This window comes from Campylobacter sp. CNRCH_2015_0814, assembly GCF_025772765.1.
Lineage (GTDB): Bacteria > Campylobacterota > Campylobacteria > Campylobacterales > Campylobacteraceae > Campylobacter_D.
The window spans coordinates 1-57,671 of the sequence record NZ_JAKMSR010000009.1 but is presented as its reverse complement, the minus strand read 5'-3'; the positions used below and the strand labels follow the sequence as shown (position 1 = coordinate 57,671).

Annotated in this window: 53 protein-coding genes, 1 tRNA gene, 1 other RNA gene and 2 pseudogenes (1 of these 57 running past the window's edge); 31 read left to right on the top strand and 26 right to left on the bottom strand. The window is 30.2% G+C overall.

Going from position 1 to position 57,671, the window contains the following annotated elements; all coding sequences use genetic code 11:
- The 5 genes in view from L8X24_RS06235 to tig are tightly spaced (at most 14 nt apart) and all read right to left on the bottom strand, a layout consistent with a single transcriptional unit that may run on beyond the window.
- Positions 1 to 341, bottom strand: partial view of a YifB family Mg chelatase-like AAA ATPase gene (locus L8X24_RS06235; RefSeq protein ID WP_263664079.1) — the beginning only. Its footprint begins 1,168 nt before the window's first position; the window shows 341 of its 1,509 coding nt (coding positions 1-341); it begins with the start codon at positions 339 to 341; the stop codon falls past the left edge of the window.
- Positions 338 to 862 (bottom strand): peptide deformylase, encoded by a 525-nt coding sequence (gene def / locus L8X24_RS06230; protein WP_263664078.1) that lies wholly within the window; start codon positions 860 to 862, stop codon positions 338 to 340. The genes L8X24_RS06235 and def overlap by 4 nt, the downstream gene beginning before the upstream one ends.
- On the bottom strand, positions 859 to 1,899 hold the full coding sequence (locus tag L8X24_RS06225) for a GGDEF domain-containing protein (RefSeq protein ID WP_263664077.1): 1,041 nt from the start codon (positions 1,897 to 1,899) through the stop codon (positions 859 to 861). The genes def and L8X24_RS06225 overlap by 4 nt, the downstream gene beginning before the upstream one ends.
- Before the next feature lie 14 nt (positions 1,900 to 1,913).
- Complete coding sequence (gene clpP / locus L8X24_RS06220; RefSeq protein WP_087699173.1) at positions 1,914 to 2,504, bottom strand: ATP-dependent Clp endopeptidase proteolytic subunit ClpP; 591 nt, start codon at positions 2,502 to 2,504, stop codon at positions 1,914 to 1,916.
- Positions 2,504 to 3,823, bottom strand: a complete 1,320-nt coding sequence (gene tig / locus L8X24_RS06215; RefSeq protein ID WP_039619387.1) for a trigger factor — start codon at positions 3,821 to 3,823, stop codon at positions 2,504 to 2,506. Before tig ends, clpP begins: the two co-directional genes overlap by 1 nt.
- A gap of 109 nt (positions 3,824 to 3,932) precedes the next feature.
- On the opposite strand from tig, the gene folE reads away from it, so the two are divergent.
- The 11 genes from folE to L8X24_RS06160 all read left to right on the top strand — a co-directional run bounded on the left by folE (position 3,933) and on the right by L8X24_RS06160 (position 13,096).
- Entirely contained in the window at positions 3,933 to 4,505 is a 573-nt protein-coding gene (folE, locus tag L8X24_RS06210) for a GTP cyclohydrolase I FolE (RefSeq protein ID WP_012662169.1), read from the top strand.
- A complete protein-coding gene (fliI, locus tag L8X24_RS06205) occupies positions 4,505 to 5,815 on the top strand; it encodes a flagellar protein export ATPase FliI (protein WP_263664076.1) in 1,311 nt (436 codons plus the stop codon). The genes folE and fliI overlap by 1 nt, the downstream gene beginning before the upstream one ends.
- Positions 5,816 to 5,868: 53 nt before the next feature.
- A complete protein-coding gene (locus L8X24_RS06200; protein ID WP_263664075.1) occupies positions 5,869 to 6,357 on the top strand; it encodes a hypothetical protein in 489 nt (162 codons plus the stop codon).
- A 53-nt stretch (positions 6,358 to 6,410) separates the two neighbouring features.
- Positions 6,411 to 6,590: a putative motility protein gene (locus L8X24_RS06195; protein ID WP_039619394.1), complete on the top strand. Its 180-nt coding sequence runs from the start codon at positions 6,411 to 6,413 to the stop codon at positions 6,588 to 6,590.
- A 76-nt stretch (positions 6,591 to 6,666) separates the two neighbouring features.
- Positions 6,667 to 7,812, top strand: coding sequence for a hypothetical protein (locus L8X24_RS06190; RefSeq protein WP_263664092.1), 1,146 nt, complete (start codon positions 6,667 to 6,669; stop codon positions 7,810 to 7,812).
- 122 nt (positions 7,813 to 7,934) lie between these two features.
- Positions 7,935 to 9,113: a NifS family cysteine desulfurase gene (locus L8X24_RS06185; RefSeq protein ID WP_263664073.1), complete on the top strand. Its 1,179-nt coding sequence runs from the start codon at positions 7,935 to 7,937 to the stop codon at positions 9,111 to 9,113.
- A 10-nt stretch (positions 9,114 to 9,123) separates the two neighbouring features.
- On the top strand, positions 9,124 to 10,095 hold the full coding sequence (locus tag L8X24_RS06180) for an iron-sulfur cluster assembly scaffold protein (RefSeq protein ID WP_087685319.1): 972 nt from the start codon (positions 9,124 to 9,126) through the stop codon (positions 10,093 to 10,095).
- An 81-nt stretch (positions 10,096 to 10,176) separates the two neighbouring features.
- Positions 10,177 to 11,337: a Na+/H+ antiporter NhaA gene (gene nhaA, locus L8X24_RS06175; protein WP_263664068.1), complete on the top strand. Its 1,161-nt coding sequence runs from the start codon at positions 10,177 to 10,179 to the stop codon at positions 11,335 to 11,337.
- A complete protein-coding gene (nhaA, locus tag L8X24_RS06170) occupies positions 11,334 to 12,488 on the top strand; it encodes a Na+/H+ antiporter NhaA (RefSeq protein WP_263664066.1) in 1,155 nt (384 codons plus the stop codon). The genes nhaA (L8X24_RS06175) and nhaA (L8X24_RS06170) overlap by 4 nt, the downstream gene beginning before the upstream one ends.
- Positions 12,489 to 12,543: 55 nt before the next feature.
- Positions 12,544 to 12,618: transfer RNA gene (locus L8X24_RS06165), tRNA-Glu, on the top strand.
- Between the two features lie 64 nt (positions 12,619 to 12,682).
- Positions 12,683 to 13,096: a GNAT family N-acetyltransferase gene (locus L8X24_RS06160; protein ID WP_263664065.1), complete on the top strand. Its 414-nt coding sequence runs from the start codon at positions 12,683 to 12,685 to the stop codon at positions 13,094 to 13,096.
- Between the two features lie 18 nt (positions 13,097 to 13,114).
- Here L8X24_RS06160 and L8X24_RS06155 read toward each other — a convergent pair whose 3' ends face one another.
- The 6 genes from L8X24_RS06155 to L8X24_RS06130 are packed head-to-tail and all read right to left on the bottom strand — an operon-like array spanning position 13,115 to position 18,019.
- Positions 13,115 to 13,741, bottom strand: coding sequence for a trimeric intracellular cation channel family protein (locus L8X24_RS06155; RefSeq protein ID WP_039629140.1), 627 nt, complete (start codon positions 13,739 to 13,741; stop codon positions 13,115 to 13,117).
- Positions 13,742 to 13,775: 34 nt separating this feature from the next.
- Positions 13,776 to 14,819: a Cj0069 family protein gene (locus tag L8X24_RS06150; RefSeq protein WP_039619407.1), complete on the bottom strand. Its 1,044-nt coding sequence runs from the start codon at positions 14,817 to 14,819 to the stop codon at positions 13,776 to 13,778.
- A 54-nt stretch (positions 14,820 to 14,873) separates the two neighbouring features.
- Positions 14,874 to 15,962 carry a chorismate synthase gene (gene aroC / locus L8X24_RS06145; RefSeq protein WP_263664063.1) on the bottom strand — a complete coding sequence of 363 codons (1,089 nt, stop codon included), beginning with the start codon at positions 15,960 to 15,962 and terminating at the stop codon, positions 14,874 to 14,876.
- Positions 15,959 to 16,627 carry a ribonuclease III gene (gene rnc, locus L8X24_RS06140; RefSeq protein WP_263664061.1) on the bottom strand — a complete coding sequence of 223 codons (669 nt, stop codon included), beginning with the start codon at positions 16,625 to 16,627 and terminating at the stop codon, positions 15,959 to 15,961. Before rnc ends, aroC begins: the two co-directional genes overlap by 4 nt.
- Positions 16,620 to 17,060, bottom strand: coding sequence for a ribonuclease HI (rnhA, locus tag L8X24_RS06135; RefSeq protein WP_263664059.1), 441 nt, complete (start codon positions 17,058 to 17,060; stop codon positions 16,620 to 16,622). The genes rnc and rnhA overlap by 8 nt, the downstream gene beginning before the upstream one ends.
- On the bottom strand, positions 17,057 to 18,019 hold the full coding sequence (locus L8X24_RS06130; RefSeq protein ID WP_263664058.1) for a hypothetical protein: 963 nt from the start codon (positions 18,017 to 18,019) through the stop codon (positions 17,057 to 17,059). The genes rnhA and L8X24_RS06130 overlap by 4 nt, the downstream gene beginning before the upstream one ends.
- Before the next feature lie 74 nt (positions 18,020 to 18,093).
- On the opposite strand from L8X24_RS06130, the gene dnaG reads away from it, so the two are divergent.
- Complete coding sequence (dnaG, locus tag L8X24_RS06125; RefSeq protein WP_318529563.1) at positions 18,094 to 19,878, top strand: DNA primase; 1,785 nt, start codon at positions 18,094 to 18,096, stop codon at positions 19,876 to 19,878.
- A 65-nt stretch (positions 19,879 to 19,943) separates the two neighbouring features.
- Positions 19,944 to 20,927 carry an ATP-binding protein gene (locus L8X24_RS06120; RefSeq protein WP_263664056.1) on the top strand — a complete coding sequence of 328 codons (984 nt, stop codon included), beginning with the start codon at positions 19,944 to 19,946 and terminating at the stop codon, positions 20,925 to 20,927.
- A 23-nt stretch (positions 20,928 to 20,950) separates the two neighbouring features.
- On the opposite strand, the pseudogene L8X24_RS08010 reads toward L8X24_RS06120, so the two are convergent.
- The 4 genes and pseudogenes from L8X24_RS08010 to L8X24_RS06105 form a co-directional block, all read right to left on the bottom strand.
- A pseudogene (locus L8X24_RS08010) lies at positions 20,951 to 21,331 on the bottom strand (methyl-accepting chemotaxis protein); the annotation flags it as partial.
- A 1,068-nt stretch (positions 21,332 to 22,399) separates the two neighbouring features.
- Positions 22,400 to 23,032: pseudogene (locus tag L8X24_RS08005) on the bottom strand (hypothetical protein); the annotation flags it as partial.
- A gap of 195 nt (positions 23,033 to 23,227) precedes the next feature.
- On the bottom strand, positions 23,228 to 25,432 hold the full coding sequence (gene pbpC, locus L8X24_RS06110; protein WP_263664052.1) for a penicillin-binding protein 1C: 2,205 nt from the start codon (positions 25,430 to 25,432) through the stop codon (positions 23,228 to 23,230).
- Positions 25,429 to 30,711 (bottom strand): MG2 domain-containing protein, encoded by a 5,283-nt coding sequence (locus tag L8X24_RS06105; protein WP_263664051.1) that lies wholly within the window; start codon positions 30,709 to 30,711, stop codon positions 25,429 to 25,431. Before L8X24_RS06105 ends, pbpC begins: the two co-directional genes overlap by 4 nt.
- A 100-nt stretch (positions 30,712 to 30,811) precedes the next feature.
- Here L8X24_RS06105 and L8X24_RS06100 point away from each other — a divergent pair, with 100 nt between their 5' ends.
- Together L8X24_RS06100 and L8X24_RS06095 are read left to right on the top strand one after the other, a co-directional pair.
- Positions 30,812 to 31,174: a hypothetical protein gene (locus L8X24_RS06100; RefSeq protein WP_263664050.1), complete on the top strand. Its 363-nt coding sequence runs from the start codon at positions 30,812 to 30,814 to the stop codon at positions 31,172 to 31,174.
- 31 nt (positions 31,175 to 31,205) lie between these two features.
- Complete coding sequence (locus L8X24_RS06095) at positions 31,206 to 31,520, top strand: hypothetical protein (protein ID WP_263664049.1); 315 nt, start codon at positions 31,206 to 31,208, stop codon at positions 31,518 to 31,520.
- Here the strand turns inward: L8X24_RS06095 and L8X24_RS06090 are convergent.
- Together L8X24_RS06090 and L8X24_RS06085 are read right to left on the bottom strand one after the other, a co-directional pair.
- Positions 31,517 to 33,388: a mechanosensitive ion channel family protein gene (locus L8X24_RS06090; protein ID WP_263664048.1), complete on the bottom strand. Its 1,872-nt coding sequence runs from the start codon at positions 33,386 to 33,388 to the stop codon at positions 31,517 to 31,519. The genes L8X24_RS06095 and L8X24_RS06090 overlap by 4 nt on opposite strands.
- Complete coding sequence (locus L8X24_RS06085) at positions 33,385 to 34,023, bottom strand: carbonic anhydrase (protein ID WP_263664047.1); 639 nt, start codon at positions 34,021 to 34,023, stop codon at positions 33,385 to 33,387. The genes L8X24_RS06090 and L8X24_RS06085 overlap by 4 nt, the downstream gene beginning before the upstream one ends.
- 160 nt (positions 34,024 to 34,183) lie before the next feature.
- On the opposite strand from L8X24_RS06085, the gene L8X24_RS06080 reads away from it, so the two are divergent.
- The 10 genes from L8X24_RS06080 (at position 34,184) to L8X24_RS06035 (ending at position 41,334) form a co-directional block, all read left to right on the top strand.
- Positions 34,184 to 34,885, top strand: a complete 702-nt coding sequence (locus L8X24_RS06080; RefSeq protein WP_263664046.1) for a Bax inhibitor-1/YccA family protein — start codon at positions 34,184 to 34,186, stop codon at positions 34,883 to 34,885.
- Positions 34,886 to 34,987: 102 nt separating this feature from the next.
- Positions 34,988 to 35,332, top strand: a complete 345-nt coding sequence (gene secG / locus L8X24_RS06075; RefSeq protein ID WP_012662194.1) for a preprotein translocase subunit SecG — start codon at positions 34,988 to 34,990, stop codon at positions 35,330 to 35,332.
- Between the two features lie 12 nt (positions 35,333 to 35,344).
- Positions 35,345 to 35,902 carry a ribosome recycling factor gene (gene frr / locus L8X24_RS06070; RefSeq protein ID WP_039668941.1) on the top strand — a complete coding sequence of 186 codons (558 nt, stop codon included), beginning with the start codon at positions 35,345 to 35,347 and terminating at the stop codon, positions 35,900 to 35,902.
- A 2-nt stretch (positions 35,903 to 35,904) separates the two neighbouring features.
- The gene (pyrE, locus tag L8X24_RS06065; protein ID WP_263664045.1) at positions 35,905 to 36,513 is read left to right on the top strand and encodes an orotate phosphoribosyltransferase; all 609 of its coding nucleotides are present in this window, start codon (positions 35,905 to 35,907) and stop codon (positions 36,511 to 36,513) included.
- Positions 36,513 to 36,929 carry an RDD family protein gene (locus L8X24_RS06060; RefSeq protein WP_263664044.1) on the top strand — a complete coding sequence of 139 codons (417 nt, stop codon included), beginning with the start codon at positions 36,513 to 36,515 and terminating at the stop codon, positions 36,927 to 36,929. Before pyrE ends, L8X24_RS06060 begins: the two co-directional genes overlap by 1 nt.
- On the top strand, positions 36,926 to 37,948 hold the full coding sequence (locus L8X24_RS06055) for a ribonucleotide-diphosphate reductase subunit beta (protein ID WP_263664043.1): 1,023 nt from the start codon (positions 36,926 to 36,928) through the stop codon (positions 37,946 to 37,948). Before L8X24_RS06060 ends, L8X24_RS06055 begins: the two co-directional genes overlap by 4 nt.
- 124 nt (positions 37,949 to 38,072) lie before the next feature.
- Entirely contained in the window at positions 38,073 to 38,240 is a 168-nt protein-coding gene (locus tag L8X24_RS06050) for a hypothetical protein (RefSeq protein WP_039619427.1), read from the top strand.
- Positions 38,241 to 38,250: 10 nt separating this feature from the next.
- On the top strand, positions 38,251 to 39,768 hold the full coding sequence (locus tag L8X24_RS06045; RefSeq protein ID WP_263664042.1) for a disulfide bond formation protein B: 1,518 nt from the start codon (positions 38,251 to 38,253) through the stop codon (positions 39,766 to 39,768).
- Positions 39,769 to 39,858: 90 nt separating this feature from the next.
- Entirely contained in the window at positions 39,859 to 40,488 is a 630-nt protein-coding gene (locus L8X24_RS06040; protein WP_263664091.1) for a protein-L-isoaspartate(D-aspartate) O-methyltransferase, read from the top strand.
- Between the two features lie 105 nt (positions 40,489 to 40,593).
- Positions 40,594 to 41,334, top strand: coding sequence for a carbonic anhydrase family protein (locus L8X24_RS06035; RefSeq protein WP_263664041.1), 741 nt, complete (start codon positions 40,594 to 40,596; stop codon positions 41,332 to 41,334).
- A gap of 11 nt (positions 41,335 to 41,345) precedes the next feature.
- On the opposite strand, the gene L8X24_RS06030 is transcribed toward L8X24_RS06035, so the two are convergent.
- Positions 41,346 to 41,978, bottom strand: a complete 633-nt coding sequence (locus L8X24_RS06030) for a poly(A) polymerase (RefSeq protein ID WP_263664040.1) — start codon at positions 41,976 to 41,978, stop codon at positions 41,346 to 41,348.
- The gene (gene typA / locus L8X24_RS06025) at positions 41,978 to 43,786 is read right to left on the bottom strand and encodes a translational GTPase TypA (protein WP_039629177.1); all 1,809 of its coding nucleotides are present in this window, start codon (positions 43,784 to 43,786) and stop codon (positions 41,978 to 41,980) included. The genes L8X24_RS06030 and typA overlap by 1 nt, the downstream gene beginning before the upstream one ends.
- A gap of 126 nt (positions 43,787 to 43,912) precedes the next feature.
- Between typA and L8X24_RS06020 the strand changes: the two genes are divergently transcribed.
- From L8X24_RS06020 to L8X24_RS06000, 4 genes are read left to right on the top strand one after another with little or no spacing between them, the layout of a single operon-like run.
- Positions 43,913 to 44,251 carry a hypothetical protein gene (locus tag L8X24_RS06020; RefSeq protein ID WP_257404661.1) on the top strand — a complete coding sequence of 113 codons (339 nt, stop codon included), beginning with the start codon at positions 43,913 to 43,915 and terminating at the stop codon, positions 44,249 to 44,251.
- Positions 44,252 to 44,254: 3 nt separating this feature from the next.
- Positions 44,255 to 45,886 carry a flagellar hook-length control protein FliK gene (locus L8X24_RS06015; protein ID WP_263664037.1) on the top strand — a complete coding sequence of 544 codons (1,632 nt, stop codon included), beginning with the start codon at positions 44,255 to 44,257 and terminating at the stop codon, positions 45,884 to 45,886.
- A 51-nt stretch (positions 45,887 to 45,937) separates the two neighbouring features.
- On the top strand, positions 45,938 to 46,945 hold the full coding sequence (locus L8X24_RS08000; RefSeq protein ID WP_412175330.1) for a flagellar hook capping FlgD N-terminal domain-containing protein: 1,008 nt from the start codon (positions 45,938 to 45,940) through the stop codon (positions 46,943 to 46,945).
- Positions 46,946 to 46,949: 4 nt separating this feature from the next.
- Positions 46,950 to 48,575, top strand: a complete 1,626-nt coding sequence (locus L8X24_RS06000) for a flagellar hook protein FlgE (RefSeq protein ID WP_263664036.1) — start codon at positions 46,950 to 46,952, stop codon at positions 48,573 to 48,575.
- 10 nt (positions 48,576 to 48,585) lie between these two features.
- On the opposite strand, the gene L8X24_RS05995 is transcribed toward L8X24_RS06000, so the two are convergent.
- Entirely contained in the window at positions 48,586 to 49,029 is a 444-nt protein-coding gene (locus L8X24_RS05995) for a hypothetical protein (protein WP_263664035.1), read from the bottom strand.
- A 52-nt stretch (positions 49,030 to 49,081) separates the two neighbouring features.
- Here L8X24_RS05995 and ffs point away from each other — a divergent pair.
- Positions 49,082 to 49,179, top strand: an RNA gene (gene ffs / locus L8X24_RS05990) — signal recognition particle sRNA small type.
- 3 nt (positions 49,180 to 49,182) lie between these two features.
- On the opposite strand, the gene L8X24_RS05985 is transcribed toward ffs, so the two are convergent.
- From L8X24_RS05985 to L8X24_RS05965, 5 genes are all read right to left on the bottom strand, one after another.
- A complete protein-coding gene (locus tag L8X24_RS05985) occupies positions 49,183 to 50,406 on the bottom strand; it encodes an HD domain-containing protein (RefSeq protein ID WP_039629186.1) in 1,224 nt (407 codons plus the stop codon).
- Positions 50,407 to 50,566: 160 nt separating this feature from the next.
- Positions 50,567 to 51,175 carry a protein adenylyltransferase Fic gene (gene fic, locus L8X24_RS05980; protein ID WP_263664033.1) on the bottom strand — a complete coding sequence of 203 codons (609 nt, stop codon included), beginning with the start codon at positions 51,173 to 51,175 and terminating at the stop codon, positions 50,567 to 50,569.
- A 62-nt stretch (positions 51,176 to 51,237) separates the two neighbouring features.
- Positions 51,238 to 52,218, bottom strand: a complete 981-nt coding sequence (locus tag L8X24_RS05975; RefSeq protein ID WP_263664032.1) for an ABC transporter ATP-binding protein — start codon at positions 52,216 to 52,218, stop codon at positions 51,238 to 51,240.
- A complete protein-coding gene (locus L8X24_RS05970) occupies positions 52,218 to 53,801 on the bottom strand; it encodes an ABC transporter permease (protein WP_263664031.1) in 1,584 nt (527 codons plus the stop codon). Before L8X24_RS05970 ends, L8X24_RS05975 begins: the two co-directional genes overlap by 1 nt.
- A gap of 17 nt (positions 53,802 to 53,818) precedes the next feature.
- Positions 53,819 to 54,823 carry an extracellular solute-binding protein gene (locus tag L8X24_RS05965; protein WP_263664030.1) on the bottom strand — a complete coding sequence of 335 codons (1,005 nt, stop codon included), beginning with the start codon at positions 54,821 to 54,823 and terminating at the stop codon, positions 53,819 to 53,821.
- A gap of 190 nt (positions 54,824 to 55,013) precedes the next feature.
- Between L8X24_RS05965 and cgb the strand changes: the two genes are divergently transcribed.
- Complete coding sequence (gene cgb, locus L8X24_RS05960) at positions 55,014 to 55,442, top strand: single-domain globin Cgb (protein ID WP_263664029.1); 429 nt, start codon at positions 55,014 to 55,016, stop codon at positions 55,440 to 55,442.
- 22 nt (positions 55,443 to 55,464) lie between these two features.
- On the opposite strand, the gene L8X24_RS05955 is transcribed toward cgb, so the two are convergent.
- The gene (locus L8X24_RS05955) at positions 55,465 to 57,093 is read right to left on the bottom strand and encodes a multidrug ABC transporter permease/ATP-binding protein (RefSeq protein ID WP_263664028.1); all 1,629 of its coding nucleotides are present in this window, start codon (positions 57,091 to 57,093) and stop codon (positions 55,465 to 55,467) included.
- Positions 57,094 to 57,671 lie beyond the last annotated feature (578 nt).

The window sequence follows — 57,671 nt, the reverse complement described above, 5'->3', positions numbered from 1 at the left end:
AAACTAGCAGTGCTTTTAATACTCCCATCTAAACCAAGTTCTCCAAAAACAAAAAAGTCATCTAAATTTTCTTTTTGAAATAAAATCAAAATCGCAATAGCCAAATCAAAATGAGAGCCATTTTTAGGGATATCTGATGGACTAAGATTGATAGTGATTTTTTGAGCTGGGAAATTGAAATTCTGACTTAGTAAAGTTGCCTTAACTCTTTCTGTACTTTCTTTAATGGTAGAATTTGCAAGACCCACTATACTAAAACCTGGCAAACCTCTTGTGAAAGTTGATTCTACATCGATAATATCAAGCTCTGTAGAAAAACTTGCACATTTTAGTTTTTTCATTTGTTCTTTTTGGATTTTTTCTTAAAGTCTTTGTCAAATTTTTGGCGTTTTAAAAAAGAAAGTTTTTCTATAAATAAATGCCCATCAAGATGATCAACTTCATGTTGAATAGCCACTGCTAAAAAATCATACGCTTGTAAACTTTGTGGCTTGCCAAACCTATCTTGATAATCAAGTTGTATATTTTTATAGCGCATTACATCTTCATAAAAACCTGGTATACTTAAACAACCTTCATTGCAAGAAATTTTTTCATCATCTAAAGGTGTTATAATAGGATTAATAATTTCTAAAAGAGTTTGTTTATCTTCTTTTTGCTCACCTTCTTCATCACCAATATCTACAAGCAAAGCTCTAATTGGCACATCAACTTGAATAGCAGCCAAGCCTACGCCCTTATTAGCTATCATTGTTTCATACATATCATCTAAAAGTATATGTAAATCTTTATCAAAATTTTCTACTTTTTTTGACTCTAAAAATAATCTTGGATTAGGATAGGTAATTATTTTTCTTATCATTTTTCTTTTTCCACTATTATAAAGGGTTCTAAATTTTTTCCTGAATCTTTTAAAGCTTCAATGCATTTTTCTATTAATTCTTCACCCTTACTATCTTGATTAACAGCACTTATAGCCACTTCAACATCTACATCTATTTCTTTATCTGCTAGGAAAAAATTTGAATTTTCTAAAGATTCTAAAATTTTATTACATATTTCTTGTGCTTTTTCTAAATTTGTATGAGAAATCATCATAGCAAAAATATTGTTTCCACAATGGGCTACTATATCGCTTGAAGAGACATTTTTACTAAAAATTCTACACACACCTTTTAAAAAAGCATTTTTTTCTTTTTGAGTATAAGTTTGCTCAAGAATTTCTTCTTTTACTCTAAAAAATATTAAGGAAGTATGATAATTATATTTTGCATTACTTTCAATGCTTTTTTCTAAATTTTCTAAAAAATATTTTTTATTATAAACTCCAAATTTAGAGTCAAAATCACTTTGCTCTTCTATATGTTTATAAGTTTGTCTAACCTCATCAAAACTTTCTTTAATCTCATCTGAATATTTATCTAAAATACTAGAAAATCTTGAAAGATCTGCTTCAAGAGCGTGAATTACATTAGAAACAGCTAAATTTCCTGTACTAATAGCAAGTTCTGAATTACGTCTTCTTAACATATCTTTAACTGTTTCAAGATGTCTATAAATCATAGCAATGTATTGCAATAATGCCGAAGTAGAACTAAAACTTTTTTTGATTTCTTGTTCTATATTTGCACGTTTGATACCATCATCGTTTTGCTCAAATTCCATAATCTCGCTAACTTTTTTCTTAAAAGCTACCGGACGTTCTTCAAGCATTTTTTGAAAATAAACTCCATAATTAGTTGGTGTTGGAGGTACATTATCTTTTACAAGCTCAGTCAAAATAGACTTTGCAAATTTTTCAAATTCACCTCCACTAATTTTTTGAATTTTTGGAGCTTCTTTGGCTGGAGTTGGATCGCTACTTAAATTTAAATCAGCAAATAAATCATCATCTAACATTGCTATGCTTTTCCTTATTTAAAACTTTTTTCCAAAACCTTATCGATTAAGCCATATTCCTTAGCTTCTACAGCACTCATAAAAAAGTCTCTATCAGTGTCTTTTTCTATTTTAGAGAGTTTTTGTTTGGTGTTTTTAGCCAAAATATCATTTAAAATCGCTTTTAATCTTAGAATTTCTTTTGCTTGAATTTCTATATCAGTTGCTTGCCCTCTTGCACCACCTAGTGGTTGATGGATCATAATTCTTGAATTTGGCAGAGCAAATCTTTTCCCTGGAGCACCACAACTAAGCAAAAATGCACCCATTGAAGCAGCTTGACCAATACAAATAGTACTTACATCAGCTTTAATATAATTCATCGTATCATAAATACTAAATCCACTGGTTACAACCCCACCTGGTGAGTTAATATAAAGATAAATATCTTTTTGAGGATCTTCAGCCTCTAAAAACAAAAGCTGAGCTACAATAGAAGCAGCAAGATCATCATTGATCTCGCCACTTAGCATGATAATTCTATCTTTTAAAAGTCTTGAATAAATATCATAACTTCTTTCGCCCCTGCTTGTTTTTTCAACCACATAAGGTATGTATGAGCTCATTATTTTTCACTTTCTTTTTCAGTTTTCTTTTTGTCATTTTTTTTGAAAATATCAGCAAAAAGTTTTTCTTCGATTAAAGACATTTTAATAGCAGGCAATGCACCTTGTTTTTTGTAATTATCTAAATGTTCTTGCGGGTTAAAACCATATCTATAAGCTTCAAAATAAATCGCTTGGATTAATTCTTGATCGCTTACTGTAACATTTCTAAGTTTTGCTAGCTCGTCTATAATGAAAGTTAATTTTACGCTTTTTTGTGCATCTTCTTTAAAACTTTCTCTTTTTTCTTTATATTTAGCCTCATCTTTAAATTCTTTTAATTCTTCTTCGCTTAAAGTTCTCAAAGAGCTTCTAAATTGCATATCTGTTTCTTGCTCTACTATATTTCTTGGTAAAACAAAGTCAAACTTAGCTACCAAAGCTTCTGCAAATTGATTTTTAAGCTCATCATTGATAAGTTTAAAGATTTTTTCATTTTTTAGTTGTTCTTTTAATTTTGCATCTAATTTTTCAACACTTGGTTCTTTTTCTTCAGGTAACAAGCTTTTTAAAAGCTCTTCATTTAACTCAGGTAATTTAAGTTCTTGAATTTCGTGAATTTTTACTTTAAATACCGCATCTTTTCCTGCTAAATGCGCTGCGCCATATTCTTTTGGAAAAGTTACATTAATATCTTTTTCCTCACCTGCTTTTAAACCAATCATACCTTCTTCAAATCCTGGTATGAATTGTTTTGAACCAATTTCTAAAACATAATTTTGAGCTTTTCCACCATCAAAAGCTTTACCATCAACAAAACCTTCAAAATCAAATTTAGCAAAATCGCCTTCTTTTAAAGCTCTTGCTTCTTTAATCGCTTCAGGAGTAGCAAATCTTTTTAATAATTCTTCTTTTTTTGCATCAATTTCTTTTTGAGTTACTTTTGGTGTATTATAAGTTGGAATTAGTTCTTCATATCCATCTAATTTTACTTCTGGTCTAAAAGATAATACCATTTGAGCCTCAATAGCACCATCTTTTCTATCAAATTTTTCAAAATATGGCTCACCTACTAAATCTTTAGCCTCTTTTTTAACTTCTTTTAAAGCACCATCTACAGCATTTCTTAAAAGATCTTGCTCCGCATCTCTTGTAAGCTCTTTTTCATATCTTTTAAGTATAGCAGCAACAGGAACTTTTCCTGCTCTAAAACCATCCATTTTCATAGTTTTAGATGCTTTTTTAGCTAATTTTTCAACTTCTGCTTTAATAGCTCCTTGAGCAATTTTCACAGTAGCATTTGCATTTGCAAAATCAATTAGTTTTGCTGTAACTTCCATAATATTTTCCCTTTTTAAATAAAATTTTTTGATAATATACCAAAATTTTCCTTATCACTTTATATAAAAATAAAAATATGTTAAAATTTTAATTTTTGATGGAGAAAAAATGCAAGAAAAATTTGAACAATCAGTAAAAAATATGTTAGAGATTATTGGGGAAAATCCACAAAGAGAAGGACTTTTAAAAACTCCTACTAGAGTTTTTAAGGCTTTTGAATTTTTAAATAGCGGTTATAAACAAGATCCAAAACAAATACTAAATGATGCTTTATTTGAAAGTTCAAACAACGAAATGGTTTTAGTAAGAGATATAGAATTTTATAGTCTTTGTGAACATCATCTTTTGCCTTTTTTTGGGCGCGTGCATGTTGCGTATATACCAGATAAAAAAGTCGTAGGACTTAGTAAAATTCCACGCCTTGTAGAAGTTTTTGCAAGACGCTTACAAATTCAAGAACAACTCACAGAACAAATCGCAGAAGCTTTAATGGAACATGTAGGTGCAAAAGGCGTTGGGGTGGTTATTGAAGCAAGACATATGTGTGTTGAAATGCGTGGAGTACAAAAGGCAAATTCTACTACTAGTACTTCAGCATTAAGAGGTAGCTTTTTAAAAAGTGAAAAAACAAGAAAAGAATTTTTTACCTTAATTAACTCAGCAAAACAGGTTAGATTTTAATGGGTTTAGAAAAACTTCGTAGCAAAATTGCTTCACAAAATCTTGTTAGTGTTTTTGGACAAATTACTAAAATTTCAAGTACTAGTATAGAAATAAATGGCTTAAAAACTAGCATAGGTGATATTATTAAAATAGTTTCTAGTGAAGATGAGAGTAAAGAAGCTATGGCTATGGTAGTAGAAGTAGATGAGAATTTAAGTTATTTAAGTCCTTTTGGTTTTGTGGAAGGTTTTAAAATAGGCGATCGTGCTTTTATTAATGATGCGGGTATGCAAATAGGAGTTAGTGATGAACTTTTAGGAAGGGTGGTTGATCCTTTTATGCGACCAAAAGATGGTAAAGGACCTATTGAGGCAAGTAAATTTATGCCTATTATGCGTGCACCTATTGATGCAATGAAACGAGGTTTGATAGAGGAAGTCTTTCCAGTAGGAGTTAAAACAATAGATGCGCTTTTAACTTGTGGGGTAGGACAAAAGCTTGGGATTTTTGCAGGAAGTGGGGTTGGTAAATCAACCCTTATGGGCATGATAGTAAAAAATTCCAAAGCTCCCATTAAAGTCATAGCTTTAATCGGTGAGCGCGGTAGAGAAATTCCTGAATTTATACAAAAAAATCTTGGTGGTAAACTTGATGATACTGTCATCATCGTTGCAACAAGTGATGATAGTGCGCTGATGAGAAAATACGGAGCATTTTGCGCTATGAGTGTGGCTGAGTATTTTAAAGAACAAGGCAAAGATGTGTTATTTATCATGGATAGTGTAACGCGTTTTGCTATGGCTCAAAGAGAAATAGGCCTAGCTCTAGGTGAACCACCTACGACAAAAGGCTATCCACCAAGCGTTTTAAGTCTTTTACCTCAGCTTATGGAGCGCGCAGGAAAAGAAGAAGGTAAAGGCACTATAACAGCTTTTTTTACCGTGTTAGTTGATGGAGATGATATGAGTGATCCAATAGCTGATCAAAGTAGATCCATCCTAGATGGGCATATAGTGCTTAGTCGCGAACTTACTGACTTTGGAATTTATCCACCTATAAATATACAAAATTCAGCCTCAAGGATTATGGGTGATATTATTAGTGATGAACACAAACTAGCTGCTAGAAAATTTAAACGTTTAAATTCTTTGCTTAAAGAAAATGAGGTTTTACTTAGAATTGGTGCTTATCAAAAAGGCACTGATAAAGAACTTGATCAGGCTATCGCTAAAAAAGACTTTATGCAACAATTTCTTAGTCAAAATCCTGAAGAAAGTTTTGAATTTGAAGATACTATCAATATGCTAAAAATGATTGATACACAATAATTGGAATGATTTTTGCTTTTTCATGATAAAAAGTCATGAAAAAAGGATGGATCATGTCAAATATAGCTTTTTTAGATCATCAACAAAGCTTGGGTTTAAAATACACCGATATTTGTCAAAATATCTTTGAAAGAGAAATTTTTACACATATGTTTTTAGAGTGTATAAGCTATCTTTTATTAGAAAATAAAGCTAAATTAAAATACTTAAAAATTATTAATTCAAAAGAAGAATTTATCGTTGAATTTAAAATCAACAATCAAAAAAAATCATTTATTATCAATGATAAAAAAATACTAAATGCAGAATTTAGCGCAAAAAGAATAACTCAAGATGAGTATGAAAGAGAAATCGCTAGAATTTATCAAATAGAAAGATATTTAAAAACACAAAGCAATCTTCAAAATTTTTCTAGCGAAATTAACACTACCATGAAAAATCTTTTTAAAGATATGGATGAGTTTAAAAACTATATCGATATGCTTGAAGCAAAAGAAAACACTCACAATCACTACTTATCAAAAATTTATAATATAGCTTAATATTAACCAAACTTTGCCGATAATATTACTAATCCAAACAAAAGGAGTATGTTATGGGCGAAGTTACTAACAACCAAGCAAGTTTAATGCTTAACATTGCAACTACTATGATGAAAAAAACCATAGAAGCCAATGAAAATGCAGTAATGCAAGTACTTGAAGGCGTAAATGCAAACCCTGCTCCAACTACTACTCCTAGCACTAGTTCAGGATTGCTTGACATTTACGCTTAATTTTTCTCTTCGATTCAAAAATTTTGGCATAGCTTTTGCTTTTTAAGGCTAAGCAATATTTTTGAAGAGAAGAGTTATGTTTGTAAATTCTAATGTCAATCCGTATCAGAATTTTGCAAATTATCCTTTTGCAAAGACTGGACACGCGGAAGAAAAAAAAGAAAATACCAATATTAAAAGTGATTTACTTGATATAAAAGGTTCTAATTTAGATTATGAAGTAAGCTATGCAAGCGAGTTTGGTTTTAGAATCAATGAGCAAGGTTTTTTTGAAAAAGATCTTAATAAAACGGCTGCTTTGCCTCTTGATTATGATATTAATATAAAAAGTATAAGAGAAATTTCAAAACAACTTATAAAGCTTGATGAAAATTTAAACTATAACAAAATAGACTTGCCAAGACTTTTAAACACTTATCACAATACGCTAAAAACCATCAATCATGAATTTCAAAAAAATGATAATAGTTTTTTAAGTAAAGCGCAAATTTCAGAATTAAATCAAGGTTATAGCTATACTTATGAAGGAAAAATTTTAAAAGTTTATGAAAATGCCAAAAGTTTACAAAATGCAAAAGAAGCAAATAAAAATCTAAATACCTTAATGCTTGATAACAAAATAGGAGACTTTGCATTCAATGCGAGCATTGAAAACACGGCTAGTAATCCTATCATAAGACCTTATCTAAACCGACAAGGCGAAGTTTCTAAAAGTGGATTATTGCTTAATTATATTTATCATGATTTAAAAGAACAAAATAATCAAAAGGCTAATTTCTTTTTAACTCCTATTGAGTTAGATATGTCTTCTAATGTAAATTTTCAAAAACTCATGAGAGGTCAAATGAGCATGCAAGATTATCTAAGTGAAAACAATAAAGAAAAAATGAGTTTTGATTTATATTTATATATCAATGGAGTAGATAAAAACAACACCACAGAAGATAAACTTTCAGTTTTCTTTCAACAATACATTAACTATCAACACAGTATCAACATGCAAGAATTTGCTAATTCAAGTTCTATTTATAGTCTTTATAGTGAGCAAATTAGCAAAGATTTTGAAGCTTTAAAAAAAGAGTTTAATCAAAATGATTCTAATATAGACCTTGAAAAAATTAATACTCAAAAAGAACTTTTAGACACTCAATTTTTAGAAAATCGCAAAAGACAAGCAAGCATTAATAAAATTTTACACTCATATTTAAATGCAATGGCTTAACTTGTGCTAAAATAATAAAAAATTTTACACAAGTGAAATCCATTTAGTTTAATGTTAAATTTAACATTTTAGTGTATATTAACAAAAAAGATAAAAATTATCCTAATTAAAGGAGTGTAATTTTGAAAGTATATTTAGACAATAATGCAACAACACAACTTGCACCAGAAGCTTATGAGCTTATGAAACCTTTTTTAAAAGAACATTATGGTAATCCAAACAGCCTTCATCAATGGGGTAGTGCAACTCACCCTGCTTTAAAAGAAGCTATGGATAAACTTTATGCAGGACTTGGGGCAAGCGATTTAGATGACATCATTATCACTTCCTGTGCCACAGAGAGTATCAACTGGGTATTAAAAGGTGTGTATTTTGATAGAATTTTAAATAGCGATAAAAATGAAGTAATTATTTCTAGTGTAGAACATCCTGCAGTAGCAGCTAGTGCTATGTTTTTAAAATCTTTAGGAGTAAAAGTCATAGAACTTGGCGTTGATCATGAGGGTGTTTCTAGTGTAAAAGATCTAAAAGAAGCTATTTCAGATAAAACTGCCCTAGTAAGCATTATGTGGGCAAATAATGAAACTGGTATGATTTTTCCTATAGAAGAAATGGCTCAAATTGCTCATGAATATGGAGCATTATTTCATACTGATGCAACTCAAGCTGTTGGGAAAATCAAGGTTAATTTTGCAAAAGCTGGGGTTGATTTTGCTTCATTTTCTGCACATAAATTCCATGGTCCAAAAGGTGTAGGTGGACTTTATATTAAAAAAGATATAGAATTAACTCCGCTTTTACATGGTGGTGAGCATATGGGTGGCAGAAGAAGCGGAACTTTAAATGTACCATATATTATAGCAATGGCAGAAGCTTTAAGAATTGCAAATACTATGCTTGATTTTGAAAACTCACACATTAGAAGATTAAGAGATAAATTAGAAGATTTAATTTTAGCTATGCCTGATACAAGTGTAGTTGGAGATAGATCAAGAAGGGTTCCTAATACCATCTTAGCAAGCATTAAAGGCGTAGAAGGCGAGGCTATGCTTTGGGATTTAAACAAAAATGGTATAGCAGCAAGCACCGGTTCAGCCTGTGCTAGCGAAGCACTTGAGAGCAATCCTATCATGGAGGCAATTGGCGCTGAAAACGATTTAGCTCATACTGCCCTAAGACTTTCTTTATCAAGATTTAACACAGAAGATGAAATTGATTATGCAGCAGAGCAAATAAAAAAAGCAACGCAAAGACTTAGAGCAATCTCAAGTACTTATGCATATAAGCCTGAAAATATTTAAAGGATAAAAAATGGCAAAGAATAATTTAATTGGCGGATCAATTTGGGATGAGTATTCTCAAAAAGTACAAGATAGAATGAATAACCCTCAACATATGGGCGAATTCACACAAGAAGATGCACAAAAAGCAAATGCAAAACTTATTGTTGCAGATTTTGGAGCTGAAAGCTGTGGCGATGCGGTTAGGCTTTATTGGTTGGTAGATGAAAAAACTGATAAAATCATTGATGCTAAATTTAAAAGCTTTGGCTGTGGTACAGCGATAGCAAGTAGTGATACTATGGTTGATCTTTGTATAGGTAAAACCGTAGATGAGGCTGTAAAAATTACAAATTTAGATGTTGAATTTGCTATGAGAGATAACCCTGAAACCCCTGCAGTTCCACCGCAAAAAATGCACTGCTCAGTTATGGCTTATGATGTTATCAAACAAGCTGCAGCGCATTATAAAGGTGTTAATCCCGAAGACTTTGAAGATCAAATCATAGTTTGTGAGTGTGCTAGGGTAAGCCTTGGAACTATCAAAGAAGTAATCAAACTAAATGATTTACATACAGTAGAAGAAATCACACAATTTACTAAAGCAGGTGCTTTTTGTAAATCTTGTGTTAAGCCTGGAGGACATGAGAAAAAAGATTATTATCTTGTAGATATTTTAGCTGAAACTAGAGCTGAAATGGAAAGAGAAAAGCTAAAAGATCAAAGTAAAACAGATATTGCTTTTGATGATATGACCATGGTTAAACAACTAAAAGCAGTAGAAGCTGTTTTAGATAGCGATGTGCGTCCTATGCTACACGGTGATGGTGGAGATTTAGAAGTAATTGATATCCAAAAAAGTGACAATAAAAATATAGATATATATATACGTTATCTTGGAGCATGTAGCGGCTGTTCAAGCGGGAGTGGTGCAACTTTATATGCTATAGAAAATATCTTACAAGAAGAACTTAGTCCAAATATACGCGTTATACCTGTTTAAGCAGTTTTTCTGCTTAAACTTTAAATTTCAAGCCTTTTTATGTTAAAATAACACGTTAATAAAAATTTAAAAAGGCTATTTATGCAAAGACTTCAAACCTTTGTTAAAAGTGAAACTTTTCCTGGTGTTTTACTAATATTTTTTACCGTACTTGCACTCATTTTACAAAATAGTTCTTTAACGGATCAATATACTAACTTTTTAAATATTCCTTTTGGCTTTCAAGCTGGAAGTTTAGAAATTTTCAAACCTTTACTTTTATGGATTAATGATGGACTTATTGCAATCTTTTTCTTTGCCATAGGACTTGAATTAAAATATGAAGTAACAAGAGGACAACTCAATAGTATAAAGGCTATGTCTTTACCTGTATTTGCTGCACTTGGCGGTATGATAGTGCCTGCTTTGATTTTTGCGTTTTTTAACTATAAGGATCCTTTTGCTTTGCAAGGTTGGGCTATACCAACGGCTACTGATGTAGCTTTTGCGGTTGGTATTTTAATGCTTTTAGGCAAAAGAGTACCTACTTCTTTAAAATTATTCTTACTTTCTTTAGCTATTTTTGATGATTTAGGCGCGATTATTGTGATTGCTTTATTTTATACAAGCGAACTTTCAGTTTTTGCTATGATTGCTGCTTTAGTGTGTATTCTAGCGCTTTATTTGTTAAATCACTTCCATGTTACTAAAAAATCTTTTTATATCATCATAGCTATAGTATTTTGGATAAGCATGTTAAAAAGTGGGGTGCATGCAACTTTGGCAGGTGTGATTACTGCTTTATTTATACCACTTCAAACAAAAAGCGGTGAGTCTTTTTTAAAAGAAATAGAACATGACTTAGCACCTTGGGTGAGTTATTTCATCTTGCCTATTTTTGCTTTTGCAAATGCGGGAGTTGATTTAAAAGATATGGATCCAAGTTTTATGTTTTCTTCGGTTAGCTTAGGCATTATTTTAGGATTATTTTTAGGAAAACAAATTGGGGTATTTTTATTTTCATATATTAGTATAAAACTAGGACTAGCAAAACTTCCACAAAATGTTAATTTCAAACAACTCTATGGGGTTTGCATACTCACAGGTATAGGTTTTACTATGAGCTTTTTTATAGACGGCCTAGCTTATCAAAATAGTGATATTTTTGCATATTCAGACAAACTTGCAATTTTAGTAGCTTCATTATTAAGCGCTATAGTTGGATATGCTTACTTAAAACTTATTTATAGTTTTAAAAAATGAAATTGAAAAGTTTCCAAAACTTTTTATCACTTGAAATTTTAGGAGGATTGTTGCTTTTATTAGCAACGATCTTTGCCTTGCTACTTAAAAATAGTCCTTATGGGCAACATTATATGGACTTTTTAAGTGTAGAAATGGGTGTAAAAGTAGGTGCTTGGGAACTTTTTAAACCTTCTTTATTGTGGATTAATGATGGCCTTATTGCAATCTTTTTCTTTGCCATAGGACTTGAATTAAAAAAAGAATTTGTTCAAGGAGAGTTTAAAACTCTTAGCAATATTACCCTACCCTTAATAGCTGCTATAGGCGGTATAGTTGTACCTGCTTTGATATTTTGTGCTATCAATTTTAATGATGCTTATGTTTTAAAAGGTTGGGCTATACCTACTGCAACTGATACCGCATTTGCTCTAGTTATACTTGCAATGCTAAAGCAACGCATACCAAGTTCTTTAAAAATATTCTTAGTATCTTTAGCGATTTTTGATGATGTAGGAGCTATTTTAATCATTGCCATTTTTTATACAGGAGAGCTTTCTACTTTAGCTTTTTTTGTTGCCTTTTGCTGTATTGTGGGTTTGTTTTTACTTAATCGTTTGGGCAATGAAAGAAAATCATTTTATTATATACTTGGAGCATTACTTTGGCTTAGTGTATTAAAAAGTGGAGTACATGCAACTTTAGCAGGTATCATCACGGCTTTATTTATTCCTGTGCATACAAAAAATAACCATGCTTTATTAGAAGAAATCGAGCATGGTTTAAAATTTTGGATAGCTTTTATAATACTGCCACTTTTTGCTTTTGCTAACGCAGGGGTTGATCTTTCAAAAATTGAAGCACATATGCTATTTAGTGGTGTAAGCGTAGGAATTTTCTTAGGCTTATTTGTTGGAAAACAACTCGGTGTATTTGGCTTTGCTTATATGGCAATTAAATTTAAACTTGCAAAACTGCCAAAAGATGCTAATTTTAAACAACTCTATGGAGTTTGCATACTCACAGGTATAGGTTTTACTATGAGCTTTTTTATAGACGCCCTTGCCTATGAAGTAAGTGATATATTTAATTTTGTAGATAATTTTGCTATTTTACTAGCTTCCTTGGCTTCAGGTGTATTTGGCTATTTTTATCTGCGTTTTGTAAAATAATTAAGCTTTTTTTAAATTAAATAAGATATAATTTCATTTCTTAATTTAATGTTTTGGCCCATTCGTCTAGCGGTTAGGACATCGCCCTTTCACGGCGGTAACACGAGTTCGAGTCTCGTATGGGTCACCACTTTTTAACTTCTAAATACAAAAATTGATTATGAATTCTGACATTCCATAGAGAGGTTTCATTTGTGCATATAATAAATATATCAGACAAAAAAGATCTATCAATAAAGGCTTCTAAATGGTTTTCTGAAAAATGGGGTATAGATGAAAAAATTTATTTTGAAAGCATAGAAAGTAGCTTTAACAGTCAAACTATTCCTCAATGGTATTTAGTTTTAGATAAAAACTCTATTATAGCTGGAGTTATACAAAATGATTTTCACAACAGAAAAGATTTGAAGCCAAATTTATGTGCTTTATATATTGAAGAAAATTACAGAGGAAACAAATTAACTAATCAATTATTAAAATTTATAAAAAATGATTTGAAAACAAAAAATATAAATAAATTTTACCTACTGACAGAACTTGCAGGGTTTATGAAAAATATGGTGGAATTTTTATTGAAAATATTATGGATAATGAAGCTTGCTCTTTAAGAGTTTATAAGATAGAATTTAACTTTCTTTATTTTCTCCATCTTTAAAAGAAAATATAGGCAAACTTAAACCATAATATATCGCCAAAAGTCTTGCTATGGTTCCTACAATCAATGAAGCAAGAATTACCCATAACTCATCTACGCCCAAAATATACAATATATAATACAAAGCCCCTGTTAATATAGCAACACCCGCATAAATTTCTTTTTGAAATACAAGTGGTATCCTAGCACACAATATATCTCTTAATATCCCACCAAACACACCAGTAATAACAGCTGAACTCACAGCCACTATAAAACCATATCCCATTTGTATTGCAATTTGTGCACCTAAAACACTAAAAACAACCAAACCTATAGCATCTAAAATCAAAAAAAGTTTTTCAAGCCTTATAACATATTTAGCAATTTTTGTTGTAATCATAGCTGCAACACAAATTAAAATCACATACTCAGGAGTTTTAATCCAAGTTAGCGGATGATGATCAAGTAAAATATCTCTAATCGAACCTCCACCAATAGCTGTTACCAAAGCTATAAATATCACTCCAAAAAGATCCATTTTATGTCTTCCTGCAGCAATAGCTCCTGTCATCGCATCAACAGTAATTCCGATAATGTAAAGTATAGTTAAAAGCATAATGAGTTTTAAAAAACCCTTGTTAAAACAAGGGTTAATTTTTACTTACGATATCAATGATATTTTGAGCTACTTTTTTAGCAATAGGCTCAACAAATTCAGCAGGAGAAGTAAATCCTACGCAAGAGCAATTAATCTCACCTAAAACATATTTATCTTTACCATTTTCATCTGTATCTAAGATAAAATCAGCAGTCCAAATCAAAGGAATATCATAATTTCCAAGTTTTGAACGAATTTCAGGTAAGGTTGCTAAAAACCAATCAACCAATCCTTGCCAATCTTTTGGTTCATCATATCTATATTTTGCACCTGAAAAAAGTGTAGCAGAAAATGCATCAGCACCTTCTGCAGGTTTTTTATGCACCACATAAATTGGAGTATGATAAAGCATTAAAATTCTAATCTCACCTTCTTTAATACGCGGTAAGAAAGTCATATCTACAAGCATACCATTATCACCTATAATGTATTGCTCACAAAAGTCCATAAACTCACCAAGCTCTCTTTCTTCTGTGTGATTATCTTTTGCTTCTGTGCATTTGATTTTTGCATTTAATGGCACGCTCACAGCCCCTGCTGGTAGCTCATCTATCAATCTCACACGCCAAATTCCCTCACCTGTTGAACCACGATTTTGTTTTAAAACCCTCTCACCCTTTGCTAAAGTTTTTGGGAAACTTTCTTTAAAAGTTTTGATATCATAATACGCATAAGTATCTTCAGGTACTAAAGCTGTTTTATTAAGCTTAGTAAGTGCATCTTTAGCGCCATATCCTATCATCGCATCAGGATGAGGCATACCTATAACTCCATTTGCACAAAGTTTTCTAAGCATATCAAAATACTCATTTTCTTCTTTTAAATTTCCAGGGTTGATTCTAGAAACATAAGCATCGGCATTGTTTTTTACATATTCATAAATTTCATCTTTTTTTTCTACTTCAAAAAAGATAACCTCAGCATTCCAACCTTGTTCTTTTAAGGCATTTACCATAGGCATAGTATCTTTTCTATGGCCATCTTCACCTTTATCGCTACCACCTCTAACTTCAAAAAACACAATATTTTTTTTCATATTTCTCCCTTTTTAAAGATATTTTATCATCATATCTAAATAAGTATTAAATTTTTATTTGTTTTTTCCATAAACTCGTTGTAAATTTTGCAAATTTGAGCTTGCATTTAAAAGCAAAGCATCAGCCATGCAAATTGCTACCATAGCATTTACCACAACACTGCCTCTTATACCCACACAAGGATCATGTCTGCCTTTTAACTCATGTATAACATTTTCTCCTTGAGTATTTTGCGTTTGTTGGGGTAAAAATATAGAAGGAGTTGGCTTAAAATATGTTTTTATATCGATAAAGTCCCCATTAGAAATTCCGCCTAAGATCCCACCGCTATGATTGCTTAAAAATACCCCATCTTTTAGTTCATCATTATTTTGACTTCCATATATATAACTACTTTGAAAACCACTTCCTATTTCTATAGCCTTAACCGCATTTACTCCCATAATTGCATGAGCAAGTTTAGAATCAAGCTTATCATACAAAGGCTCGCCTAAGCCTTTGATAGGGTTTTTCACTCTAGTAAAAACTCTAGCACCTATGCTGTTTTTTGCCTTTTTAGCTTTTAAAATTTCATCTTTAAAACTTTGCTCTAAATTTTTATCTAAAGCATAAACTTCACTATTTTTAGCATAATCAAAATCAAACTCATCATTACTAAGTTTGCTATCAATATTTCCTATTCCAAAAACCCCGCTCATTATCTCTATATCAAATTCTTTTAAAAGCATTTGTGCCACAGCACCTGCTGCTGCTCTTGCTACACTTTCTCTAGCACTAGCTCTTCCACCGCCTCTATAATCTCTAATGCCATATTTATGATAATAAGTAAAATCAGCATGTGCAGGACGAAATACATCTTTTTCATAATCTTTTGAGCGTGTATTTTCATTATACACCAAAACACTTATAGGAGTTCCTGTTGTATAACCCTCAAAAACCCCACTTAAAACTTGAGCTTTATCTTCTTCTTTTCTAGGAGTGCTAAATTTATTTTGACCTGGCTTTCTTTTATCTAGCATTTCTTGTAAAAAATCAAAATCAAACTTCACCCCTGCTGGCATACCATCTATTATACAACCTATAGCTTGACCATGAGATTCGCCAAAGCTTGTAAATTTAAATCTTACTCCAAAGCTATTCATAGTTTTCCTAATTTCTCAAGTGCGATTTTAGCACATTGTTGTTGGGCTTCTTTTTTACTACCTGCTATAGATCTTGCTACTTCTATGCCTTGAATTTTTACTGCGATTTCAAATTGCTTTTTATGATCAGGCCCAAAAGCTTTTACCACTACATACTCAGGCGTGCCTGCCATATTTGCTTGTGTAATTTCTTGAAGTCTTGTTTTATAGTCTTTAAACAAACTTTGTGTGTCAATATGCGGATAAACTTCATTAAGCAAATTTAATGCTATATTTTTAGTTTTTTCAAAACCTATTTCTAAATACAAAGCCCCCATTAGTGCTTCAAAAGCATCAGAAAGTATGGAAGGTTTATTGCGTCCATCGTTATTTTCTTCTGCAATAGACATAAAAATACATGCTCCAAGATCAAGTTTTTGCGCTAAAGTTGCAAAAGATTTTTCATTCACCAAAGCTGCTCTAAGTTTAGAAAGATTTCCTTCTGAGTCTTTTTGAAATTTAAAAAACAAAAACTCCCCTACCACTAAATCCATCACAGCATCACCCAAAAACTCTAATCTTTCGTTATTATAAGGCTTTTTGTAACTTTTATGCGTCAAAGCTTCAATGAGCAATTGCTCATTTTTAAAATGATAATTTAATCTTTCTTGGAGTTTTTTAAGCATTTATCGACCTTTCTTCTTGGAGCTTTAAGGCTGCATTTCTTGCTAGCTCATCGCAACGCTCATTTAGTTCATGACCATTGTGTGCTTTGATCCAAAAAGCAGTTATTTTATGATCTTTAGCTATATTTAAATACTCTTTCCAAAGATCAATATTTTTTTTACCCTTAAAATCTTTTTTTACCCAACCTTCAAGCCATTCATTAATACTTTGTACCATTAAATTTGAATCTGTGTATAACTTTACCTCACATGGCTCTTTTAAAGCTTTTAAAGCCTCTATAATAGCCATTAATTCCATGCGGTTGTTTGTTGTATTCTCACACGCTCCGCTTTGTTCTTTTTGATGATTTTTATAAGTTAAAACATAAGCCCACCCTCCAAAGCCAGGGTTGTTTAAACACGAGCCGTCTGTATAAATTTCAATATTTTTCAAGCTTTTACCTCATAATAAATCTCGCATTTTCCAAATTCATAACAAAATGGACAATGATAAAAAAACAAAGGACTTTGATTTTTACAATTATTACACACATAAGTAAAGCTAAGATTTGCACTTAGCTTATTATCGTTTAAAATTTTTAAAATTTTTAGTTTATGATTTTTGATAGGAATAGCTTTTGTGCTTAAATTTTTTGCATAAAAAAACTCATGGTATTTTTCATCTTCAAGATTAAGCGGACTTTTGCATTCATTAAGCAAATCAATGACATTTTCAAATTGAGGCATTTGAGTAAGTTTATCTTTATAATGCAAAAAGCAAAGTCTTAAAATATACTCATTATCCTTGCTCAAAGCTAAAATTTCTTTTAGTTTTTGTTCTTGCTCTTTAGAACTTACTTGAATTTTAAAAGCCTTTATCAAGGCTTTTTCTGCATATATATTTTCTCCTAGCTCAAACAAACACTCTAAAACATCTAAAACCTTGTCATAATCTTTGAGTTTTAAATAAACAATTTTTAAAAGTTTTAAGCTTTCTTTATTGCGTGCTTTAATTTTTAAGGCATTTAACAAAGCTTCTACACTACGCTCTAAAAATCCTGCTTTTAAATAAACTTGTGCTAGTGAAAAAAAGATAAATTCTTTTTGGCTTGCTTCATTTGCTTTTTGCAAAGCTATGAGATAAATCCCCACAGCTTTTTCAAATTCACCACTTTTGGTAAAAATTTGAGCTAAGAAATTTAAATTTTCTATGCTTAAATTGGCATTTTTTAAAATTTGTTGGTGTGTGGAATTAATTTCAAATTTTTTTACAAAACGATCAAGTTTGCTTTTTTGGTCTTTACTTGCAACAATACGCCATATATAATGTGAGCTAGCTATGATAAAAACCAAAGCAGTTAAAACAATAAGACCAAATAAAGGATCGCGGTATTCTACAAAGAAAAAATCCATAACCTTGCAACTTAATTTTCAAATTTATAACAATTATAGCTAAATGCTTATATAATTTTCTTTAAGGTTTAAAGATGATAGAACAAGCAAGTATAGAACAACTTTTACAAAAAACAGATATTGTTGATATCATAGCTCATTATGTTGAAGTAAAAAAACAAGGCTCAAGCTATGTTTGCGTTTGTCCTTTTCATGATGATAAAAATCCTAGTATGCATATTAATTCTATTAAAGGATTTTATCATTGTTTTGCATGCAAGGCTGGGGGTAATGTTTTTAAATTTGTAATGGATTATGAGAAATTAAACTTTGTTGAAGCGGTGGAAAAAGTTGCTTCATGGAGTAATTTTTCACTTACTTATACCTCGCAAAAACAAGATAATAAAAAATCCATCATTCATATCTTGCCTACTCTTAATGCTTTTTATAAACAAAACCTAGCTAAAAACAAAGAAGCTTTAGCTTATCTTTATAAAAGAGGCTTAAATGATGAGGATATTAGAACCTTTGAACTAGGCTTTGCGCCAAGTTCCAATGAAACACTAAGACTGCTACAAAATGAGCAAATCACTCAAGAAGAAGCTTTAGAGGTAGGTGCGATAAAACAAAATGAAAATGGTGCTTATGCAAGTTTTATCAACCGCATTACTTTTAGCATTTATGATCATAAAAATTTGCTTATAGGCTTTGGTGGTAGAACTTTAGATGAAACAAATATGGCAAAATACGTTAATTCTCCCCAAAGCAAACTTTTTGATAAATCACGCGTTTTTTATGCACTCAATTTAGCAAAAGATGCCATTTATAAACAAAAAGAAATGATAATTTGTGAGGGCTATATGGATGCTATAGCCTTTCATAAAACAGGATTTAAAAATGCTGTAGCGGTTTTGGGAACAGCTTTGGGTGAAAATCACATACCTTTAATAAAAAGATTAGAAGCAAGGGTAATTTTATGTTTTGACAATGACAATGCAGGACTTAATGCAGCTGTGCGTTCGGCATATTTGCTAAGTTTAGCGAAAATTGATGGAAAAGTAGTCTTAATAGAAGGTGGAAAAGATCCGGCTGAACTTGTAGCAAGCCATCAAGAAAAATTACTTTTTAATATTTTAGAAAAAGGCATAGAGCTTGGAGAATTTTATATAAGAAGCTTGATTGCAAGTTGTGATTTAAACTCAGCACTTAGCAAACAAAAGGCTTTAGAAGAGGTGCAAAAATACACTTTTAACCTTGAACCTTTAATAGCAAATTCTTACACTACTTTAGTAGCAAATCTTTTGGGTGTAAATATTAATGATATTAAACTTTCTAAAAATACAAGAAAAATAAGCTTCATTAATCCTATAAAACAAAGTAAAATCAACAATATAAGCGAGTTAGAGCTTTTGAAATTTTTATATGAAAATAATGAAACCATAGGGCTTTTTAAGCTTTTAAGTACAAAAGAATATTTTTTACACCAAGACATTACTAAAGCTATTTTAGAGCAAAAAAACTTTGAAAATCCTAGTATAAGAGAGCTTTATGAATTTGAAAATATCAAAAATTTAAGCAATTTAGAAGAATTTTTATATGCTATTTGTAAGATCAACCTTGCATATTTTAATAAATTAAAAAGTTTAAATTTAAAACAAGCCTTTAAAAAACAAATTTATAATTTACTCAATCAAAATTTAGAAAAAATCAAAAAAAGCTATCAAAATGATGAAGTTTTTTTTAATCACTTGATAGAAGTTTTAAAAAGCGTGCATTTTTTAGATGATGAGGAAAGTTTGGAATTATTTTTAAATAGACTACAAAAAAACATCAAAGATAAAAAAGCAATTCATTATAACTTTGAAGAAGAAGTTTTTTAAATAAAAACTTGCGCAAAAATTAAAAAATATTCATTACAATATGCCAAAAATTTCGAAAGGAAAAAATGAAAGCATTAGCACTTTTTAGCGGCGGGCTTGATTCTATGCTTGCTATAAAACTCATAAGCTCTCAAGATATAGAAGTAAAAGCTTTAAATATAAACATAGGCTTTGGTGGCACAAGCGATAAAAGCGAACTCATGGCAAAACGCGCTGCTATGGCAGGGGCTAGTTTTGAAATGATAGATGTAAGAAATGCATATTTGCAAGAAGTTTTATTTAACCCTCAATATGGATATGGAAAGCATTTTAATCCTTGTATAGATTGTCATGCTTTTATGTTTAAAACTGCTCTTTCAATGTTAAAAGATGAAAATGCAAGTTTTATCATCACAGGAGAAGTAGTTGGTCAACGCCCAATGAGCCAAAGAAATGATGCTATGGCCAAGGTTAAAAAACTAGCACTTGATGAAGAAGATTTAATCTTGCGTCCAATGTGTGCTAAAAATTTACCTTTAACCAAACCTGAGCGTGAAGGTTGGGTTGATAGAGAAAAGTTAGAAAACATAAGTGGAAGAAGCAGAAAAAGACAACTTGAACTAGCTGCCAAATTTGGTTTTGAAGATTTTGAAAGTCCAGGCGGTGGATGTTTGCTTACACTTGAGAGCTTTTCTAATAAAATCAAAGATTTCATTAAATTTGATAAAGATATGCAAGTTAATGACGCTCAACTTTTAAAATACGGACGCCACTTAAGACTTCCAAATGGCTCTAAAATGATAGTAGGTAGAAATGAGCTAGAAAATCAATTTTTAAAAGAATTAAAAACTCAAAAATACGAAGAATTAAGACTTTTTGATTTAATAGGTGCTTATTCTTTGGTGGATGAAAACATCAATCCACAAGATCTTGAACTTGCTCTAAGCATAGCACTAACTTATGCTAAAACTCAAAATAATACAAAATACAAAATAGGCTTTAAAGATAAAATTTTCCAAAGCATGGCTTTTGAAGATAAAAATAAAATTCAAGAATATTTTATAAATTAAACTACCCTTTAAAGGGTAGTTTTTTAGAATTTCTTTCTTCTAACCTCTGCTACAATATCAGCTGACATAGAATCAACTTCATTAGCTACAGAATTAGTCGCATGAGCAATTTGTGAGTTTTCTTTAGTTAAACCATCAATTACTGAAACAGATTGATTAATTTGTGAAATTCCTAAAGCTTGCTCTTTAATACTCTCACCCATTTCATTAATAGATTGAACTAAGATATTAGTATTAGCTTCTATTTCACCTAAAGACTTTTGAGTTCTTTCTGCTAGATTTCTAACTTCATCTGCAACAACAGCAAAGCCACGTCCATGTTCACCAGCACGTGCTGCTTCAATAGCTGCATTTAATGCAAGTAGGTTAATTTGATCAGCAATATCTCTAATAACATCGGTTACATCTTTAATATCACTACTTTGTTTAATAACCTCTTCAGTTCTTGCTGCTACTGCATTCATAGAAGCACTCATCTCTTCAACTGCAGCGGCACTTTCTTGTAAAGAATCGGCTTGTTTTTGCGCACCATCATTAAGTTTTAAAACACTCTCTTTTAAAGCATCAGCTTTAGTTTGAAGCATTTCACCTTGACTTAATGAAGCTTGAAGCATTTTTCTAATCTCTGCGCCTACTGCATTAAGTGATTTTTCTATCTCACCTTCTGCATTTTCAAGCTTATCGGAAAAATCAAGATTTTTAAAACTTGCAAAAACTCTTTCTATTTCATTTAAATCCCTACCTATTTTTAATTCCATATCCTCAAGCATTTTGTTTAATACTTCTTTTAATTCTACAAGTTTTGGATTTACAGGATTTGCCTCTATTCTTTGAGTGAAATATCCTTTTTCTATTTCACAAGAAACTTCTAAAATATTTTGCACAGTAATGTCATCTTTTTCCAAGCAAGTTTGAATATACTGGACATTATCATTAATCACACCAGCCATTTTGCCTATTTCATCATTATATCTAGGTTTTAAAACTTCTACTGTTGCAACCTCATGATTTAGGTATCTAAAAAATTTCATTAAATGACTTTGAAGTCTTTGTACTCTAACAGAAACAATTCTTTTTACAGAAATACTGATTGCAATCACGATAAAAATAACCGCTATAACAGAACTTACCAAGATGATATTTCTAAGATCTACGATTGGTGCATACACAGATTCATTAGGCACAACAGCCAACATAGCCCAATGAATTCCAGTATTTGGCCACACTTCAAACACCCTTATAGCTCCATGATATTCACTACCATCATCTGCTATATAATCAATAGCTTCTGCGTGGATAGTTTTTTGAGCTTCTATCACATGAGCTGCATTTTTATTAACATCCGTAATTTTCTTAGTTACAAAATCTGCATTTGGATGTGTAGCTATGACACCATTGCTTGCTATTAAAATCCTTCTTGCTCCTTGATAAATTGATCTTGATGGATCATTTAAAAAATCTGCAATAGGTTTAAGATCATAAAGCATACCAACAACACCTATTGCCTTGCCTTCTTTATTTACAATAGGTGCAGCTACATTAAGTCCTAAAAATTTATTACCTTGGATGTTGTACCATCTTGGTTCACCAAAATAAAGCTTATCACCACCCATTAAATTTTTAATAGCTTGTGTTGAAGCTATTTCTTCACTTGCTGCTATAGTTTGCATACCGCCAGCATTATTTGCGTCATTATCTTTCATCAAAATCATAAATTCATTATTATTTGTAAAGTATTTTGTATCAACGCCTAAATTTTTATATACAGAACCATCTTGCAAATAATAATAACCATAAGCCACATCACGGTTTGCATCAATAGCCTCCCCTAGAATATTTTCTATCCTTTTTGGGTTTATAGCACCTTCTGAAATAAGATTGTTTAATGTTCTTTGAGTACCAATAGCACTTACAAATAAAGACTTGATACTTGCTTCAGCTTGATTTCCATAGCGATGTACAGAAGCTGTAAGTGTATTTTCTATCTGCGTGTTTAAAATAGCAGTAGATCTGTTAATAATAAGCAAAGACAAAGCACTCAAAATTAAAATAACAGTAATAATTGCCACGAAGACAATTTTTGCACCAAGACTCCAATTTCGCATTTTCTCTCCTTAGATATTAAGTGGTAAAATATTCTTGTTATTATAAATAATTTTTATTAAAAAAATATAAAAAATTATTTTATTTTTATTTATTTTATAAGAATTATAATTACTTTTATTTTTTATCGCTTAAAATACTATAAAATAGGGGGGGGGGATAATGGATTTTTAGTTAGTATTTTTTACTATTTATATTTAAAATATATTAAAAGTTACAAAATCACTTTGTCCATTTTCACTAATAATATTAAGAGTATATTTACCTTTTTTTAAATTTAAGGCCAAAGATTCTTCCTTACTTTCGAAAATTAGCTCTTGATTTAAATACCAAAAAAGCTTTTCTTTTCTAGGATTTGTAAGCTTTATTAATAATTTTTGTGAACCTTTTAAATCTTTTGGTAAAATGATATTAAGATTATTTAATGGATAAATAATTTTTAAATTTTTATTATAATTTTGCAAATTTTGCCTTTCTTTTGCAAAAAACGCTTGTGCATTAGAAGGTAAATTTAATATAATCTTTTTCTTTGCATGGATGAAATTTTCATCTAAAGAATCAACTTCTTTGTTTTTATACATAAAAACTTCTTTTAAAAATGGCGAAGTCCTTAAAACATTTGCACTTTGTGGGTAAAGTACCTCTTTAAAATCAAATTTATAATCATATCTATACCCTGTTTGATTTTCAATTTTGATAGTAACCAAATCACTAGGTTTTTCAAATTCTAAATTAACTCCCTCAAGTAAAGCTAAAAGCTCAAAAAACAGTTCTCCTGCTATACTCACACCATATAAATTTGCATTTGCTTCACCATTAAAATTTCCAACCCATACTCCTAAAGTGTATTTTGGAGAAGTTCCTATAGCCCAAGCATCTTTTCTCCCATAACTTGTGCCTGTTTTCCAAGAAATGATGGTATTAAAATCATATTGTCTTAAACCTGCTCTATCTAAATCCTCTAAGGTTTGTAAGGTTAAAAAGCTTGCTCCATCACTAATAAGCTTTTTATCTTCTTTAGTAAATGCATTTTCTTCATATAAAAGTTCTTTAAAATTTCCATAATTTCCAAGCCCTAGATAAATTTTTACCATATCTTCTAAACTCAATTCTTTTGTGCCTAAAATCAAAGAAAGTCCGTATTTTTTAAAATTTTCATCTTCAAAATCTAAAATATCTTTGAGTTTATAAAAAAACTTCTCATACCCATATTCTGCAAGCAAGCTTACAAAAGGAATGTTAAGTGATTTTTGTAAAGATTCTTTTGCACTAACAAAACCATGATATTTTTTATTTGCATTTTGTGGGGCAAAATTAGAAAAAAATGTAGGCACATCAAGCATTAAAGATTCAGGTACCATAAGCCCCTCATCTATGGCAAAAGCAAAAAGTAAAGGTTTTAAGGTTGAGCCCACACTACGCTTTGCTATCACTCCATCAACTTGACCAAAACTTGCAAAATCATAAAAATCATTAGAACCTACATAAGCTAAAACTTTATTTGTTTTGGTATCTGCTAATAATATGGCTAAATTTTTTATACCCTTTTGTTCTAATTTATAAGAATATTCTTTGGCTTTTTCTTCAAATTTGATTTGAATTTTTTTATCTATACTAGAAACAATTTTTTCTTTATCAGTTAAAAGTCTACGCGCTAAATGCGGAGCCAAGTTTTTCCTTGTTTTAAAACTAGGAAGTTTTTCAGCCTTTGCAAGAGTTAAAATATCTTTAGAAAAATATCCCTTTTCAAAAAGCCTATCAAGCAAAGCATTGCGTTTTTTTAAAAGTTTATCTTTGTTTTTTTCAAGATTAATCAAACCTGGATTATTAGGAAGCACAGCAAGCAAGGCTGCTTCACTCCAAGTAAGATCTTTTAAATCTTTTTCAAAATAAAACAAACCCGCACTTGCAACACCTACTAAATTTCCTCCATACGGGGCGTTGTTTAAATAAAGCTTTAGAATTTCATCTTTTTCATAAGAACTTTCTAAAGCAAAAGCTTTGATGATTTCATTAAATTTATTAAAATATGTACGTTTATTTTGCTCTAGAAGCTTGATTGTTTGCATAGAAATTGTACTTGCACCACTTCTTTTACTTGAAAAAAGATTATTTTTAAAAGCTCTTATAAGTGCTAAAAAATCTACTCCATAATGAGAATAAAAATTTTTATCTTCATATAAAATAACTGCACTTTTTAATTTTTGTGGTATAAAACCACTCTCTAAGTGCCATTGTTCATTAGCATCTAAAAATACACTAAGAATTTCTTTGTTTTTATCAAGTAAAACCTTGCTATAAGTGCCTTTAAATAAATCCTTGCTATCAAAACTAAAATAAACTAAGCCTATGTAAAAACATAGGCTTAAAAAGCATATCGCAAGGCTTATTTTGATTTTCACTGCACTACTTTGACTCTTTTACTCTCACTTAAAGCTTTATAAGCATTATCATACATTGCTTCAGCATAAGCTCCACTCAAAGTATAAACACCTGGAGTAACAGCACTTAATTTCACAAAAAATTCTCTTGATTCATCAGAATATAAAGGAAAGAAATACATGATTTTATCATCTCTTATATCGACAAAGTCATAATAAGAATTTTTCACAAAATCAGGAGTTTCATCATCTAAAAGATCATGCACTATCTCCCATCCACTTGGTAAAATTTGAGTTAAAGCTATATTAGAAGCGCCTGGATAATTTTTATTTGATATTTTTAATTTCATATAAAAAATTTGAGAACTTTTTATAACACTTTCATCTATTTCATTTCCATTTTCATCATAAAAACTTCTTTCTATATACATACGCTGCGCAAAAGGCTCGGCAATACCTTTTTTAATACCCTCTACTCCAAAATGTACATAAGTATCTTCTTTAGCTTCTATCAAAGCGCTGCCTTGATTAAACTCAAATTTAGAAAAAGTTGTATTGAGCTTTTTATCCTCGCCATTAATTTTTACTCTTGCATTGATAGTTTTAGAGTTTTCATCACTAAAACTATTTGCCAAAGCATATAAAGCATAACCTGTGCTTTGAGTGCTAAGCCAAGCTTGGCTTTCTAAAGTTTTTTTAATATCATCTAACAATTCATCATTATCTTTACCATAGATTATTTTATACGCATTTGCAATAATAGCTTCATCTCTTAGAAAAGATCCATAGGTGTGAGTATAATTAGCTTTTTCATCAGGCTTTGTGCTTAAATTTTTAGCTATATTTAAAGCTACCTCATCAAAACCTGCTAATTTATAAGCTGCACTAAGTTGCCAAAGACTTGTATTGTTTAAGCTTTGTAAATAAGCATTATCTTCATAAATGGCATTCATTATGCTTAAATTTGGCTCTTTAGCTAAGGCTAAAAGATATAAAGAATTTATTCTTATTTCTTTATTTGTTTGAGCTTTTAAAACATAGCGTTTTTGATAATCAAGCCATGCTTTAAACATACCCTCACTCACATAATAGCCTCTTTCTTTAGCCAAAATCATAAACATACCCGCATAATTACTTCCCCAAGCATCAGAATCTTTAAGTCCTTGCCAATAAGCAAAGCCGCCATTAGCAGTTTGGAAATTTGCGTATTTGCTTAACAATGCATTAATATTGTTAATATTTTTTTGCTCATTTGCCCCTTGATCAAGTTTTTGTAAAAAAAGTTGTGGTAAAACTGCTGAAGTGCTTTGCTCTATACATCCATAAGGATAATTTTGCAGGTATTTTAATCTATGATTTATATTTAAAATAGGCTTAGAACTCACACTTAAAAACGCCACTGGATTAATATAATCTTGTGTGATTTTAAACTCCATAGAAGTATTTGCAGGAATTTTAAAAGATTTACCCTCATAAGTAATGGTATTTAGCGCTTTTATATCAATTTGCGTATTTTGAGTATAGGTGTAATCTTTTGCATTTAAACTTAACTCTATTTCTTCTACTCCAAGCTTGTTTGAATTTACTTTTGCATTAACATAAATATCTTTGCTTTTTTCATTACCAAAGTCAATTAAAATTTCATCTTTTTCAAAATTTATGAGTGAATTTTTTGTTTTTAGTTTAAGTTTTGCATTTTTTACATCATCTACTTTAAATACTTGCACCAAAAACTTAAACTCATCATCAAGCCTTAAAGCCCTTGGCAAAGTTTCAAGCATTACAGCAGGTGCGCTAACTTGGATATCTTTAGAAGCACTACCAAAACCTGCTAAGTTGTTTGCCACTACCATAACTCTAACCGAACCTAAGTATGATGGTATATTAAATTTTAATTTTGCATAACCATTTTCATCACTTTGTGCTGGCTCTTGAAACAACACAACAGGTTTAAAGCGTCTTGCTTTTTCATCATTTTTGCTTTTATTTGCTCTACTTTCTAAGAAAACATCACCACCCGTAGTTAATACCTTAGAAGCATTAGAAATATTTTTAGCAATGATTTTATCATAGGTATCATATATGCTCATATTAAAGCGAATTTTTTGATAAAAATATTCCCAAATATCTGGGGTTTTAAAAGCATTCACATCAAGCAAGCCCTCATCTACAATAGCTACAGTATAAGTATAACTTTGCTTGTTTTTACTTTGAATTTCTACTTCAAAATCTTGTTTTGGCATGATTTTATCCGGTACTTTTAAATCAAGTTCAATTTTACTTTGCTCATCTACTACATTTAAAGGCACCACACCAAAAAGTCTTAAGGCTCTATCATTGGTATATTGATCATAATCTTGAAGTAAAATCACGCTCACATAAACATTTGGCATATATTCTTTAAGAATAGGAATTTCAACCTTTGTAATATCTTCATGCGTATCTATCACAAAACGTTTTAAAACCTTTGCATTATCATTTAAAGTAACAATGGCTTTTGCACCCTTAACACTTTCAAATTCTATAAAAGCTGTTTCATTTGGCTTGTATTCTTTTTTATCACTTTTTATTTTTAAAGAACTCACTATATCAGCATTACTTGGCGCACCAAAACTACTAATATAAAAAAACTCTCCTGTGCTTGTTTTACTTTGTACATCTTCAAGTTCTATGAACATTTCACCATGATATTCTTTTGGATCAAATTCTATTTTAACCGGTTTATCCTTACTTAAAATACTTCCTTGAGTAATGATTTGTGTGTTTTTATCTTTTTTGAGTGATTTTAAAAAATCATCATAATTATCATAATCCCACCACCAAGAATAATCATTTGCATAAATAGTATATTTAATTTCCCTATTTGCTATCAAATTCTCATCTAAATCACTTACAATGGCTTCAAAATTGATAATAGAACCTGAGCTTAAATAGTGATTTTTTAAACGCTTAATACCTACAAAATACTCATGCAATATTACTTGTGAATTTACAAGTGCTTCAACCGATCTTGAACCTTTTTCAAAAACCCTAGCCCTTATGCTAGCTTCTAAATTATATGGGGTATTTTTTAAAAAGTCATTTAAAATAAATTCTTGCTTTGTAAAGCCATTTTCATCTAACATACCTTTTAAATTATCTTGATATTTTTGTACTAAAACACTAGGATTTGAAAAAATATATTCTGGGTATTTTAAATTTTTATATTCTTTTTTACTTACAAATAAATCAGCTTGATATTGTAAATTACTTGCTGGTGTTCCAAAAAGATATTTTGAGCTAATATTAAAATCTAATTTTTCATTTTCTTTTATACTTTTTGGAGCTTGCATGGATACTTTTATACGATTTGGCACTATATTTTGCACTAAAATTTCTTTATCAAAAACCATATTTGCAAATTCTACTCTAGCTAAATACACTCCACTTAAAGCTTGTTGATCGAGTGAAATCTTTTTATAAAAAGTTCCATTACTTAAAGGTTCAAGCTTGATTTTATCCAAAAGCTTTTTATTGCGTGGGTCAAAAAAACTTAAAAATATAGGATGATTAACAACTCCTTTATCATTTCTTGCAACCATAGTTAAATGGATATCATCACCTGGTCTATAAACCCCTCTTTCTGTGTAAATAAATACTTTATTTTGAGAAGTTAAATCAAAACCATCAACATCAAAACCATCATATAATAAAGGTGAACTCAAGCGCAAGATAGAAGCTTGTTTATCTTTTGAAGCAATGATAAATAAAGCTTTTGATTCATCAATATCATCAAAAACAGCCAAACCATTATCATCACTCATTTTAGAAGCTAAAACTTGGTTGCTTTTGCTAATAACATCAACCTTAACCCCACCTAAAGCCTTTTGCGTGGTAAAATCTCTCACATCTACAAAAAGCTTTTTATTTAAATTTTGAGCAATCAAAGCTATATCTGAAAAAATTAAGTTCTTGCTTACTTTTGCTTTTTGGTTAAAAAATCTATATTTTTTCCAACTCTCCATTCCCTCATCAAAAACATAATCAACATCTTCTTCTTTAAAATAAAGCTTGACTATAAACACACCGCTTAAATCTTTTAAACCATCTAACACTATCTCATTTTCTTGCCATTGATTTTTGGTATTTTTTATATCAAAGTCTTTTTTTAACACTATTTCACTAGTATAATCACTCTCTGAAAAAATATCACTATCATAATCGCTTAAATTTTTAGCACCTTGAAGATTTTTATATCTTAAATATTCACTTAAGTTATTTGAAAATACTTGATAAACTTCCAAACGAACCTTTTTAATATTCATACTCTTAAAAGCTATTTTTTTACTCGCCTTGCTAGATAAAAACACTCCTTGATTTGTAAAACTTATAGCAGGCTCATAGTCTTTTAAACTTACTTGAGTTTTGTAATTTTCTTTTGTGCTAATTCCATCAGCGCTTTTAATCCCTTGAGCAAGTTGAATTTCATAAGTTTTATTTGGGGAAAAATTACCTGTAAGCTTGATTTTATTTCCAAAAGCTAATGCCTTAAAATCTACTTCTGGGGTAATAAAAATCAATTCTTTTAAATTCTGATCTTGTGAAATATTTTGAGAAAAAAGCAATTCTATGTTTTTATTAACTATATTTGCATTTTGAAAAACAAATTCGCTCTTTGCAAGCAAAATATACTCTAAATCTATATTTTTCTCTAAACCTAAAATTTCTTTATCAAAAACTACTTTTACATTAGTATTAGTATTTTTGATACTTAGTGCTTTAGAATATATACTTGCTATATCACCTTGGATGATGATTTTATCTATTTGAATTTCTTTTTCTTGTGCAGTAATTTTAATAGCTTTTAACAATTCATCTTTATTAAGAGTATAAAAACTTTGAATATTTAAAAGCAATACACTCTCATCATTTGAAATATTTTGAAAATATCCTTTAATATCTAGTTTTTCAAAAGGAGTTTGGACTTTTAATTGCACTTTTTCATTTGCTAAAATATCATTTAAATCTATAAAAATATCATATGCTTGATTTGCTTTTAAAGCTGTAAAAATATTTAATCTTGTGGGTGTTTCAAGCTCATATTTTACTTTTGTCTTTTGATTATTAACAATAATTTCTCTTTCTTTTATAATGCCTATTTCTTGATTAATAATATTAGTATTAAACTCTATAAAAATACTTTGCGTGTTTTCATTAAAACCATAAGCTCTTATAGCAGAGCTTTTATCTTCATTTTTAGAACAAGCAAACAATAAACTTGCAAGCAAAAATGCAAAAAAACAATGTAAAAACCCTCTCATAAATACCTCGTTTTAGTAAATTTTTTAAATTATATCTAAATTCACTCTTGCTTCACTCAAAAAATTATATAATTCTTGCATAAAAAATAAAGGAGAAAAAATGAAAAAGAAAATCGCTACATTATTAACAGTTTTAGGTCTTTCAAGTCTTGCTTATGCAGATGGAATTTATGGAGTGATAGTAGATGTAAATGATGGTGCAAAAACTATTTTAATTGACACCACTTACGGTCAAAAAATGAATGTAAAAATTCTACCAAATACTGAAATTGATATGGATGATTGTGGTATTTTTGGTATGGATAAATACGGCACTTTTAGAGATTTAAAAGTAGGAACTTTTATAGAAGCTGAAGTTTTCCATGGCTATGCTCAAACAACACCAAATCCACAAACACCAAATCAAGTTCAAAATATAACTGCTAAAGAAATCAAAATCGAATGCAAAAAAAGAGCTTATTAAGCAAAATAACTCCTAAAAAGGAGTTATTTTAATGCGTTTTTTTCTTATACTAGTTTGCATTAGCACTTTTGCATTTGCTTATAAAGTTCAAGGCATCTTAAAAAATACCACCGCTCACACAATAAGCATTCAAACAAGTTTTGATAATAATTTAATCATCACAATTTTACCCCAAACACGTATTGATGTTTATGGTTGTGGAATTTTTGGAAGCAATAAAAAACAAGCTAATGTACAAGATTTAAAAAAAGGAAGCCTTGTTAAAATTAAAGGCAGTAAAAATGGAAGTATTATCATCGCTGAAAAAATTATAGTTGAATGCGATGATCAAAGACGAGCTTATTAAGATAATAGCTCTTCTTTGTCTTCTTTATTGATTTTTTCTATATAAAGACTTTGCGAAGGAAAAGCAAAGCTGAGTTTATTTCTTTCAACAATTTTCATTAACTCAAGCAAAATACTTTGTCTTGCCTCTCTAAAACCACCTGCATCTACTGCTTTGGTATAAAAATACACTTCTATATCAATAGAACTTGCGCCAAAACCACTCACAGCCACATAAGTGTTATTTTTATACCCTTCTAAGTCATTTACTGAAACTAAATTTTGTCTGTATCTAGCGCGTGTTCCGCCATGATTTAACGCACTATCATCAACTTGGGCTATCAAAGGACTAGTAGCTAATAAATATCTTATATCTTCTACACATTGTTCAAGTTGCTCAGGTCTTGCATCATAAGTGACACCGATAAATAATTTTACATGGCGTCCTATTTTTCTTTTGCTCCAATTTTTTATATTTGTTCCCATGATGGTTGAGTTTGGTAAAAATACTAAAGAATTATCAAAAGTTCTAATAGTGGTTTTTCTAAGTCCAATTTCTACTATGGTTCCTTCTATACCTGAAATTTCCACCCAATCGCCTTGATTAAAACTATTATCAAAAAGCAAAAGCACAGAAGCAAAGAAATTTGCGATAATATCCTTAGCTGCTAATGCCACCGCCAAACCACCAATACCTAAAGACGCAATTAATGCTGAAATATTAAATCCTAAATGCGCTAAAACAAATAAAACAGCTATTACTATAATGATAAAATATAAAATTTTAATGATCAAATTAACCACTTCACGCTTACCACTTTTTTCAGCAAGCTTTGCAACAATCACCATGCCATAACTATCAAAGATATTTATCACAAGCCAAGCAGTTAAAATAACATAAGCAATAGATAAAATATTGCTAATTCTTATATCAACAGGTGCAGGATAGTAAAAAATAGTAAAACAAATTCCTATAGCATAAGCAAATAAAAACCAACCCACTGGCCCTTGAAGTTTTTCTAGAAAATGAGTTTTTATCTCCATATTAGCTGAATTTTTTCCAAACAAACGTATGAGTATAAAATATAAAATCTTCGCTAGATAAAACTTCAAAGAATAAAAAAAGACAATTACAGCGATAGAAATAACTATTTTTCCAAGATTTACGCTACTAATAGAAGTTTGTTCATTAATATAATTAATTGCATTTTGCAAGCCTAAACCTGTAAATAAAAAATTAGTTTCAAGCAAACTAGCATTGTTTCTTAGATAAACTAAAATTTCATTATAAGATTTTATAGCATTTCTTAAATTATTTTCATTGATTTCTAAGGTTCTAAGCTGAGCAATATCATTAATTTTTTCTTTATCTAAGGTAAAATTAAAAACCATATCTTCTTTAAGCACATCAATACTTTTATCAATAATGCTTCTTATAGTCTGACTTTGTGCTCCTTCGATAAAAACTTTTTCTAATTCAAAGATACATAGGTAAAAATGTTCTGCAGAGGTTAAATTTAAAAGTTTAATTTTATTATCCACATAATCATAATATCTTTTCTTAGCTTGAGCATTTTCAACACTTTTTTGCAAAGCATTTTTAGTTTGTAAAAAGTCTTTTGCCTCTTTATCATCAATTTTTTGAGATACCATTTTTAAAGGTAAAGTAGTTAAAATTGCAGCTTTTTGTTTTTCTATTTCTTTAATATTATCTTGAAATTCACTGCTATTTGTATCGCTATTTTTAAAGCTTTCTAAAAGTAAATTTAGCTCTATGTAATTTTGTACTAGGGCAAAAATACTATTTTTATCCTCTAAAGCGTTTTTTTCTTGTGCATATAAAGCATTAACAAACAAAAAAAGCAAAATAATACTAAAAATCTTTTTCATGGTTTTCTCGCTCTCTCTTGAATTAAAACAAAATTTTCAAAATTAAAATCATACTCATAAATTTCACCCGTTTCTATGATGTAATACCAAGCATGGAGTTCAATTTCTTTTTTATTTAAAGCTTCTTCAACGCCTGGATAAGTTAATAAATTTTGCAAAGAATTTACCAAATTCATTTTTTCAGTCATCCAAGAACGCATAGCTAAATCACTACCTGCAATCTTTAAAACCTTATTTTTTATAGGCTCAAGCAAAGTAAGCCATTTTTTGACATTAGGCATATTTTTTAAATCATTTTCGTTTGCATATAAAGCCGCGCAGCCTCCGCAATTACTATGACCGCAAACTATAATATTTTTTATATGTAAAGAATTAAAAGCATATTCAATAGCTGAAGTAGTTGCTAAAAAATCATCCCCGACTCTATAAGGTGGAACGATATTGCCTATATTTCTTACAACAAAAAGCTCGCCTGGACCTGTATTAGTGATTAAGTTTGGTATCACTCTTGAATCAGCACAACCTATAAAAAGCGTATGAGGATTTTGCTTGTTTTTTAAACTTTCAAAAAGCTCTGCATGCTCTTTAAAATCTTCTTGCATAAATTTTAAAGCACCATCGATCAAGTCTTTCAAGAATAGTCCTTTTTTGTATTTTAACAAGACATTATACTAAAATTATTTTTACTTAAACCAAATCAATAAATTTATTTTTTGTTATATTTTTATGTAGTTTTAATCTTTCATTTATCTTTTTTTTGTAAATTTTGGTTTTAAAAATTATTGGAGGATTTTAATGAGTCTTTATGATAGAGATTATTCTAACTCTAAAACTCAAGAATTTGAAGGTTATGCTAGAAGTGATTTAAGCATTTTTATAAAACAAACTTATCAGCTTTTTGCTGCTTCATTATTAGCTGCAACAGCGGGCGCTTACATAGGAATTTTTGCTCTAGCGCATTTATTTGCACAATCTCAAGCAACTTTTTGGATTTTATTTGTTGTTGAAATTGGTTTATTGTTTGCATTACAATGGAAAAAAAGAGAAGCTCCGCTTAATTTAATTTTACTTTTTGCCTTTACTTTTGTTTCAGGGCTTACTTTAACACCACTTTTATATTCAGTTTTAGCACTTCCTGCAGGGGCTAGCATCATCGCTCAAGCTTTTGCTTTAACAACAGTAGCTTTTGGTGCTTTAAGTGTATTTGCTATGAATACAAAAAGAGATTTTACTATGATGGGAAAAATGCTTTTTATAGCTTTAATCGTTATCGTAGTAGCTTCTTTAATTAATCTATTTTTCCAAAGCTCACTTGTAAGCTTAGCTATTTCTGGTATTGGTGCGATTTTATTTTCTTTTTACATCCTTTATGATACTCAAAACATCATTAGAGGAAACTATGAAACACCAATCGAAGGTGCGGTTGCACTTTATCTTGATTTTATCAACCTTTTCATCTCTCTTCTTAATATTTTAAGAAGCTTTAATAGCAGATAAAAATTTGCGAGATTATTTCTCGCAAATTTTCTTTACCTCTTTCAAGTTTTTATCAAACTTTTTAAGTTAAAATACTCATTTTATTTTCAATAAGGAAAATTCATGACTACTCTTTTAATTATTTTGCAATTTGCAATTGTTGTAATTATTTGTATTGCAGTTTTATTACAAAAAAGTTCAAGCATAGGACTTGGAGCTTATAGTGGAAGTAATGAAAGTTTATTTGGAGCAAAAGGTCCTGCGGGATTTTTGGCTAAATTTACTTTTGTAATGGGTGTTTTACTTATTGCTAATACAATTGCCCTTAGCTATATGTATAATAATGCTAACTCTAACTCACTTGCTGAAAAAGCAGAACAAATTTTACCAAAAGCGCCTGAGACAAATACAACTAACATTCCAGTTGCACCAAGTGCCCCAATTAGCGAAAGTAACACTAGCAAATAAAAAGGATAAACCATGCTAAATGAAATTTATACCAAGCAAAAACAACAATCAGATAAAAGTTTAGAGGCCTTAAAAAAAGATTTTACCACTATAAGAACTGGTAAAGTAAATATCAACATACTTGATCATATTCATGTTGATTATTATGGTAGTGCAACCCCACTTAATCAAGTAGCAACAGTTTTAGCAACCGATGCTTCAACCATAAGCATTACTCCTTGGGAAAAATCAATGCTAAAAGCTATAGAAAGTGCCATAGCTGCAGCAAATATAGGAGTAAATCCAAACAATGATGGTGAAAGTGTGAAATTATTCTTTCCACCTATGACAAGAGAACAAAGAGAAGAAAATGCTAAAAATGCCAAAGCTATGGGAGAAAAGGCTAAAGTAGCCATTAGAAACATTAGAAAAGACGCAAATGATGCAGTTAAAAAACTAGAAAAAGATAAAGCAATTTCAGAAGATGAAGCCAAAAAAGCTTATGATGAGGTTCAAAAACAAACTGATAATTACACAGCAAAAGTAGATGAATTAGTTAAAAATAAAGAAGCAGAACTTTTAAAGGTTTGATAATGAACTTAGAACAAATTTATAAAGATTGTGGAGCATACCTACAAGGACATTTCTTGCTTAGCTCAGGGAAACACTCTGAGTTTTACCTTCAAAGTGCTAAAGTTTTAGAAAATCCAAAACTAGCAGGTGAGCTTTGTGAAGAGCTTGCAAAAGTTATTGCTAGTTTTAACATCGAATTTGATAGCATTTGTTCTCCTGCCTTGGGTGGAATTTTAGCAGGTTATGAGCTTGCTAGAGCTTGCAATAAACGCTTTATTTTCACTGAGCGCGTAGAAGGAGTGATGAGTCTTAGACGTGGTTTTGAAGTAAAAAAAGGCGAAAAATTTATCGTTTGTGAAGATATTATTACAACAGGTGGTTCTGCACTTGAGAGTGCAAAAATCATCGAAAGCTTAGGTGGGGAAGTAGTAGGCTTTGCAGCTTTAGCAAATCGTGGTTTTTGTGCGGTAAAAAATTTAAACAACCCTAGAAAAGAAAATGCAAAACTGCCTGCAAATTTACCACTTTTTGCACTAGGAAATTTCGAATTTGATATTTATGAAGCAAATGCTTGTCCACTTTGTGAAAAAGGCACCAAAGCTATCAAACCTGGTAGTCGTGGAAACTAATGAAAACTAAAGCAAAAATAGCTACTCGCTTTTTAAGATTTAAAGCTTTTTTGATTGATCTATTTTTGCTTTATGTGCCTGTTTTATATTTATTTTATTTTACACTTGGCTCTAAAGAAGCCTTTTTAAACAATCAACTTATAATTTTTTTATGCTCTTTGCTTTTTGGGCTTATACAGGCCTTATTTTTAGCAAAAAAAGCTCAAAGTCCTGGACTTAAAGCTTATGATTTATATTTAATTGATCTTAAAAATGGCCAAAAACTTAATTTTTTTAGAATACTCTTACGCTATATAATTTTTATCGTAAGTTTTGGTTTATTGATTGGGTTTTTGGTAAGTTTTTTAAGAAAAGATACTTTGGCTTTGCATGATATTTTAAGCCAAAGTGTTATTGTCACAAAGGTAGAAAAATGAATAGAAAAAGAATTTATAATCCAAAATCAAATGAAACTTTAAATGATAGAAAAGTATTTAATGGTAATCCTCATGGGATTTTAAATTTTACTAAAGCAAAATACACTTGGGCTTTAAAGCTTTGGGATTTAATGGAGGCAAATACTTGGTTTCCAAAAGAAGTAGATACAACCAAAGATGCACTTGATTATCGCTGTAATCTAACCGTAGCAGAAAAAAGAATGTATGATTTAGTTTGGTCTCAACTTATCTCAATGGATAGTTTTCAAACAAACAATCTTGCTGATAATATCAATCCTTACATCACAGCGCCTGAAATCAATGCAGTTTTAGCAAGACAAGCTTATGAAGAAGCAAATCACTCAAAATCTTATGCAGTAATGGTTGAAGCAATCTGTGAAAATACAGACTTAATTTACGAAATGGAAAAACATGATGAAACTTTAAGAGAAAAAAATGATTTCATTTCAAGCATTTATGAAGAATTAGCTGGCGAAGTAGATGATAACAAACTCTTACTTGCAATGGTAGCAAATCAAATCTTAGAAGGAGTGTATTTTTATAGTGGTTTTACTGCTATTTATGCTTTAGCGCGCGCAGGGAAAATGCTAGGATCAGCACAAATGATACGCTTTATACAAAGAGATGAGATTACACATTTGCTATTATTTCAAAATATGATTAATTCTGTGCGCAAAGAAAGACCTGATTTATTTAATGATACCAATGTAAATAAAATCTATGATATGTTTAAAAAAGCAGGTGAACTTGAAATTAAATGGGGTAAATACATCACTCAAAATCAAATCATGGGCTTTACAGATGATATTATAGAAGAATATATTCATTATCTTGTTGATCAAAGACTAATTGCAATTAATCTTGATAAAATCTATAATGCAAAACATCCTATTAAATGGGTAGATGATTTTTCTAAATTTAATGATCAAAAGAGTAATTTCTTTGAAAGCAAGGTTACAAATTACTCCAAAGGAAGCTTAAGTTTTGATGACTTCTAAGTCTCAAAACTACTCATTTTTTTATACTTTTTAAATCAAATCTCTTTTTCAGTTTAATATTTTATTTTTATTTATTCTAATATAGTAAAATCGGCGGTTTTTATTTTATTTTAAAGGGGAAATGATGGAGTTTTTAGAACTTTTGTTAATCTTTATCGCCATAGTCCTCATGATAGTTAAACCAGAAAAAGAAAAATTAGCTTTTTCTATACTTGTAATTTCATGGGCTATTATGGTATTTGACTATTTAGGTCGTAAATCAGGCGCAATCTTAGGCCTAATGAATCTATAAGGTGGCAAATATGTGTGATATTAACAAAACTAAATTCTTTTATTTTTTAATGTGCTTAGCAGGCTTTTTGGTTATTTTATTACCTGTTGGAATTGCAAATTTAATCTTTGGCTATATGCTAGGTGATAGCCCTTGTACTTCTTGCTGGGGTCAAAGAGAATCAATGATTTTCATCGGCGTAGCGGCTTTATTTGTTGTACGTTATGGTATGAAAGGTAAATTTTTAGCTTTCCTTTTAATCGCAACAGCTTTTGGTTTATGGCAATCATTTAATCATATAAGCGGCCATGCACACCGTGATCTTGATCAAGGTTTTGGTTTACCTATTTTTGGTTTACATACTTATTTTTGGGCTGAAGTGGTATTTTGGGCTGTAGTTTTACTACTTGGTGTTATTTTTGCCTTTGCTCCAAAATTTGGTTCTTTTGAAAAAGAAATGGAAGGAGCTAGCTTTAGAAAATTAACTAAATTTAATCTAGCTGCTATGGTTATTGTTGCTTTTATTGTAGCTTCAAATGTATTCCAAGCTTTTGTAAGTACTGGTCCTATCCCATATAGCGGACAAGGCGATCCAGTTCGTTTTAGTTTAAATCCAAAATACATCATTTGGGATGATTCAGGTTGGAGCAAAAGCTGGAAAAGCATTTCTTTTTTAGGAAAACGCGATGTTAAAGAACCTGACTTTGCTTTTGCGCCTGCTAGTGAAAAACTAGGTATTCAATTTGATAATAATATTAGCAATGCTCCATTTGCAAGTATTGATGAAAATCTAAAAATAACAAATGAAACAAAAATTGATTTTCCTAAAGCTATCAATACACTTGATTATATCAATGGGGAATATGTTGCAAGTTCAAAATGGGAAGTATTTTTCCTAGATAATAATTTTAGCACTAAAGTTGATTTTGTTTTAGATCCATATTTTTCAGCTACAATCAACCCTATCATAGGAATTATCCCTTATCTAGACAATAAATACATCTTAATGGGTTCTAATAAAACTTTCTTAAGATTTGCTCAAAATCCTAATGCAAATGAGGCTTTACAATATGCTGACTTTATGAAAGGGGCAAATAATTTCGAAGGTCAAGGCAAAGATCTTGGTCGTGGTAGAATTGATACAGTTAGAGCTAAATTCCATCACATACTAAGCACAACTACTGATGGAAAATATATGTATACAGCAACTGTTCCAAACAATAAAGACACTAAAACTTTTGTAATTTCTAAAATTTCTTTAGCAGATAGAGTTCTTTCAGCTGAATTTACTCCTAAAGCTGATCTAAAGGAAGGGAAAACACTAGGTGATCTTTATGTAACTTCAATGGCATTTAAAGATGGTAAAATTTATGCATTAAGTAAAAAACATAATGTTATTGCTGTAATTGATCTAGACAAAGAAGAAGTTGTAAAAACTATTTCTTATCCAGAAAATATAACTAATGCAAGAAGTTTATTCTTTAAAGATGGCAAAATGCACATCTTATCTTATCAAGATGGATCAAACATCCTTTATACACTTGATTAATCTTAAGGCGTTTTTACGCCTTAAGGATTTTAAAGCTAGATAAATAAAATTTAAGATAAAATAACACTTTTTATCAAGGGGTGCTTATTGATTCATATATTTGAACAAAAACAATGTCAAACTATGGCAGAAGAAATTCGCAAAAATACTTTCATCAATGAAGAATTATTTGAAGCTTTTTGTTCCACTCCAAGAGAAATTTTTTCACCTTTAAAAATGCATGCTTATAGACTTGATGCACTTCCTTTAATGGGTAATCAATGGATAAGCTCACCTTTAACCGTAGCTAAAATGACTATGGCACTTGATTTTAAAGATGCTGATAGTGTTTTAGAAATAGGTTGTGGTAGCGGGTATCAAGCTGCGATTTTAAGCAAACTTATTAGAAGAGTTTTTACCATAGAGCGCATTGAAAAACTTGCAATTAGCGCTATAGAAAAATTTAAAAAACTAAACTATGCTAATATCCATGTAAAATTTGATGATGGACAAAATGGTTGGAAAAATTATGCACCTTATGATAGAATTTTACTCTCAGCTTATATAGAGCATATTCCAAATGTATTGTTTGATCAACTTGAAAACAATGGAATTTTAGTAGCTCCTTTACTCATAGGAAATCAACAATTTATCACTAAATTTACAAAAAAAGATGGCGAGATTAGTAAAGAAGTTTTAGATGAATGTCTTTTTGTGCCTATTAAAGATGGTAAAGAATAATCTTGCTAATTTTTAAGATAAATATTTAATTTTAATATAATTATTTTTAAACATAAGCTTTTTATAGGGGATGTTCTTTTATAATTATGCTAAAAAAGGAATATTATGAGTTTTAAAAAAATACTTTTTGGTTTATTTACCACTAGCATGCTTTTTGCCTACGAGCAAATGCCTCAAAATGCCTCACATGGAAATTTTATAGACAAGGACAAATGGAAAAATTTAGATAAAAACTGGATTTACTGTGAAAGTGGGTTAAATCAAGATTTTATTAATATAAACAGTAGAAAGGTTACAAATAAAAATCATTCTTTAGAATTTAACTACTCAAATGATTCTTTTGGCTTAATAAATGATGGTTATACCATAAAAATGCATTTTGCAAGCAATGGAAGCCATATCGCGCTAGATAATACAGCTTATAATTTATCTCATTTCCACTTTCACGCTCCATCAAAAATTTCTATTGATAAAAAATCTTATCCTTTAGAAATTCATTTTAGTCATGTAAGTCAAAAAGGCTATATAGTAGTGGTTGTACTGTTTTTACAAGAAGGTGTGGAAAATCCTTTTATTAAAAAAATCATCCGTGCTTTTCCTAAAAAAGAAGGCGATAAACTTTATGTTCAAGGCTTAAGTGCTAATGGGTTATTGCCAAATAACCTTCAATCTTTTTATATCTTTAAAAATAAACTCAACAAGCCTTGTAATCAAAAAATCACTTGGATAGTTTTAAAAGACATAAGCTATGCCTCTAAAGAGCAAATCCAAACCATACAAAATTTAATGGGAAAAAATGAGAATTTAAAAATACAAGAAATTAATAATTTAGAACAAAATGATTAAGTAAGCTAAACTTAATCATGTATAAAAGTTTGAATTTTTTCTAAATTAGCCCTAAAAAGTTTAAAATTTAACTCACTTGAAATTTTCAAATCAGCAAAAAAAGGATTTTTCAAACTTGCTATGAGTAAATAATCATCTTTTTTCAAAACTCTTTGTGTAGAAAATTCTTTATCCTTTGCTTTTTCAAAAATACTTTCATTTGAGTTGATATCTTCTTTTAATTTCTTACTATAAAGCAAAACTCCACAAAAGAAATTTCCAAAATCATCTTTAAATTTCACATCATAAAGAATAAAATCATCAAAAACAAAAGAATTTTGAGAATGATAAGTTTTTAAAGAAAAGTCAAAAGCAATTTTTTCAAAATCTTTTTGGCCAAAGCCTTGTTTGTCAAATTTAGCATTGTTTTGTTTTAAAAATTCCTCACACATTTTAAACACAAGCTCATTGCGTCCCCACATAAGCTTTCTTCCTAAAATTCTAAAAAACAAAACTCCTGCTAAAACAGCAAAAAACAAAGCTATAATCACATCTTTGCTAAATTGAAAAGAAAGAAAAAATATAACCAAAGCTTCAGCAAATGCTAAAATTTGCAAAGCTTTGAGTCTTTTATTTAAAGCTTGTCTTATGGCTTCAAAATCCATTAAGACTTAGCCTTTTCCATTCTTTTTCTTTGAGTAGGATCAAGATATCTTTTTCTAACTCTAATATTTTGTGGAGTAACCTCTACAAGCTCATCTTCTTCTATCCACTCTAACGCTCTTTCAAGGCTTAATTTTCTAGGTGGCACAAGCTTAATCGCATCATCACTACCACTTGCCCTAACATTGGTTAGATTTTTACCTTTAATAGGATTAACATCTAAATCATTTGGGCGTGAATGCTCACCTATAATCATACCTGTATATACTTTTGTTTGAGGATCAATGAACAATACCCCTCTATCTTGCAAATTAAACAAAGAATATCCTAGTGCAACACCATTTTCCATAGAAATTAACGCACCATTATTTCTTTTTTCAACTGCTCCGCTAAATGGACGAAACTCTAAAAAGCTATGGTTCATAACACCCTCGCCTTTAGTATCTGTTAAAAATTGTGATCTAAATCCTATAAGCCCACGCGCAGGAATTTCAAACTCAAGTCTAGTTTGACCATCTCCAGTTGGTGTCATAGTTTTCATTTCAGCTTTTCTTTTACCTAATTTTTCAATCACAACCCCAGTAAAATCATCAGGCACATCAATCACCAAATGCTCAAATGGTTCTGTTTTAACTCCATCTTCTACCTTAACGATAACTTCAGGTCTTCCCATGCAAAACTCAAAACCTTCTCTACGCATATTTTCAGCCAAGATAGTTATTTGCAGTTCACCTCTTCCACTTACTTTAAATTTGCCCTCGCCTGTACTTTCATATTTCATAGCAATATTAGTTTTCATCTCAGCTTCTAGACGTTCTGCGATTTTATTTGAAGTTACATGCTTGCCTTCAGTACCTGCTAAAGGACCATCATTTACTGAGAATACTATGCTTAAAGTCGGTTCTTCTATATGTAAAGGATCAAGCGGCATAGGATTGTTTGGATCTACCACACTATCTCCCACATCTAAAGCTTCAAAACCTGCAATCGCTACAATATCACCTGTTCCTGCTTCCTCAATGTCCATTTTTTCTAGACCCATAAAACCAATAAGTTTTGAAATTCTTCCATTGATTTTAGAACCATCTGCCTTAGCAAGCATTACATTTTGATTTTTCTTTACTTTACCATTAAAAATTCTTGCAATGCCTATTTTACCAACGAAATTATCATAACCTAGAGTAAAAACTTGAAGCTGTAAAGGGTTTTCATCGCTACCGCTTGGAGCAGGTACGCGCTCAAGTATAGTCTTAAACAATGGCTCCATATTAGTGCTTTCATCTTCAAGCGCAAGCTTTGCATAACCATTTTTAGCAGCTGCATAAACTACAGCAAAATCAAGTTGTTCATCATTTGCTTCTAAAGCCACAAAAAGATCAAAAATTTCATTAATTACTCTTTCAGGATCAGCAGCTGGTTTGTCGATTTTATTGATAACAACGATAGGTTTAAGTCCTAAAGATAAAGCCTTTTTTACCACAAATTTAGTTTGAGGCATAACACCTTCTTGTGCATCAACTAAAAGCAAAACCCCATCAACCATTTTTAACACACGCTCAACCTCACCGCCAAAATCAGCATGGCCTGGAGTGTCTATGATGTTTATTTTAGTGCCTTTATAATTAATAGCAGTATTTTTAGAAAGTATAGTAATACCTCTTTCTTTTTCTATATCATTACTATCCATCACACGCTCTGCTATTTGCTCGCGCTCACTAAAGGTTCCTGATTGTTTTAAAAGCTCATCTACCATTGTTGTTTTTCCATGGTCAACGTGAGCTATAACAGCTATATTTCTAATATTATCCAAGTTTTTCTCCAAAGTCTTAAATTTAAAATCTAATATTATATAAAAAAATTGCTTAAAAATTAAGATTGCTAAATTGGAACACTTGTTGCTTTTGTTTGGGTAAGAATTATTTTTAAGGAGAAAAATATGTCAAACCTAGGAACTCAAATCTTTAACGCTAACTTAGAAAAACAAGGAACTTCGGTTTTAAATAGTAAGCATTTTATGGAACTTTTAAATTATTTAGAAGTTGTAAATTCAAATGAAGAAAAAGAACTAAACTATGCAAAACTTTCAAGTAAAGTAAGTGAAATTTTGGATGATGCTCATAATGAAAATGCAGTTTTAAATGCTAAAAATATAGAAGAATTACTAGTAATATTTAAAAACTTTAATCTTTCTCATGAAAATTTAAAACTTGATTGTGCAGCGCAATTGCAAAATTTATTTCCAAATTTAGCAAAAAATAATTTTTTAGTAGGTTAATTAATGTCAAATATCCAAGCTAGCGATGCTTTAAACTTACTAAGCATCGCTCCACAAAATGAAAATCCTAGCAAAGAAAGTGCTAATTCAAATAGCGATGGAGAAGAATTTTTAAATTCACTATTGCAAGCTATAGATGAAAAAGATGGAAGTTTACCAAAAGACTTTAAAGCACCACAAAAAGAAAATAAAAACGAAAGCTTAAAAGAAACCATTGACGATAAAGTTCAATTAGACGAAAAGGATGCTTTAAAGCTTTTTGAAGGTGCAAATTTTATGCAAATTCTTTCTTTACTAGAAGTTTTACAAAGTGATAGCAAGGATATAAAATTAAACAAACTTGTCCAAGATAATACTGCTATTTTAGCTCTTGAAAAAAACCTACACAAGTTAAAAAATATAAAAAATATCAATGAGCTTTTTAATATAGCAAAAGAACTTGGATTAAATATAAAAAATATAAAATTTGAACAAATCAAAGATTTAAAAGAAGCTTTTCCAAATCTTGATAAAAAAGGTTTTTTTGAAAATGCAAAACAAAACAATACTAATGTTTTTCAAGATTTAATCAATCAAAAAATCACCAAACTTTTAAAAGAAGAACCAAATACAAATAAAAATATAAAAAGCAAAGAAAATGAAGGTGTTTCTTTACTTTCTTCTGCTTTAAAAAACATAGAGCTTCCAAAAAAAGATGTAAAAGTAAAAGAAAATATTCAAAATATAGATTTCAAAGAAAAATTTATAGAAAAAATTCAAGATAACAAAGAAACAAAAAATATAAAAAATATTAATAAAAATGATAAATTAAATGATATTGAACTCATTAATCTAACTCAAAATTCAAACTTAAAAAAAGAAATTAAAGATAAAGAAAAAATAGATTTTAAAGAAATATTAAAAAATGAAAAATTAACTACCAGTGAAGATAGTTTTAGTAAAAAAATAAGTTCTGTTTTAGAAAATTCAAAGGACTTAAAAACTGAATTAACAAATACAAAAAATACTCAAAATTTACAAAATCAAGATTTAAAAATTAATTTAGAGAATTTATTAAATACTCAAGAAAAACAATTAAAAACAGAAAAAAATACTCAAAATACAGATGTTTTTAACGATATTTTCAAAACCACCAAAGAACTTACAAAAGATGATAGTGATCATAATGAAGAAAATTTAAATTCTTACGTGAAAGAAATGAATAGAGTTTCCAATAATTTTGTGAAAAATCAAAATATTCCTATGAAAGAAACTTTCAATGATTTCGCCCAAGAATTTAAAGACAAACTAGAAAGTTATAAAGCACCTATAACTCGCTTTAGTATAACTTTAAATCCGCATAATCTTGGAGAAGTAGAAGTTACCTTAGTCCAAAGAGGATCTAATCTAAACATCAGCTTTAATTCTAATCAAAATACTTTAAATCTTTTCATACAACATCAAGCTGAGTTTAAAAATGCTCTTGTAAACATGGGCTTTACAAATTTAGAAATGAATTTTAACAACCAAGAAAGAAAAGAGCAGAATAATCCACAAAAACAAAAAAATAATAACAATAAAGAAGATAAGGTGAATTTTGAAAAAGAAATTCAAGAAAAACCAAGCTTAGAGATGGTTTTAGCTAAATATTTTTAGTATGGAATATTTTTTGCTTTAAGCTTTAAAAACATATAAAAAAGGATTTTTATGTCAAATATAAATACACAAACTCTTCAAGGTCCTTTAGCAACACTTAATACTAAAGATATGCTAAATGCAAAAGGAAATGCTAGAGCTGGAGAAGGCGATAGTGGGTTGATTTATAACCCTGGAGCAGAACTTGACAAGGATGCATTTTTAAAGCTTCTTTTGATAGAACTTCAACACCAAGATCCAACCGATCCTATGGATACTGAAAAAATGCTTACTCAAACAGCACAACTTTCAGCACTTGAAATGCAAGATAACACCAATAAAACCATGACTCAACTAGTAGATGCGATGGCAAAACTACAAAATTCTATTGCAGCAAGTACCGGTATGAGTGCATTAGCTGCGGTTGGAAAACTTGCAACAGTTAAAGATGATTATCTTGTGGTAGCAGATGATGATATACAATTTCAAATTAATATGTATTTACCAAAAGAACCACAAAAAGGTAAAAAGACTGATATTAACACTGAAGGTTTTGAACTTAAGAAAAATGGTGAAGACAAACTAGACATTACAGGTAAGGTAGATAAAGAAATAGCAGGGCCTGGGGAAACTGTATATGTAAAATTAGTTGATGATAAAGGCCAAGAAGAAACTGTTAAAGCAGTAGTTGGTGAAGATCAAACCTTTAAAATTATAGGACATACTCCAAGCGTTGATATCAAAACAGCTAAGATTGATTCAGCTTATAAATCAGATAGCGAACCTGTAACATTTACTATTTATAACGAAGCAGGTGATCCTGTAAGAACAATGAAAGTTAAAGATATGACTGCAGGTATGAAACAGATTGTTTGGGATAGAACAGATGATAGTGGAAATCCTGTGCCATCTGGTAAATACTATGTAAGAGCAAGTTATATAGGTGAAGATGGAACAACAGTTAACTCAACTTATGGTGCTTATCCTATCACTGGTGTAAGATTTGAAGATGGCGAAGCTCTAGTTGGTATGGGCGGTAGCTGGGTTAAATGGGAAGACATTAAAGAAATTACAGGATAAAATCATGTTTACAGCATTTTACAATGGAGTAAATGGAGTAAAATCCCAAAGTTATGGCATAGACAATACTGCTCACAATATAAGCAATGTCAATACAGTTGGTTTTAAATACTCTGATGTAGCATTCAAAGATGTATTTTACAGCACTGTTACAACCCAATCATACAACAAAGGTCAAACTGGTTATGGTAGTGTAGCAGGAGCCACAAATGATGTTTTTGAACAAGGACCACTAGTTTCTACTGATAATGAATTTGATGTGGCTATTACTGGAAAGGGCTTTTTTGGTGTAAGTAATGCCAATGGAGTTTATTATACTAGAAATGGTGCTTTTAAACCTGATGCAAATGGATTTTTAGTAGATTCAAATGGTAATTATGTGCTTGGAACTATGAATCCATCATTAAAAGAAATTCAGCTAAGCGATAGGGTTTCTAATATGTTTGGTCAAGCTATGGGACAAAAAGTTACCACAGCTTGGAGTGGAACACCTGGAGAAAATTTCCAAATAGGTGGAGTTAATACCCAAGGGCCTATTTCTGTGCCTAAAAATCTTTATTTACCGCCTCAACCAACACAAAATATCACTTGGAGTGGAAATTTAGACACAAGCACCAAAACAGAAGCAGTGAATGTAGATGTAGATGCTTCTAAATTTGAATTTAGTAAAAATGAAGATGGTAGTGTAAAAATTTCAGGTAGTGTAAAAGATGAGCAAATTTTTGGTTTAAAGCCTGGTGATACTATATATTTTAAAATTACTGATGAAAAAGGTGTTAGTCAAACATTACAAGCTACTTTAGATGAGAATTTGGCTTTTAGTATTGACAATCAAAAACTAGATAAAGTAGATTTAGAAACAGCTAAGTTAGAATCATCTCATTTAAGTGTAGAAAAAGAAGTAGCTGATAGCACAGAACTTTCTGCAAAATTAATTAATCCTGATGGTTCTACTAGTTGGGTTAAGGTTAAATTAGATAGAGTTTTACCGCAAAATGGCACAGATTTAGAGTACAAAGCCGTTGCTCAAGTATATGATAATGATGGCAATAAAATAGGTGGAACTACCGAAGGTTTAATCACCTTTAATGAAGCTGGAGCTTTGGTATCTAGCACTCTAAACTCAGTTGATAATAACGGAACAAAAGTCAATATAAACCTTGGTTCTTATTATGATCCAAATATACCAAATTCAGGTTATGATGGACTTCATGCTTTAAAAAATAAACAGCCTTCAGTACACACACAAACAGATGGCAAAGGTGAAGGGTTTTTAAATAATTATTCTATCAACACAGATGGTACTATAATCGCCACTTTTACTAATGGTGATCAAATAGCTATGGCAAAACTTGCTTTGTTTAATTTTACCAATGAACAAGGTTTGGAAAAGCTAGGAGAAAATCTTTATGGACAAACAGGAAATAGCGGCAATCCAACCTTTTTGCTTGATGATAATGGAAATTTCAGCACAGCAACCTTTAAAGGCTCTTATTTAGAGCAATCAAATGTAGATTTATCCGTAGCATTTACAAACTTAATCACTTTGCAAAAAGCTTATGATTCAAGTAGTAAAAGTATCACAACAGCTGATCAAATGATACAAAAAGCAATCAACATGAAACGCTAATTTTAGCCTTTCATGATGGTTCTTTTGAATTTTTTTCTAAAATATATTTTATTTCTTGCTCAAAAAATTCATACACCCTAAGTTGCACTAAAGCTTCTTCTTCATTTTTATCCATCAAACGCTCAAGTCTATGAAAATTAATCTTTTTTGCATATCTTGGATTTTTCTTTAAAAGTGAAGCAATATTTTTAAGTAAAGCGTCTAAACTGAGCTCATTTTTTAAAACTCTATCCACATATTCTTTAGAAGTTTGCACTAAAATAGCCTGCCTGCTTTTATCATCTGGATAAACTTCACTTGCAATATCAGCCAAAACTTGCCAAATTTCTGCTTTTATAGTCTTATTTGCCACAATAATAGCAGCAAAAGATTTTGCTCTAAATTCTAAAGATAAATGACTAGGAACAAAAAATTCTCTAAATTTAGATAAAAAGTTTGCAAATATACTCAACATACTTCACCTCAATGTTTTTTAAGATATTTTAAGGTATTATTTCAACTGCCTTCTCTTAGACCTGTGCAATGCTATTTTTAAGCACCGCTTCAGGGTGGGAACACAGCAGAGCACTTAGACTTAGTGTGTGCCGCAGTCATCTGGGAGAGGGTTTTAAAGTTTAAAATATCCTTTAATATCCTCACAAATTCTAAAGAAATTTACCCCATTAATAGTCGGATTTGTTTTAAAATATTCATACATTCCCACAAAACCGCTTTCAAGCTCTTTAGACTTTACTCCATAGCTAATTGACAAAGCTGCTTCTATAAAAGCTGCTAATTTATCACAATACTTCAAAGCCTTTCCATCAATAGCCTTAAAACGATCTTCATTAACAGCATCTAAACTACCACTATAAACACTTGGTTTGTTATTAAAAATACGATTTTCAAATTCATTTTTTACAAAGGCACTTTCTTCATTTTGTCCTTCTCTAATACCAAGTATATAGCTAAATTCTTCTCTAAAAGATAGTGGTATAAAAGGTAAAATCTTCTCATTAATAAGCTTCATTTCATATTCATTGATGATTTCATTTAAACCATCTATGCCATATTTTACCGGAGAGATGATATCTCTAGTTAAACTTTCAGGCAAATCATGAAACAAAGCGCAATAAAAATTGCTTTCTATTCTACCATCGCATGCTTTTACTTCTAAAGAATAAAAATAAGACAAAATAGCCACCACAAGCATATGTCCTAAAACCGCAGTTTCTGGAATCCTTGGAGTTTGCGCCCATCTTTTTTGAAAGCGCAAACGTCCACTTAAATCGATTATTTTAGAAATTTTTTGATTAAGAGCGATTTTTCTTGCACCGATTAATTCATAATAATCTTCTAATTCTTCTTCAACCTTAGCCTTAATCTCATCAATATCACTTAAAAACGAGCTAGTTTGATAAACTATATTAAACTCCCACCTTGTCGCAAAATACGAAGCAGCTTTTAAAATAAGCCTTTCTTTCGCATAATCTTTACCTTGCAAAAAAAGCTCATAGCGTTTTAAAAACTCACCATTTTCAATATCTTGAATCATCGGTGCGATTTTACTTAACACCCAAGCACTTACTTGCTCATTTTTTGCACGTGTTATCTCATGGTACACATCAGGGCGTATATCAGTCACTACTACCCTGCTTAAAAACTCAAAAATCCCCGCTTCTATGATAAAGCGCATATTGACATCTTTTTCCATTTTAGCAATGAAATAAGCAATGATAAATTTATGTGCTTGTTTATCAAGCTCGACTAAATTTGTCATTCTAGGATAATCATTCCATCTTGATATAGAAGCGGCTTTAAAAATATGCTCTATTAATTCTACACTAATCATTTATTTCCTTTTTTTGCTGTGATTTTACTTTATTTTATAATCTTTAGCAAATTTTATTTTGATATTGTGATTTAATGTTTTATTATTAAGTAATGCAATAAGAAGAATTTGAGATTAACAAGCTTATGTCAATAAAAATTATAAAACTAGCTTTAAATCATCAAAAAAGCTCTTTTGTTTTATAGAGTGTATATCCTTCATAATAATAGCTTGCGTCAATCCCTCTTGCAAAAATATTAAAACTATGAATGTCATCACTCAAAGCATTTTGAAGTAAAATTTTTATCTCTACATCTTTAATAGGGCTTCTTTGCATAGCCATTATATAATCATCTTTATCAATCAAACTCCAATCAATCACTTTTTTCAACTCTTTTTTAAGTATTAAATCAAGCCAAATTCTCATGCTTCTGCCATTTCCTTCTCTAAAAGGATGAGCTACATTCATTTCTACATATTTTTCTACAATTTGTTCAAAGCAAGATTGCTCCATGAGTTCTATTTTTTTAATTGCCTCATGTAAATAAACAGCAGGAGCAAATCTAAAATTTCCTTTTGAAATATTTACCTCTCTTATTTTTCCTGCAAAATCATAAATATCTTCAAATAATTTTTGATGAATTATCCTTAAGCTTTCAAAACTTCCTGCTTTTAATGTATCTAAAAAACCACTTTCAAATAAAGCTTTTGCCTTTAGTTTGCTTATTCTTTCTTCTTCTTTGGCTAATTCTAGTTGATTTTTTATACCAAGTTTATTTGTAAGTATCATTTTAAACCTTTAAAGTTTGTATTTTATAAGATATTTAATATAAACTTTATTAAATTTATGATTTAAAACTCTTTTATTTGGCTTAACTTAAGATAAATTTCATCATTTTTACTAAGCTCTTTATGATGATAAATGCTAAAAATATGTCCTTCCAAACTCACGCTTAACTCATAAAAATCCCCATAAAACACGCATTCTAAAACACTAGCTTTTAAAGGAGTTTGTGAAGTTGAAATTTGTATATCATTAGGGCGTAAAATGCCATTTTTACTTTGCAAATATGCTTTGAATTTCTCATCTAAAATTGTACTTGGATCTATAAAAAATGCTTCCCCCAAAAAGCAAGCACTATCTATATTTTTAGGCTTATAAAAAAGCTCTTTAGCGCTTCCATAGTCTAAAATTTTCCCATCCTTAATCAAAGCGATATTATCTGATAAATAAAAAGCATCGTCTTTATCATGTGTGACAAAAATAGCACTAAGCTTATGTTCTTTCAAGATATTTTTGATTTCTTTGCGCATTTTAACGCTTAAAGTGTGATTTAAATTTGAAAAAGGTTCATCAAAAAGTATAATCTTTGGCCTTGCGACTATGGTTCTTGCTAGTGCTACTCTTTGGGCTTGCCCGCCACTTAGTTCATTTGGATAGCGCTTTAAAAGTGTATTTAAATTTAAAATTTCTAAAACTTCATCAAGTCTTTGTTTTTGCTCGTTTTTACTTAAAGAGTCTATACCAAAGCATATATTTTCTTCTACATTTAAGTGCGGAAATAAAGCATAATCTTGAAACAAAACTCCAACATCACGCTCTTGTGGGGCTAAATACACATTCTTAGAAGCAACTAGTTTATCCCCTATACAAATACTGCCATCATTGATTTCAAAAAAACCTGCTATACAACCAAGTAAAGAACTCTTACCACATCCACTTTCTCCCAAAATACTGACAATCTCACCTTCTTTTAAGCTCAAAGAAATTCCTTTTAAAACTTCTGTTTTTCCAAAAGATTTGTAAAGATTGTCAATTTTTAAGATTTCCATTATTGTCCTTTTTGGTTGTTTTTATTTTGCAAATAATGCATTAAAAATGTAGGGATAATCCCAAATAACACTATAATCAAAGATGGCAAAGAAACATTATAAATTAATTCATTTTCACTATAAGCAAATACAAGCGATGAAAGAGTTTGAAAACCTGATGGTGAAAGTATAGTCGAAATAGGCAATTCTTTTAAAATATCCACACAAATAATCACCACAGCCAAAGCTAAATAATGTTTCATCAAAGGAAAATGAATTTGAGTGAAAATTTTAAGTGGTTTTGATTTTAAGGTTAAATTCGCATAGTCTATGTTTTTAGAAATTCGCTCATAGCCTGATTGAGTTGCAAAAATCCCTGAAGCTAAAAATCTTACAAAATACCCAAAAAACAACACTAAAAATCCACCACCTATGGCGTATTCAAACGATAAAAGATCAAAAATATAATTTAACACACCCAAAATCACTAAAATTCCCACAGCTACCACAGCTCCAGGTAAAGAATACCCCAAAGTCGTAAGCCAAAGAATGATTTTAGAAGCTTTTGTATTATTTAAACGCACCACAAAACACAAATAAAATGCAACCCCCACAATAGTAAAAGAACTCACCAAAGCCACGCTAAGACTATAAAATGCAGGTGTTAAGACATTGCTTAAATTTTGCATAAAATCAAACCCGGCCCAATAAACAAGCCATATAATAGGCACAACAAAGGCTAAAAATGCCACTAAAAAGCACCATAAAAAGGCTAAAAATGCCTTTAAGCCTTTTAACTCATCTTTTGGAGTAGGTAAAAATACATTTTGATTAAAGCCTTTTTTGCCTCTTTGAATTTTTTCTAAAAGCATTAAAAGTGTGATAAACACTAGCAAAGCCACGCTTAAAGCCACAGCACTCACTTCATCACCGCCACTTCCCCATGTTCTAAAAATTCCTGCACTAAAAGTATCTACGCCAAAATACGCCACCAAGCCATAATCACTCAAAACTTCCATAGCCACCAACAGCAAAGCACCCACTATACCCACACGGCAAAATGGCAAAATCACTTTGAAAAATGTTTTTAGATTAGAAGCCTTAAGTGTTTTAGCACTTAAAATGATATTACCAAGTCCATAAGCAAAGGTATTTTTAGCAAAAAAATACACATAAGGGTAAAGTGCAAAAGATAAAATCACAATCACACCATATGCATTCATGATATCTATACGCCTATCAATGCCTAAAAGCGTGGGAATTAAACCTTGAAATTCAAATAAATCAATCCAAACAAAACCCATCACATAAGAAGGTATAGCCAAAGGTAAAATCAAAAACCATTCAAAAAATTTCGAGCCAAAAAATTTATAAAAAGCTATCAAATAAGCACTAACTAAACCTATAATCAAACACAATACTAAAGTACCAAACAATATAAAAGCACTACCAAAAATATATCGTGGCAAGACGTTTTTACTCAAATGTTTTAAGGTGTTAATATCTATAAAAGGAAGATGTAAGATGATAGCAAGTATAGGTAGTATAATTAAACTACAGAAAAAAAAGGTGGCAAAAGACCACCTTAGACTTAAAAATTTCAAATTTTATTTTTCCTTAATTATTTCCATTGAACTTCATCAAAAATCATTAAAGCTTCTTTAGCATTACCCCAGTAAGCTTCAAAATTTGGTTTTTCGATTTTAAACTCACCCCATGATTGTAAAATTTTAGCAGGTTTTACTTCTTTATTTACCGGATACTCATAATTTTGGTTTGTTAAAATTTCTTGTGCTTCTTTTGAAAGCATAAACTCGATAAATTTAACCGCAGCTTCTTTATTTTTAGAAGTTTTTAAAACACCTATACCACTTACATTAATATGCGTTCCTCTACCATCTTGGTTTGGAAAAATCACTTTTACTGAATTTGCAGCTTCAACATCTTTAGGATTTTTTGAATTTGCTAAATGCCCTAGATAATAACTATTTGATATAGCTACATCGCCTTCTTTTGCATAGATTGCACGAATTTGATCACGATCCCCACCTTTTGGAGTACGTGCAAGATTATTTGCTATACCTTGTGCCCATTCTTTTGCTTTTTCTTTACCCAAAGTATCAATCATTGCACTTAATAAAGAGATATTATAAACATTATTTGAACTTCTTACTAAAACTTTACCTTTAATTTTAGGATCAGTTAAATCCTCATAAGTTTTAATCTCTCCATCTTTAATTCTATCTTTAGAAGCGATAATGATTCTTGCTCTTGTTGTAAAAGCATACCATTCGTTGTTTTTACCTCTTAGCTCTTTTGGAGAAAGTTTTTCTAACTCAGGTGAGCTAACTGAAACAAAAAGATTATTTGTGCGAACTTGTTCTAAATTTCCCGCATCAGCAGTCATAAACAAATCTGCCTTTGAATTTTTACCTTCAACTTCTAATCTTTTAGCAAGCTCATTAGCCTTAGCTTGCACCACATTTACACTAATGCCTGTTTTTTCTTGAAATAATTTGAAAATTCCTTTATCAGAATCATAATGACGATGAGAATAAATCGTAAGCTCTTGAGCGCTTAAACTCATAGCAGCTAATAAAGATAGTAAAACTACTTTTGCTTTCATTTTATAAATTTCCTTAATTTTAAATTTTGAAATTGATAAGGATTATTATATTAATAATTCACTTTATATTTACTTAAATTGATACACATAATCATTTTAAAATAAAATGATACAAAATTAACATAAATCAAGATATTTTTTCTCTCATTTTTATATAATCACCAAAAATACAATATGCAAAGGAGAAAAAATGACTCAAGAACAAATTCAAATCATCAAAGATTGTGTGCCAATTTTACAAAAAAATGGCGAAGTTTTAACTAAAGAATTTTATAAAATCATGTTTGAAGAATACCCTGAAGTAAAACCTATGTTTAATATGGACAAACAAGCTTCAGGCGAGCAACCAAAAGCTTTAGCAATGGCTATTTTAATGGCAGCAAAAAATGTAGAAAATTTAGAAAATATGAGAAGCTTTGTTGATAAAGTAGCTATTACTCATACAAAATTAAATGTCAAAGAAGAACATTACCCTATAGTAGGCGCTTGTCTTTTAAAGGCTATTAAAGTAGTGCTAAATGCAGATGAAACCACATTAAAAGCTTGGGAAGAAGCTTATGGTGCTATTGCTAAATTTTACATAGACATTGAAAAAGAAATTTATGCAAAAGATAAGTAATAATAGGCTTTGATTTCAAAGCCTAGAATTTTTCTACGGCATTTTTTGCTAATTCTTTTATATCGCCTTTTAATTCACAAATTTGACCATTTTGTGCGAGTAAAATTCTATCAGCCATATCAAAATACACATCATCATGAGTTATAGCAAATATAGTAATACCTTTTTGTTTTAAAAGTGGCAAAAGTTTAGTATAAAAAAACTTTCTAAACATAGGATCTTGATCGGCTGCCCACTCATCTAAGATCAAAATATCCCTTTTTTCAAGTAAAGCATTAAGCATAGCAAGACGCTTTTTTTGTCCAGCTGAGAGCTTTATAGTGCTAAAAATATTTCCCACAAGCTCTACTTTTTCATTTAGTTCTAAAATTTCAAGCCAGTATGCCAAGTCTTCTTTGCTAAATTTCTCATCTTCTAAAACATGCTCAAACAAATGAAAATCACTAAAAATCGCACTAATTAAACTTCTATACTCGTAAATATTTTCCGAAGTTACTTTTTCATCATCTAAAAAAATATCCCCTTTAAAATCTGTAAAAAGTCCAGCTAAAATCATAGAAAAAGTAGATTTACCACTACCATTTTTACCTATTAAAAATACACATTCACCTTTTTTAAGCTCAAAATTTACAGGCTTTAGGACAAATTTTTCATTGTATGCAAAAGACACATCTTTAAAAGAAAGTTTTTGCCAAGTTTTTTTATTTTGACTGAGTTTAAACTCATGAGAATAATTTTCTAAATTTAAATTTGAAATTTTATCTAAAGCGATTTTTGCCATCATAAGCGTAGGAAAACTTCCTATCATAGCTCCAAGTGGCGCTCTTAAAAAAAGCACACTCAAAGCTATAGTTGTAGCACTTTGCAAACTAGCAAGTTCATAATTTAAAGCTATATAAAACTCCACTCCTACCAAAGCTAGCATAGCGCTATTACTCCAATTGTTAGATAAAATATGCAAAATATTTCCCATAGTGGAGCTTTTTTTCTTTTTCAAAGCATTTTTTTCAAACTCATTTTCATAATAATACTTTGCTCTTAAAGGATTTAAGGTTAATTCCTTATGCCCTTGTAAAATATTTTGATAGTTTTTTTGCAAAGCATCATCATTTTCCCTAGCATTTTTAAAATAAAAATACACCTTGCTCATCAAAAAATTATCCACCAAAAAAACACACACTATCCACGCTAAACACAAAAAGAAAATTTCTAAAGAAAGATAAGCTATATAAGCACTTACACAAATAATCAAAACACTTGATTGCACAAATTCAGGAAGCCTTAAAAGCCCAAAAGAAATACTACGCACATCATTATTTAAAGAAGCTAAAATCTTTGCTTTAGTAGTATTTAAAATACTCAAAACACTTGTATCTAAAATTTGCTTTACAACCCTTCTTTGCATTTTAAAAATAAAACTTTGCCCAAACGAACTTAGAGCAATTTCTACAAAAGAAGAACTCGCAAAAAATACAAGCAATAAAAGCACAAAATACACGATAATATTTGAGTTTTCAAGGCTAGTTTTTAATAAAAACTCATTGATAAAAACTAAAGTTAGCACACCTAATATACTCGTAAAAATGCTAAAAAGCAAAAAAAGAATGATTTTAAGTTTATTTTCTTGAAACAAAATCCACAAAAAACTCACAATGATACCTTTTTAAACAATAATTATAAAATTATAACAATTTTTAAAAATTATTTTTTAATTACAAAGCCTTATTTTATAGTGTTTATAAATTTAAGATAATTTTTATCTTAAATTATTTTTAAGCTTAAATTTATAAATATAGTATTAACATTTCTTAATTGTTAAGAATGTATTAGTAATACTCATTACAAAAATATATTTTTATTCTAACAAGTAACCCATCAAACACATTAACTATTTTTTGAAAGGACTTTTTCAATGAATATAAATTTATCTAAAAATCACCTCACGGGGGGGGGGGAACGATAATTTTCGTTTTAACTCAAACACTTTAAACTCTTTAAAAAACTATAAAAACTCTAATCTTTTAAAACTTTCTTTATTTGCTATTTTTTCCCTAAGCTCTTTAGAGGCAGCCACCCAAGCAAATTATGATAAAGCTTCTAATGCTTATGTTATTAAAGAGCATAAATTTAATAATAATGATGTATATGATTATAATCTTGATACCTATAAACTCTTAAGTGGTAAAAACTTCTATGGCCAAATGGCTACTAATAAAAACCTTTCAAATG

Excerpts from the sequence above, each read along its gene's own strand:
- L8X24_RS06015 (WP_263664037.1), top strand. The coding sequence starts at position 44,255 with ATGTCAAATATCCAAGCTAGCGATGCTTTAAACTTACTAAGCATCGCT.
- L8X24_RS06055 (WP_263664043.1), top strand. The coding sequence starts at position 36,926 with ATGAATAGAAAAAGAATTTATAATCCAAAATCAAATGAAACTTTAAAT.
- L8X24_RS06130 (WP_263664058.1), bottom strand. The coding sequence starts at position 18,019 with ATGGATTTTTTCTTTGTAGAATACCGCGATCCTTTATTTGGTCTTATT.
- clpP (WP_087699173.1), bottom strand. The coding sequence starts at position 2,504 with ATGAGCTCATACATACCTTATGTGGTTGAAAAAACAAGCAGGGGCGAA.
- L8X24_RS05985 (WP_039629186.1), bottom strand. The coding sequence starts at position 50,406 with ATGATTAGTGTAGAATTAATAGAGCATATTTTTAAAGCCGCTTCTATA.
- fliI (WP_263664076.1), top strand. The coding sequence starts at position 4,505 with ATGGGTTTAGAAAAACTTCGTAGCAAAATTGCTTCACAAAATCTTGTT.
- L8X24_RS05995 (WP_263664035.1), bottom strand. The coding sequence starts at position 49,029 with ATGTTGAGTATATTTGCAAACTTTTTATCTAAATTTAGAGAATTTTTT.
- L8X24_RS06035 (WP_263664041.1), top strand. The coding sequence starts at position 40,594 with ATGAGTTTTAAAAAAATACTTTTTGGTTTATTTACCACTAGCATGCTT.
- L8X24_RS06000 (WP_263664036.1), top strand. The coding sequence starts at position 46,950 with ATGTTTACAGCATTTTACAATGGAGTAAATGGAGTAAAATCCCAAAGT.
- L8X24_RS06195 (WP_039619394.1), top strand. The coding sequence starts at position 6,411 with ATGGGCGAAGTTACTAACAACCAAGCAAGTTTAATGCTTAACATTGCA.
- L8X24_RS06080 (WP_263664046.1), top strand. The coding sequence starts at position 34,184 with ATGAGTCTTTATGATAGAGATTATTCTAACTCTAAAACTCAAGAATTT.
- frr (WP_039668941.1), top strand. The coding sequence starts at position 35,345 with ATGCTAAATGAAATTTATACCAAGCAAAAACAACAATCAGATAAAAGT.
- def (WP_263664078.1), bottom strand. The coding sequence starts at position 862 with ATGATAAGAAAAATAATTACCTATCCTAATCCAAGATTATTTTTAGAG.
- L8X24_RS06120 (WP_263664056.1), top strand. The coding sequence starts at position 19,944 with ATGAAAGCATTAGCACTTTTTAGCGGCGGGCTTGATTCTATGCTTGCT.
- L8X24_RS06030 (WP_263664040.1), bottom strand. The coding sequence starts at position 41,978 with ATGGATTTTGAAGCCATAAGACAAGCTTTAAATAAAAGACTCAAAGCT.
- L8X24_RS06150 (WP_039619407.1), bottom strand. The coding sequence starts at position 14,819 with ATGAAAAAAAATATTGTGTTTTTTGAAGTTAGAGGTGGTAGCGATAAA.
- L8X24_RS06155 (WP_039629140.1), bottom strand. The coding sequence starts at position 13,741 with ATGCTTTTAACTATACTTTACATTATCGGAATTACTGTTGATGCGATG.
- folE (WP_012662169.1), top strand. The coding sequence starts at position 3,933 with ATGCAAGAAAAATTTGAACAATCAGTAAAAAATATGTTAGAGATTATT.
- dnaG (WP_318529563.1), top strand. The coding sequence starts at position 18,094 with ATGATAGAACAAGCAAGTATAGAACAACTTTTACAAAAAACAGATATT.
- nhaA (WP_263664066.1), top strand. The coding sequence starts at position 11,334 with ATGAAATTGAAAAGTTTCCAAAACTTTTTATCACTTGAAATTTTAGGA.
- L8X24_RS05975 (WP_263664032.1), bottom strand. The coding sequence starts at position 52,218 with ATGGAAATCTTAAAAATTGACAATCTTTACAAATCTTTTGGAAAAACA.
- L8X24_RS06090 (WP_263664048.1), bottom strand. The coding sequence starts at position 33,388 with ATGAAAAAGATTTTTAGTATTATTTTGCTTTTTTTGTTTGTTAATGCT.
- nhaA (WP_263664068.1), top strand. The coding sequence starts at position 10,177 with ATGCAAAGACTTCAAACCTTTGTTAAAAGTGAAACTTTTCCTGGTGTT.
- L8X24_RS06095 (WP_263664049.1), top strand. The coding sequence starts at position 31,206 with ATGCGTTTTTTTCTTATACTAGTTTGCATTAGCACTTTTGCATTTGCT.
- cgb (WP_263664029.1), top strand. The coding sequence starts at position 55,014 with ATGACTCAAGAACAAATTCAAATCATCAAAGATTGTGTGCCAATTTTA.
- L8X24_RS06020 (WP_257404661.1), top strand. The coding sequence starts at position 43,913 with ATGTCAAACCTAGGAACTCAAATCTTTAACGCTAACTTAGAAAAACAA.
- L8X24_RS05965 (WP_263664030.1), bottom strand. The coding sequence starts at position 54,823 with ATGAAAGCAAAAGTAGTTTTACTATCTTTATTAGCTGCTATGAGTTTA.
- secG (WP_012662194.1), top strand. The coding sequence starts at position 34,988 with ATGACTACTCTTTTAATTATTTTGCAATTTGCAATTGTTGTAATTATT.
- L8X24_RS08000 (WP_412175330.1), top strand. The coding sequence starts at position 45,938 with ATGTCAAATATAAATACACAAACTCTTCAAGGTCCTTTAGCAACACTT.
- L8X24_RS06225 (WP_263664077.1), bottom strand. The coding sequence starts at position 1,899 with ATGTTAGATGATGATTTATTTGCTGATTTAAATTTAAGTAGCGATCCA.
- tig (WP_039619387.1), bottom strand. The coding sequence starts at position 3,823 with ATGGAAGTTACAGCAAAACTAATTGATTTTGCAAATGCAAATGCTACT.
- rnc (WP_263664061.1), bottom strand. The coding sequence starts at position 16,627 with ATGCTTAAAAAACTCCAAGAAAGATTAAATTATCATTTTAAAAATGAG.
- aroC (WP_263664063.1), bottom strand. The coding sequence starts at position 15,962 with ATGAATAGCTTTGGAGTAAGATTTAAATTTACAAGCTTTGGCGAATCT.
- L8X24_RS06045 (WP_263664042.1), top strand. The coding sequence starts at position 38,251 with ATGTGTGATATTAACAAAACTAAATTCTTTTATTTTTTAATGTGCTTA.
- L8X24_RS06100 (WP_263664050.1), top strand. The coding sequence starts at position 30,812 with ATGAAAAAGAAAATCGCTACATTATTAACAGTTTTAGGTCTTTCAAGT.
- L8X24_RS06050 (WP_039619427.1), top strand. The coding sequence starts at position 38,073 with ATGGAGTTTTTAGAACTTTTGTTAATCTTTATCGCCATAGTCCTCATG.
- L8X24_RS06180 (WP_087685319.1), top strand. The coding sequence starts at position 9,124 with ATGGCAAAGAATAATTTAATTGGCGGATCAATTTGGGATGAGTATTCT.
- L8X24_RS06060 (WP_263664044.1), top strand. The coding sequence starts at position 36,513 with ATGAAAACTAAAGCAAAAATAGCTACTCGCTTTTTAAGATTTAAAGCT.
- pyrE (WP_263664045.1), top strand. The coding sequence starts at position 35,905 with ATGAACTTAGAACAAATTTATAAAGATTGTGGAGCATACCTACAAGGA.
- L8X24_RS06190 (WP_263664092.1), top strand. The coding sequence starts at position 6,667 with ATGTTTGTAAATTCTAATGTCAATCCGTATCAGAATTTTGCAAATTAT.
- L8X24_RS06200 (WP_263664075.1), top strand. The coding sequence starts at position 5,869 with ATGTCAAATATAGCTTTTTTAGATCATCAACAAAGCTTGGGTTTAAAA.
- fic (WP_263664033.1), bottom strand. The coding sequence starts at position 51,175 with ATGATACTTACAAATAAACTTGGTATAAAAAATCAACTAGAATTAGCC.
- L8X24_RS06105 (WP_263664051.1), bottom strand. The coding sequence starts at position 30,711 with ATGAGAGGGTTTTTACATTGTTTTTTTGCATTTTTGCTTGCAAGTTTA.